The 57,344-nt window shown below is 60.1% G+C and carries 52 protein-coding genes (2 of these 52 running past the window's edge); 14 read left to right on the top strand and 38 right to left on the bottom strand.

Going from position 1 to position 57,344, the window contains the following annotated elements:
- Positions 1-75: the final stretch of a LacI family DNA-binding transcriptional regulator gene (locus tag K7A42_RS07275; protein WP_112552801.1), read on the top strand. The gene continues 948 nt to the left of window position 1, outside the view; only the last 75 of its 1,023 coding nucleotides appear in the window; the start codon falls outside the window, past its left edge; the stop codon is at positions 73-75.
- Between the two features lie 214 nt (positions 76-289).
- On the opposite strand, the gene K7A42_RS07270 is transcribed toward K7A42_RS07275, so the two are convergent.
- From K7A42_RS07270 to K7A42_RS07240, 7 genes are all read right to left on the bottom strand, one after another.
- Positions 290-1,318, bottom strand: a complete 1,029-nt coding sequence (locus K7A42_RS07270; protein WP_174150448.1) for a trans-3-hydroxy-L-proline dehydratase — start codon at positions 1,316-1,318, stop codon at positions 290-292.
- A 10-nt stretch (positions 1,319-1,328) separates the two neighbouring features.
- Positions 1,329-3,023: an aconitase X gene (locus K7A42_RS07265; protein ID WP_112552797.1), complete on the bottom strand. Its 1,695-nt coding sequence runs from the start codon at positions 3,021-3,023 to the stop codon at positions 1,329-1,331.
- A 110-nt stretch (positions 3,024-3,133) separates the two neighbouring features.
- A complete protein-coding gene (locus K7A42_RS07260) occupies positions 3,134-4,375 on the bottom strand; it encodes an NAD(P)/FAD-dependent oxidoreductase (protein ID WP_112552795.1) in 1,242 nt (413 codons plus the stop codon).
- A complete protein-coding gene (locus tag K7A42_RS07255) occupies positions 4,375-5,097 on the bottom strand; it encodes an amino acid ABC transporter ATP-binding protein (protein WP_004444624.1) in 723 nt (240 codons plus the stop codon). Before K7A42_RS07255 ends, K7A42_RS07260 begins: the two co-directional genes overlap by 1 nt.
- Positions 5,090-5,743 carry an amino acid ABC transporter permease gene (locus K7A42_RS07250; protein WP_034497912.1) on the bottom strand — a complete coding sequence of 218 codons (654 nt, stop codon included), beginning with the start codon at positions 5,741-5,743 and terminating at the stop codon, positions 5,090-5,092. The genes K7A42_RS07255 and K7A42_RS07250 overlap by 8 nt, the downstream gene beginning before the upstream one ends.
- A gap of 12 nt (positions 5,744-5,755) precedes the next feature.
- On the bottom strand, positions 5,756-6,421 hold the full coding sequence (locus tag K7A42_RS07245) for an amino acid ABC transporter permease (protein WP_004444628.1): 666 nt from the start codon (positions 6,419-6,421) through the stop codon (positions 5,756-5,758).
- Positions 6,422-6,490: 69 nt separating this feature from the next.
- A complete protein-coding gene (locus tag K7A42_RS07240) occupies positions 6,491-7,297 on the bottom strand; it encodes a transporter substrate-binding domain-containing protein (RefSeq protein ID WP_004444630.1) in 807 nt (268 codons plus the stop codon).
- Positions 7,298-7,742: 445 nt separating this feature from the next.
- Between K7A42_RS07240 and K7A42_RS07235 the strand changes: the two genes are divergently transcribed.
- The gene (locus K7A42_RS07235) at positions 7,743-8,780 is read left to right on the top strand and encodes an Ldh family oxidoreductase (RefSeq protein WP_282455030.1); all 1,038 of its coding nucleotides are present in this window, start codon (positions 7,743-7,745) and stop codon (positions 8,778-8,780) included.
- 287 nt (positions 8,781-9,067) lie between these two features.
- Here the strand turns inward: K7A42_RS07235 and K7A42_RS07230 are convergent, their stop codons facing one another.
- The 3 genes from K7A42_RS07230 to ftsZ form a co-directional block, all read right to left on the bottom strand.
- Positions 9,068-10,033 (bottom strand): dihydrodipicolinate synthase family protein, encoded by a 966-nt coding sequence (locus tag K7A42_RS07230; RefSeq protein WP_006700297.1) that lies wholly within the window; start codon positions 10,031-10,033, stop codon positions 9,068-9,070.
- A gap of 109 nt (positions 10,034-10,142) precedes the next feature.
- Positions 10,143-10,841: a GntR family transcriptional regulator gene (locus tag K7A42_RS07225; protein ID WP_004444640.1), complete on the bottom strand. Its 699-nt coding sequence runs from the start codon at positions 10,839-10,841 to the stop codon at positions 10,143-10,145.
- Between the two features lie 241 nt (positions 10,842-11,082).
- A complete protein-coding gene (ftsZ, locus tag K7A42_RS07220) occupies positions 11,083-12,045 on the bottom strand; it encodes a cell division protein FtsZ (RefSeq protein WP_004444641.1) in 963 nt (320 codons plus the stop codon).
- Between the two features lie 479 nt (positions 12,046-12,524).
- On the opposite strand from ftsZ, the gene K7A42_RS07215 reads away from it, so the two are divergent.
- Positions 12,525-12,968, top strand: coding sequence for a response regulator (locus tag K7A42_RS07215; protein WP_006700295.1), 444 nt, complete (start codon positions 12,525-12,527; stop codon positions 12,966-12,968).
- Between the two features lie 496 nt (positions 12,969-13,464).
- On the opposite strand, the gene K7A42_RS07210 is transcribed toward K7A42_RS07215, so the two are convergent.
- From K7A42_RS07210 to K7A42_RS07160, 11 genes are all read right to left on the bottom strand, one after another.
- Complete coding sequence (locus K7A42_RS07210; protein WP_004444643.1) at positions 13,465-13,611, bottom strand: DUF1127 domain-containing protein; 147 nt, start codon at positions 13,609-13,611, stop codon at positions 13,465-13,467.
- A gap of 217 nt (positions 13,612-13,828) precedes the next feature.
- Complete coding sequence (locus K7A42_RS07205) at positions 13,829-14,431, bottom strand: acyloxyacyl hydrolase (protein WP_162719079.1); 603 nt, start codon at positions 14,429-14,431, stop codon at positions 13,829-13,831.
- A 138-nt stretch (positions 14,432-14,569) separates the two neighbouring features.
- A complete protein-coding gene (locus K7A42_RS07200; RefSeq protein WP_035209548.1) occupies positions 14,570-15,688 on the bottom strand; it encodes an ABC transporter permease in 1,119 nt (372 codons plus the stop codon).
- Entirely contained in the window at positions 15,685-18,453 is a 2,769-nt protein-coding gene (rbbA, locus tag K7A42_RS07195) for a ribosome-associated ATPase/putative transporter RbbA (protein WP_112552793.1), read from the bottom strand. Before rbbA ends, K7A42_RS07200 begins: the two co-directional genes overlap by 4 nt.
- Before the next feature lie 11 nt (positions 18,454-18,464).
- On the bottom strand, positions 18,465-19,529 hold the full coding sequence (locus K7A42_RS07190) for an HlyD family secretion protein (protein WP_035209543.1): 1,065 nt from the start codon (positions 19,527-19,529) through the stop codon (positions 18,465-18,467).
- 415 nt (positions 19,530-19,944) lie between these two features.
- Positions 19,945-21,318, bottom strand: a complete 1,374-nt coding sequence (locus K7A42_RS07185) for an alpha-glucosidase/alpha-galactosidase (protein ID WP_112552791.1) — start codon at positions 21,316-21,318, stop codon at positions 19,945-19,947.
- 23 nt (positions 21,319-21,341) lie between these two features.
- Positions 21,342-23,009: an ABC transporter ATP-binding protein gene (locus tag K7A42_RS07180; RefSeq protein WP_112552789.1), complete on the bottom strand. Its 1,668-nt coding sequence runs from the start codon at positions 23,007-23,009 to the stop codon at positions 21,342-21,344.
- 12 nt (positions 23,010-23,021) lie between these two features.
- Positions 23,022-24,158, bottom strand: a complete 1,137-nt coding sequence (locus tag K7A42_RS07175) for an ABC transporter permease (protein WP_108081317.1) — start codon at positions 24,156-24,158, stop codon at positions 23,022-23,024.
- 1 nt (position 24,159) lies between these two features.
- Complete coding sequence (locus tag K7A42_RS07170; RefSeq protein ID WP_100911506.1) at positions 24,160-25,167, bottom strand: ABC transporter permease; 1,008 nt, start codon at positions 25,165-25,167, stop codon at positions 24,160-24,162.
- A gap of 142 nt (positions 25,168-25,309) precedes the next feature.
- The gene (locus K7A42_RS07165) at positions 25,310-27,397 is read right to left on the bottom strand and encodes an ABC transporter substrate-binding protein (protein ID WP_174150450.1); all 2,088 of its coding nucleotides are present in this window, start codon (positions 27,395-27,397) and stop codon (positions 25,310-25,312) included.
- A 104-nt stretch (positions 27,398-27,501) separates the two neighbouring features.
- The gene (locus K7A42_RS07160) at positions 27,502-28,968 is read right to left on the bottom strand and encodes an alpha-glucosidase/alpha-galactosidase (protein ID WP_108081314.1); all 1,467 of its coding nucleotides are present in this window, start codon (positions 28,966-28,968) and stop codon (positions 27,502-27,504) included.
- Between the two features lie 198 nt (positions 28,969-29,166).
- Here K7A42_RS07160 and K7A42_RS07155 point away from each other — a divergent pair, with 198 nt between their 5' ends.
- Positions 29,167-30,054, top strand: coding sequence for an AraC family transcriptional regulator (locus K7A42_RS07155; protein ID WP_108081313.1), 888 nt, complete (start codon positions 29,167-29,169; stop codon positions 30,052-30,054).
- A gap of 77 nt (positions 30,055-30,131) precedes the next feature.
- Positions 30,132-30,599 carry a hypothetical protein gene (locus K7A42_RS07150; RefSeq protein ID WP_108081312.1) on the top strand — a complete coding sequence of 156 codons (468 nt, stop codon included), beginning with the start codon at positions 30,132-30,134 and terminating at the stop codon, positions 30,597-30,599.
- Between the two features lie 10 nt (positions 30,600-30,609).
- Here K7A42_RS07150 and K7A42_RS07145 read toward each other — a convergent pair whose 3' ends face one another.
- Genes K7A42_RS07145 through K7A42_RS07135 form a run of 3 tightly spaced genes read right to left on the bottom strand, consistent with a single transcriptional unit; the run spans position 30,610 to position 35,166 of the window.
- On the bottom strand, positions 30,610-31,521 hold the full coding sequence (locus tag K7A42_RS07145) for a DMT family transporter (protein ID WP_112552783.1): 912 nt from the start codon (positions 31,519-31,521) through the stop codon (positions 30,610-30,612).
- On the bottom strand, positions 31,518-33,920 hold the full coding sequence (locus tag K7A42_RS07140) for a PIG-L family deacetylase (protein ID WP_174150452.1): 2,403 nt from the start codon (positions 33,918-33,920) through the stop codon (positions 31,518-31,520). The genes K7A42_RS07145 and K7A42_RS07140 overlap by 4 nt, the downstream gene beginning before the upstream one ends.
- Before the next feature lie 19 nt (positions 33,921-33,939).
- On the bottom strand, positions 33,940-35,166 hold the full coding sequence (locus tag K7A42_RS07135) for an ROK family transcriptional regulator (protein WP_174150453.1): 1,227 nt from the start codon (positions 35,164-35,166) through the stop codon (positions 33,940-33,942).
- 251 nt (positions 35,167-35,417) lie between these two features.
- On the opposite strand from K7A42_RS07135, the gene K7A42_RS07130 reads away from it, so the two are divergent.
- Genes K7A42_RS07130 through K7A42_RS07105 form a run of 6 tightly spaced genes read left to right on the top strand, consistent with a single transcriptional unit; the run spans position 35,418 to position 41,918 of the window.
- Positions 35,418-36,671: an extracellular solute-binding protein gene (locus K7A42_RS07130; protein ID WP_037092597.1), complete on the top strand. Its 1,254-nt coding sequence runs from the start codon at positions 35,418-35,420 to the stop codon at positions 36,669-36,671.
- 17 nt (positions 36,672-36,688) lie between these two features.
- Positions 36,689-37,630, top strand: a complete 942-nt coding sequence (locus K7A42_RS07125) for a carbohydrate ABC transporter permease (RefSeq protein WP_111813810.1) — start codon at positions 36,689-36,691, stop codon at positions 37,628-37,630.
- Entirely contained in the window at positions 37,627-38,469 is an 843-nt protein-coding gene (locus K7A42_RS07120) for a carbohydrate ABC transporter permease (protein ID WP_006697289.1), read from the top strand. Before K7A42_RS07125 ends, K7A42_RS07120 begins: the two co-directional genes overlap by 4 nt.
- 4 nt (positions 38,470-38,473) lie before the next feature.
- The gene (gene argH / locus K7A42_RS07115) at positions 38,474-39,988 is read left to right on the top strand and encodes an argininosuccinate lyase (RefSeq protein ID WP_174150454.1); all 1,515 of its coding nucleotides are present in this window, start codon (positions 38,474-38,476) and stop codon (positions 39,986-39,988) included.
- A complete protein-coding gene (locus tag K7A42_RS07110) occupies positions 39,988-41,028 on the top strand; it encodes an ABC transporter ATP-binding protein (RefSeq protein WP_006697291.1) in 1,041 nt (346 codons plus the stop codon). The genes argH and K7A42_RS07110 overlap by 1 nt, the downstream gene beginning before the upstream one ends.
- A complete protein-coding gene (locus tag K7A42_RS07105; protein ID WP_112766400.1) occupies positions 41,025-41,918 on the top strand; it encodes a carbohydrate kinase family protein in 894 nt (297 codons plus the stop codon). The genes K7A42_RS07110 and K7A42_RS07105 overlap by 4 nt, the downstream gene beginning before the upstream one ends.
- A gap of 15 nt (positions 41,919-41,933) precedes the next feature.
- Here the strand turns inward: K7A42_RS07105 and betC are convergent, their stop codons facing one another.
- Positions 41,934-43,448, bottom strand: coding sequence for a choline-sulfatase (betC, locus tag K7A42_RS07100; RefSeq protein ID WP_174150455.1), 1,515 nt, complete (start codon positions 43,446-43,448; stop codon positions 41,934-41,936).
- Between the two features lie 14 nt (positions 43,449-43,462).
- Positions 43,463-44,416, bottom strand: a complete 954-nt coding sequence (gene choX / locus K7A42_RS07095; RefSeq protein ID WP_004444697.1) for a choline ABC transporter substrate-binding protein — start codon at positions 44,414-44,416, stop codon at positions 43,463-43,465.
- A gap of 94 nt (positions 44,417-44,510) precedes the next feature.
- Between choX and K7A42_RS07090 the strand changes: the two genes are divergently transcribed.
- On the top strand, positions 44,511-45,407 hold the full coding sequence (locus K7A42_RS07090) for a choline sulfate utilization transcriptional regulator (RefSeq protein ID WP_004444701.1): 897 nt from the start codon (positions 44,511-44,513) through the stop codon (positions 45,405-45,407).
- A 29-nt stretch (positions 45,408-45,436) separates the two neighbouring features.
- Here the strand turns inward: K7A42_RS07090 and K7A42_RS07085 are convergent, their stop codons facing one another.
- The 6 genes from K7A42_RS07085 to K7A42_RS07060 form a co-directional block, all read right to left on the bottom strand.
- Complete coding sequence (locus K7A42_RS07085) at positions 45,437-46,888, bottom strand: aldehyde dehydrogenase (RefSeq protein WP_174150456.1); 1,452 nt, start codon at positions 46,886-46,888, stop codon at positions 45,437-45,439.
- A 16-nt stretch (positions 46,889-46,904) separates the two neighbouring features.
- Positions 46,905-47,609, bottom strand: coding sequence for an ABC transporter ATP-binding protein (locus K7A42_RS07080; protein ID WP_282455045.1), 705 nt, complete (start codon positions 47,607-47,609; stop codon positions 46,905-46,907).
- Between the two features lie 9 nt (positions 47,610-47,618).
- Complete coding sequence (locus K7A42_RS07075) at positions 47,619-48,347, bottom strand: ABC transporter ATP-binding protein (protein WP_108081301.1); 729 nt, start codon at positions 48,345-48,347, stop codon at positions 47,619-47,621.
- Positions 48,344-49,252, bottom strand: a complete 909-nt coding sequence (locus K7A42_RS07070; RefSeq protein ID WP_112635934.1) for a branched-chain amino acid ABC transporter permease — start codon at positions 49,250-49,252, stop codon at positions 48,344-48,346. The genes K7A42_RS07075 and K7A42_RS07070 overlap by 4 nt, the downstream gene beginning before the upstream one ends.
- Complete coding sequence (locus tag K7A42_RS07065) at positions 49,249-50,121, bottom strand: branched-chain amino acid ABC transporter permease (protein ID WP_108081412.1); 873 nt, start codon at positions 50,119-50,121, stop codon at positions 49,249-49,251. Before K7A42_RS07065 ends, K7A42_RS07070 begins: the two co-directional genes overlap by 4 nt.
- Before the next feature lie 69 nt (positions 50,122-50,190).
- A complete protein-coding gene (locus K7A42_RS07060) occupies positions 50,191-51,405 on the bottom strand; it encodes an amino acid ABC transporter substrate-binding protein (protein ID WP_112635987.1) in 1,215 nt (404 codons plus the stop codon).
- A gap of 133 nt (positions 51,406-51,538) precedes the next feature.
- On the opposite strand from K7A42_RS07060, the gene K7A42_RS07055 reads away from it, so the two are divergent.
- A complete protein-coding gene (locus tag K7A42_RS07055; RefSeq protein ID WP_112552771.1) occupies positions 51,539-52,411 on the top strand; it encodes a helix-turn-helix transcriptional regulator in 873 nt (290 codons plus the stop codon).
- Between the two features lie 19 nt (positions 52,412-52,430).
- Here K7A42_RS07055 and K7A42_RS07050 read toward each other — a convergent pair whose 3' ends face one another.
- The 6 genes from K7A42_RS07050 to K7A42_RS07025 form a co-directional block, all read right to left on the bottom strand.
- Positions 52,431-52,730 carry a HigA family addiction module antitoxin gene (locus K7A42_RS07050; protein ID WP_004444714.1) on the bottom strand — a complete coding sequence of 100 codons (300 nt, stop codon included), beginning with the start codon at positions 52,728-52,730 and terminating at the stop codon, positions 52,431-52,433.
- Positions 52,731-52,785: 55 nt separating this feature from the next.
- Positions 52,786-53,067, bottom strand: a complete 282-nt coding sequence (locus K7A42_RS07045; protein WP_045533913.1) for a type II toxin-antitoxin system RelE/ParE family toxin — start codon at positions 53,065-53,067, stop codon at positions 52,786-52,788.
- Positions 53,068-53,144: 77 nt separating this feature from the next.
- Positions 53,145-53,951, bottom strand: coding sequence for an ABC transporter ATP-binding protein (locus K7A42_RS07040; protein WP_172873836.1), 807 nt, complete (start codon positions 53,949-53,951; stop codon positions 53,145-53,147).
- Positions 53,948-54,982 (bottom strand): FecCD family ABC transporter permease, encoded by a 1,035-nt coding sequence (locus K7A42_RS07035; RefSeq protein ID WP_174150458.1) that lies wholly within the window; start codon positions 54,980-54,982, stop codon positions 53,948-53,950. The genes K7A42_RS07040 and K7A42_RS07035 overlap by 4 nt, the downstream gene beginning before the upstream one ends.
- Positions 54,983-54,984: 2 nt before the next feature.
- A complete protein-coding gene (locus K7A42_RS07030) occupies positions 54,985-56,022 on the bottom strand; it encodes a FecCD family ABC transporter permease (protein WP_202048950.1) in 1,038 nt (345 codons plus the stop codon).
- A gap of 2 nt (positions 56,023-56,024) precedes the next feature.
- Positions 56,025-57,032, bottom strand: a complete 1,008-nt coding sequence (locus tag K7A42_RS07025) for an iron-siderophore ABC transporter substrate-binding protein (protein WP_022563812.1) — start codon at positions 57,030-57,032, stop codon at positions 56,025-56,027.
- Between the two features lie 221 nt (positions 57,033-57,253).
- Between K7A42_RS07025 and K7A42_RS07020 the strand changes: the two genes are divergently transcribed.
- Positions 57,254-57,344, top strand: partial view of a TonB-dependent siderophore receptor gene (locus tag K7A42_RS07020; protein ID WP_174150459.1) — the 5' portion only. 2,030 nt of this gene lie beyond the right edge of the window; the window shows 91 of its 2,121 coding nt (coding positions 1-91); its start codon is at positions 57,254-57,256; its stop codon lies beyond the right edge, outside the window.

Genomic DNA, 57,344 nt, shown 5'->3' with positions numbered 1-57,344 from the left:
GTTCCCGAGGGTGCGCGGGTGGATGTCGGCTTCCAGCTTATCGTGCGGGAGACGACGAAGCGGTTGGGCCGGTGAAGCTTTAGCCTCGTTGGAACGAGCGTGTACCGCTTCTTTCTTCTCCCCGCCGGGGAGAAGTCCGCGGCAGCGGGATGAGGGGGCAAGCTCTTCGTCTCTCGCGGAGTTACCCCCTCATCCGACCCTTCGGGCCACCTTCTCCCCGGCGGGGAGAAGAAATATGCCGCACCGCTGTGGCGTACTCACCATTCCACCCGAGTGACCTGTAACGCCCTTACCTCGCACCCCAGGTATCCGTCAGACGATACCCTTCCGGCCATGGATCCGACGGATCGAGCATGTGCTGGTGTATTCCGGTGATCCAGCCGCGGCCGGATATTTCCGGCAGGATGGCCGGTCGGTCGCCGACTGTTGTGGTTCCGAGGATACGGCCCGTGAAGGTAGAGCCGATCAGCGACACCGCCGTCAGCGTTTCCCCTTCCTTCATTTCGCCGCGTGCATGCAGCACGGCCATACGGGCCGAAAGCGCCGTGCCGGTAGGCGAGCGGTCCACCTTGCCCGGCTGGATGGCGACAGCCGCCCCTGCCCGCAGGCCTCCGGCCGTGCGTTCCACCTTGCCGGCGAACAGGCAGAAGGAAAAATGCCGCCAGTCCGGGTTTTCGGGATGATCGAAACCCAGAGCCTTGTTGGCGGCGTTGGTGATGCGCACGCCGAGGCGGGCAATCTCGTGCGCCTCTTCCGGTTTAAGGCTGAAACCCATTGCTTCGGCATCTACGATGACGAAACTGTCGCCGCCGTAGGCCGTGTCCACTTTGAGCTTTCCAAGGCCATCGACCTCGAGTTCGGCATCAAGCTTAGCGGCGAAGCTTGGCAGGTTCTGCACGAAAATACGCTCGGCCTTGCCGTTGCGGCATTCGGCCCGCACCTTCACCAGCCCGCCGGGAGCTTCCAGCAGCATATGGGTTTCCGGCTCCTGCATCGGCACGATACCGCCATCGAGAAGGACGGTGGACACGCAGATGGAGTTAGAGCCGGACATGGGCGGCGTATCCTCCGGCTCCATGATAATGAAGGCGGCATCCGCATCAGGATGTTTCGGCGGAACCAGCAGATTGACGTGGCGGAATACGCCGCCGCGCGGTTCATTCAGCACGAAGTTGCGAAGCGTCTCGTCACGGGCGATGAAACGGCTCTGTTCCCAGATCGTTTCCCCTGGTGGCGGCTTGACGCCACCGACAATCACATCCCCCACCTCGCCTTCCGCATGGGCGGAAATGACATGAACGGTCTTTATACTGCGCATTGAATTCTCCTCAGGAAAGCCAGGCGGGAACACGGGAAGCGGTACGGCCGGACAACGCGCTCTCGACGCAATCGGCAAGGCTGCCGAAACGTACCGCGCGGCCGCTGAGACCGGGGCCGTAATGGGCGTATTTGCCGGAATTGGTCATGAGCGCACGGGTCTTCGTCGGGAAGACCGGCTCGGAAATCGAACACCAGCAGAGATCAGGCAGCACCTGTACGCCACAGTCCTTCAATTTCTGCAGCGTGCCGTCCTGCGCAGCTGCATCGATGACCTGCTGGCCGGCTGTGACGATGACGGCGACATCCGCACGGCGCCTGCGACCGTCGAAAACTGCCGCAAGGGCGCGGCACTCCTCCAGCGACGCGTGGGGACTACCGATGGCGACCAGTTGCACCTCCTCCGGTCCCTCGTTCAGCAGCGACCACCCGGCCGCCATATCGGCAAGCGAAATGCTGACCGTGTCGGCCGTTTCCAGAGGCGCAATGCCGGCTTCCGGCGTAACGCCCTCGATATGTAGCATGGGCGCTGCTGAGGTGGTGCCGAAGGCAGCGCAGAGCGCTTTCAAATCATCCCGCGAGGGTTTCGCAGCCCCAAGTCCGCGCAGCAGCGGTATGCAATCGGGGGCCGCCTTGCCGGCGAGATAACCGACGAGCGGCCAGAACGCATCGTCTATCCCTTGCGGCAGCACCACGTCCACGATGCGCTGGGGCCGGCGATTTTCCTCCAGGTAAACACCCGAAAGCGGCGCCCTGCCCGTCATCGCGATACATAGATCGAGGAAATCAGGATGTTTGGCAGTGCGTGCACCAAGCACCGTATTGGCAAAAATTACCGCGTTCGATTCCGCCCAGGCAATCGATTCACCCGAGCCCGGCGCGCTGTCGAGCAGGTAAGGCGAACAGGTGAAGGTGGGCCGACAGCCCATGCGCACATAAGCATCCGCCAGTCTCGCCGCCGGATCGCCGAAATCATCCGGCACGCCCTGTGCCCGCCAGTTGGCCTTGTCCACCGAAATGGCGTTCATGGTCGTCGGCACCCGGACCCTGCCACCCATCTCAGCCATTTTTTCCGCGAAGGTGAGATTGGCGGGGCTGGCATAGATGCAGCCGTCAATATGGCCCTGTGTGACATTAACGAGCGCGGAAGCGCCCTGCTGGGCTGCCATGGCGACGATGATGCGCATGGCCTGGCGCACGGCGATGCCGTCGCGCCCTTCCAGCATAGCGCGGTCGTCACCCGTGAGATCAAGACGGGCAGTCGCGGGATGCGCTATGGCAAGCGAAAGGCCATCGGCCTCGATGCTGTTTTCATCGATGCGAACATGGGCCGCGCGGGAAAAGCGGGCAAAACTTTCGGCGTCGAGACGGACGACCGGCAGCGCCCGCTCGAACATTTCCGCCGCGACAAGTGCGCCCAAGGTCAGCACATCCTCCGCCTCGCAGAAAACGAGAGCGGATGGCGCCCGGCCCGTTAGAATAAGGTCGAGCAGAACGCCAGACCCGGTGCACGAGCCCCGGCTGGTCGGCATGAAGAGCACGCCGCCGGTTAGACTGACGCCGTGCAGCGGGTGATGCACGTCGATCACCCTGCCGGTGGCGGGATCGACACCGCCCCAGAAACTCAGCGCTTCCGTCGTGGCGATCAGGGGGCCTTCGGCCGCACCGGTAAGAATGCTGCGGGCTTGCGGAACGGCAGAAGACATCGAAAATCTCCCTAAGGCATTTCCAGTAAAGCGCGTCGCGCTTTGAGCCCCGGTAAATGCGTGAAAAAGTGCTAGAGAATTTTTGCGTTTCGGGGAAAAGCCGAAATCCTCTAGAAACGTTGCGGCGAAAAAGCGCTCGTGTCGATGGCGGGTTTTTGCCCCGTCAGAATGTCGGCGACGATGCGCGCCGTACCCGCAGATTGCGTCAGTCCCAGATGTCCGTGGCCAAAGGCGTAGACCACCCGCGCCGTGTGTCGCGCATGCCCAATGGCCGGCAGGCTGTCCGGCAGCGAGGGGCGAAAGCCCATCCACTGCTTGCCGCCTTCGGATTTCAGGCCCGGCAGGAAGGCTTTCGCCTTGGCCAGCAGCGCTTCGGATCGGGCAAAATTGGCCGGAAGCTCCAGCCCGCCCAACTCGACCGCACCGCCGACGCGGATGCCGGAGGAAAGCCGGGTAACGACGAAACCATGGCCGCCGAAGGTCACCTGCGTCCGCAGATCGAATGCGCCTGAAGGCAGGGTTGTATTATAGCCCCGTTCTGTTTCCAGCGGAATTTTTTCCCCGAGCGAACGGGCAATGCGGTGCGAAAAGGCGCCTGCCGCCAGTACCACCCGGCCTGCCTTGCGCGTGCGGCCGTCATGGCTAACCACCTCGACCCCATCCTCCAACGGCCGGAGCGAGGCGATATCGAGGCATTCGATACGCCCGCCCATGGTGCGAAAATGGTCGGCCAGCGCCAGCGTGTAAAGCCTGGGATCGGCAATGGAATACCAGCCGGGCGTGAACGTGCCGCAGGTGAAGCGCGGTGCGATGCCGGGCTGTATCTCGGCCATCTGCTCGGCGTTCAGATGCCGGAACTCGATACCGTGGCGCTCACGCGCCTTCCAGCCGCCGAGTGACGCTTCGAATTCCGCATCGCTTTCATAGACCTGGAGGTTGCCTTCCTTGCGCAGCATGGCAATGGTGTCGGTCCTTTTGAGGAACGGCTCCAGTTCGGCCCTGGAAAGGTCCATCAGTGCCGTCTGCGCTGCAGTTGAGTGCTCCACCTTCGAGGCGGCGCAGGCCCGCCAGAACCGGAACATCCAAGGCGCGATCTTCAGCGCATAGGCCGGCGGCACGCTGAGCGGCCCAAGCGGATCGATGAGCCACTTCGGCGCCTTCCAGAGAATGCCGGGCGACGCGAGCGGCAGGATATCGGTGAAGGCGAAGGCGCCGGCGTTGCCGGCAGAAGCGCCCGCCGCCGGTCCCTCACGGTCGATCACCGTGACCGAAAGACCGCGGCCCTGCGCCGCGATTGCCGCCGAGAGGCCGACAACGCCGGCCCCGATGACGATGACATCATTTGCAGGCATTACCGAACGCTCGCCAGGAACTTCTGCGTCTCGGGATGCTGTGGTGCGCCGAACAACTGATCTGGCGTGCCGATCTCGGCCATCACGCCCTGATGGAAGAAGGCGACGCGGTTCGAGACATCACGGGCGAATGCCATTTCATGCGTGACGCAGATCATCGTCATGCCCTCATCCGCCAGCATCTTCAGCGTGTCGAGCACTTCGCCGACCAGCATCGGATCGAGCGCGGAGGTGACTTCGTCAAACAGCATGTATTCCGGCGACATCGCAAGTGCGCGGGCGATCGCCATACGCTGCTGCTGGCCGCCTGACATGCGGTTCGGATAGACCTTCAGCTTTTCGGCAAGGCCGACGTGGGTCAATTGCTTGACCGCAATTTCTTCGGCCTTCTCTTTCGAAATACCGAGCACCTTGCGCGGCGCCAGCATGACGTTTTCAAGCACCGTCAGATGCGGAAAGGCGTTCCATTGCTGGAAGACGATTCCGACCTTGCGGCGCAGCTTGTTGAGATCGGTCGACTTTGCATGCACCTCGGTGCCATCGATGACGATCTTGCCGCTGTCGATCGGCTCGAGGCCGTTGATGCAGGTGAGCAGTGTCGACTTGCCGGAACCGGAGCCGCCGATGATGGTGACGACCTCTCCCTTGTTGACGGTGAGGTTGATCCCTTTCAGAACCTCCAGCGGGCCGAAGGATTTGCGGACGTTTTCGATCTCAATCATTGGGGGACCACCGTCTTTCGAGATACCCGCCAAAACGGGCGATGGGGAAGCTGATAAGGAAGTAGATGGCGCCGCAGATCATCAGGATGGTCAGCGGTTCCTGCAGGCGGGTCACGAGAATCTGCGAGGCACGCAGAAGCTCAATGAGCCCGAGCCAAAGGACAAGCGCTGAATCCTTCATGACCCCCAGCGTCAGGCCGATCCAGGCCGGCAGCGACACGCGCGTGGCAAGCGGCAGAACGATGTACCGCATGTCCTGCGACCAGGTCATACCGAGCGACCGGCAGGCGCGGCGGGTGTTCGAGGGCACCGCTTCGATGCCGCCACGCACGATTTCCGTGCAATAGGCCGCGGTATAAAGCGACAGAACCACGCAGGAGGTCGTAAAGGGTGGCCAGCCGAGCTTTGCGATCGACTGGAAGGCATTGCCGAGAACCAGCTGGATAAGCAGCGGCACGGAACGGAAGATATCCAGAACGAAGGTGAGCGGAAGGGCCCAGTAAGGCCCGAGCTGGAAGCGGAGGACGCCGAAGATGATCCCCATGATGGTGCCTGCCGTGACGGCGACGGCAGTGACGGCAAGCGTCATGCCGGCACCCTTGGCCAGGAAGGCGAGATCACTCCAGGTGAGAGCGGTTTCAAACATGGCTCACCTCTCTCAGTAACGGAACAGACGCGCGGCCAGCAATCTGGCGGCGAGCGTGACGATCTTGGCGATCACGTAATAAATGACCGCGGCGAGCGCGAAAAATTCGAAGGTGCGGAACGAACGGGCGTTCAAGGCCTGCGTGACACCGGCGAGGTCCGTGTTCATGCCGACCGTGACGCCGAGCGAGGTCATGAGGATAGCCCAGACCATCTGGTTCGTGGCCGGCAGGAAAGCAACCCGCAGCATCTGCGGCAGGATGATCAGCCTGAAGGTCTGCATCGAGGTCATGCCGAGCGAGCGGCCCGAACGCGTCTGCGTATCCGGAATGGCCTTCAGCGCGCCACGGAAATTTTCCGCGAGATAACCGGCATTATTGAAGGCGATGCCAACGAGAAGCGCGGTATAGGGGCTCAGATGAATGCCGAAATTGCCGAGCCCGAAATGGGCCATGTAGATCTGGAACAGCGCCGGCGTATTGCGGGCTATTTCCACCCAGACCGAGGCGAAGGCGCCGAGGATACGGTTGCCCGAAAGCCGGAACAACGTCAGCACGATGGCGCAGGACACGCCGATGACCATCGACAGGATGGCGATCTGCAGCGTCACCACCGCACCGTCCAGAAGCTGCGGCAAAGCCTTCAGCGCCTGATTCCAGTGAAATGTGTAGTTGAACATAACCGTCTCACCTTTCAGAAACGATCGACGGCGCGATCATTCGACCGCGCCGTTTCCGAAAAGTCCTGATCAGCGATAAACGCCGTTGACGGTGAGCGAAGGCACTTCGCCGCCAACCCATTTTTTGTAGAGCTCGGCGTAGCGGCCGGTGCGAACCTGCTGATTGATGAAGAGGTTCAGGTAGTTGATGAAGCCGTATTCATCCCGGTTGGTGAAGAGCGCGACGTAATCGATGTCGTAAGGCGCCTTGCCGACCACCGAGATACCGGCGAACTTGCCGCTCTTGACGTTGGACTGCGCAACGGTCGACGTGGAAACGGTGGCATCGATCTGCCCCTGGCTCAGGGCAAGGAACACATCAGCCTGGGTCTGGTAAGGACGGAATTCGCCGACGCCCCACTCCTTGACCGACTTTTCAAGCGCAATGGCTTCGAACGTGCCGGCGGTTGCGCCGACCGTCTTGCCCTTCATGTCCTCGAAGGACTTGACGCCGGACTTGTCGTTGGCGGTAACGGCCATTTCGAAGGCAAAGTAAGGCACGGTCATGCCAACCGTTTTGGCGCGCTCCAGCGTATCGGAGGTCGAAGCGACACCGACGTCGACGCGGCCGGACATCAGTGCCGGAATACGCTCGGGGAACGGCGTCTCGACGATTTCAGCCGTGACGCCGAGCGCCTTGGCGAGGTCGTTGCAATAATCGACGTCGAAACCGATAGGATTGTTGGCGTCATCGCGCGCGCCCATGGGCGGGAAGTCGAGCACAACCGCGCAACGCAGCGTGCCAGACGAGATGATGTCGTCAAGCTTGTCGGCCTTGGCCGGGGTGATAGCGGAAGTGGCGGCCAGCAGGCCGGCGAAAATGACCGATTTTTTCATTCTTGATTTGCTCCCAGAATTGGTCTGCCCTTGAAGGCGCGGTCACTATTTCCCCGTGGGGCTGAGAAATCAATAGAAAAATACAATGAGTATACAAAAAGAATTTTTTGCATCTGCGAACTGATGAGGTGTCGCGGATGATTACGCGAGCCGGCGCGGGGGGAGCGAACAAGGTGGGCGAAACATTCAGCCTCCTTCATGCCGTTGCTTGTCACAGGAATCTAGCCAGCCCAAATCTTTGGGCCGAGAGAGGCTTTCCGATGCGCAGACGCGCGTCGACTGCAATCCTGTGACAAGCACAGGAATGAGGGCTTGAGGTATCTTCGTGTTTGAGACGGTGGCCTTCTGCTGTGACTGAGCTTCATCGAAAAGACACGTTGCAATACTCACACCTTTGTATACTTTATGTATTCAAAATGTGCGAGCCCGACATCGGAGGATAATGATGAGCGACACCACCACCTTGACCATTGAAGAGCTTTCGACGCGGGTCGAGGCGATTTTCAGCAAGGCGGGCCTCAATAAGGTGCAGTCGGGCGCATTGGCACGCGTCATCACCGCCGGTGAGCGCGATGCCTGCAAATCGCACGGCATTTACCGTATCGAAGGCGCCCTCCGCACCGTCAAGGCCGGCAAGGTGAATCCGGATGCGATACCTGAAGTGGCCGAAGACGACGGCACGGCCGTCGTCAAGGTCAATGCGCATGGCGGCTTTGCCAACCCCGCCTTCGAACTTGGTCTGCCGGTTCTGGTGGAGCGGGCGAGACGCTCGGGCATCGCAGCACTCGTCGTCAATGACTGCACGCATTTCTCGGCGCTCTGGCCGGAAGTCGAGGGGCTGACCGAAAACGGTCTCGCCGGGCTGGTCATGTGCCCGAGCTATTCCACCGTCGCGCCCACCGGCGGAACCAAGCCTCTGCTTGGCACCAACCCCTTCGCCTTCGGTTGGCCGCGCAAGGACACCTCCCCTTATGTCTTCGATTTCGCGACGTCGGTTGCGGCCCGCGGTGAAATCGAACTACACCGGCGGGCCGGAAAGCCCCTGCCGGAAGGCTGGGCTCTGGACGCCGACGGCAAGCCGACGACCGACCCAGAGGCGGCCCTTGCCGGTTCCATGCTGCCATTTGGCGGCCACAAGGGATCGGCCATCGGCACCATGATCGAGCTTCTCGCCGGCATCATGATCGGCGATCTCACCAGCCCCGAAGCGCTCGAATTTCTCGGCACCACCACGCTTGCCCCCACCCATGGCGAATTGATCGTCGCTTTTTCACCTGAAGCCTTTGCCACGGGCCGCCCCGGCGACCCCTTCCAGCGCGCGGAAGTGCTGTTCGACGCCATTATCGGCCAGGGCGCCCGCCTGCCGTCGGGCCGCCGCTTCACTGCCCGCGCCAAATCCGAAAGCGAAGGCATCACGCTTACCGCCGCCGAAATGGCCGGGCTCGACCGGCTGCTGGAAAAGGGGCTGGACGCGGTTTCCTGACCATTTGGATGGGGAAATGAAAAAAGGCCCGCAATTGCGGGCCTTCATAACGACAACGTCACTCAGCGTTTTTTTTGCGACTGCATAGCATCCCCGCCCTGTCAGCCCGGACTAGATCCGGGGTCCAGCGCGATCAAGTCCTCGATCGCGGAAGAGACCTTTCACGGCGCAGACGCGCCGTGGCTGGATGCCGGATCTAGTCCGGCATGACGGAGGAGAGACATCAAGCCTCATCGCATGCAAAAAAGGCCCGCAGTTGCGGGCCTTTTTTTCACAGCAGCAATATCTCAGGCGGCCTTGCAGGCCTGCACTGCGCCCGGCAGCTTGCTCCAGTCGGCGTACCAGCTGTTGAACAGCTTGAACTGTGCTTCGACATAACCGCGCTGGCTGTCCGTCAGTGCATCTGTTTCGTTGAAGTGCAGCGTGTATTCCTTGTCGCCCTTCAGCACCATCATGTGCTTGAAATAGAGAACCAGATCCGGGCCCTCGTCGAAGGACGAAAGAACGGCCAGCGCCTGTTCCAGTTCCAAGGCGCGTGCGCGGGCATCGGCGTCACCCTTGGCGGCAGCCTGCGACAGCTTGCAGAGGTGGATGACTTCCTTCGGCAGCACGTTGCCGATGCCGGTGATGGCGCCGGTTGCGCCGCAATTGACGAAGCCGTGGAAGACAGCGGTGTCGACACCGATCATCAGCGTGACTTCATCGTCACGGCTGGTGATGTTTTCAGCCGCATAACGCATATCCGCCGGGCCGCCGAATTCCTTGAAACCAACGAGGTTCTTGTGCTCGGCGCGCAGCGCGAAGAAGAGATCGGCGCGGGTCGCAAAACCATAATAGGGGCTGTTATAGATGACGGCAGGGATTTCCGGTGCAGCCGAGAGGATTGCCTTGAAGTGAGCCTTCTGGGCGGCGATGACCGAACCGCGCGACAGAACGCGGGGAATGACCATCAGGCCCTTGGCGCCAACCTTCTGGGCGTGGGCGGCATGGGCAACGGCAGACGCCGTGTTGACCGCTCCGGTGCCGACGATGACGGGAACACCGGCCTTCACCAGACGCTCCACGCCTTCCATGCGCTGCTCGTCCGTCAGGAGCGGCCAGTCGCCCATGGAGCCGCAATAGACCACGGCGGACATGCCATCGGCGATCAGTTCCTTGCCCTTGCGAACAAGCGCATCGAAATCGGGGGTGCGATCATCCTTGCAAGGGGTCATCAAGGCGGGAATCACGCCGGAAAAAATGCTGGCCGTCATTACTAGCTCCTAAGGGACATGTTTTTCGGGAATGGACGCACGTCCGCGCCACCCTTTCGAGAGGGACATTACTATCTTGTATTTTATTTGTCGACAAGAAATCGACAAGCTACAGATTTATTTCCAGCCGTTCGTTTCGCACCAGCAGTTTCTGCACCTGCCGGACGATCTGTTCAGCGTGCTCCCGCGCCAGCCTTTCGGAAAGAGCGATATCGCGTGCGGCAATCGCCTCGATCATCTCTTCATGATCATCGACAAAGCGCTTCGGCAGACGATCGTCATAGGACTGGTAATAAAGCCTGAGAATGCGCCGCCCCTCGTCCAGCAGCCGCTTGAACAGGCTGGTGAAATAGGGGTTGCGCCCGGCCTCCGCGATGGAAAGATGAAGGGCGGCGTTGGTGGAAATCATCGCCAGCGCATCCTGCTCCTCCACCGCAACGGCGAATTCCGCATTATGGGCGCGAATGCCAGCCAGATCTTCCGGACGGTGATATTGCGCGGCAAGCTGGGTCGTTACCCGGTACATCAAGACCAGCGCATCGAAATAGGTGTGCATGTTGAGGAAATCGATGTTCGACACCATGGTGGAGCGGTTCGGCAGCGTATCGATCAGCCCCTCGCCCGAAAGCCGTACCAGCGCCTCACGGATCGGCGTTCGCGACATCTTGAATCGTTCGGCAAGCTGCACTTCATCGATTGGACTGCCGGGTGGCAGGACGAGATCAAGAATCTCGTCGCGCAGCAGATCGTAGACCATCTTCACACCGGAGCCGCGCTTGCGCTCGGCAGAAGCAATTATATCCGTCATAATCAAATCCTTCTTGTCGACATAAAGAGTACTATTATATTTTTTCGTTATCAACGACGTGTCACCGGGTCGCTGGCTTGCATGACGGAATAATTGTTCAAAAACAACAAAAAGCCGTCGCGAAAATTGCCCGCGACGGCTTTCGATCGTTCGGTTTGTGGCGCAGACGTCTTCATCGCGCTTTCACGGCCGAAGCGGCGAATAGCGGCTTCCAACGACGGCGCGACGCCTTAGTCGGAGATCAGTTCCGCAGGCCGGTGGCCACGACGGAAATCTTGAAAGCGCCGTCCAGCGTTGGGTCGAACGAAGCGCCCATCACAACATCGGTTTCCTCGCTGACAGCCTCACGTACCAGCGTCATCGCTTCATCAATCTCGTAAAGCGTCAGGTCGTTGCCGCCGGAAATGGAGACCAGCGCGCCACGGGCTTCCTTCAGCGAGGGCTCACCGAGCAGCGGATTGGCAATGGCCGCTGCCGCTGCTTCCGAAGCACGCTTTTCGCCCTTGGCCTGTGCGGTGCCCATGAGCGCCCGGCCGCCATTCTTCATGACGTATCGCACATCGGCGAAATCGAGATTGACCAGACCTTCACGCAAAATGAGATCGGTGATGCAGCGCACGCCGAGCGACAGCACCTTGTCGGCGGTTTTGAGCGCATTTTCGAAGGTGGTGCCGGCATCGGCAATGCGCAGCAGGTTCTGGTTGGGAATGACGATGACGGTATCGGCCGTGTTGAGCAGATTGGCGAAACCGTACTCAGCAGCCCGCATGCGGCGCACGCCCTCAAAGCTGAAAGGAAGCGTGACGACACCAACTGTGAGAATGTTCTTTGCACGGCAGGCTTCGGCAATAACGGGTGCCGCACCCGTCCCGGTGCCGCCGCCCATGCCGGCGGTGATGAAACACATATCATAGCCGCTCAGGTGATCCATGATCTCGTCGAGGGAATCGATCGCAGCCTGCCGGCCAACCTCGGGATCAGCACCCGCTCCAAGCCCCCCCGTCAGTTCTGAGCTGAGCTGCACGAGCCGTGGCGCATTGGTCTTCTTCAGCGCCTGCGCATCCGTATTGGCCGCGATGAAATCGACGCCGCCAATACCCTCGGCAATCATGTTGTTGATCGCGTTTCCGCCACCGCCACCAACTCCGACGACGGCGATGTTGGGAGTGTTGCGGGCAATGGTGGCGCGCGGAGACTGTGTCATCGTCTAATTCTCTTTCCAAATTCATAGGGTCCCGCGCCGGTTTTGACCGCGGCACGCGATTGATCGGTGGCGTTCCCGCTCTTCCTTCCTGGCGCGCGAAGGAGGCCGTAACGTCTTGAATTTCCATGTAAGCCTTAAGGACCGATTGCGGCCAAAAGACTGGTGCTCCAGCGGCGAAAGATGCGCTACGGCGACGTTCCTCCACCCTTCCCCCGGATGAAAACCAAACCGAATCAACTGCTTCGCTATCAAGAGGTGATAGCCCAAAAGGCACGTTGTTTACACTCCATTCACTATGTTTATCTCACTTTGGAACGAGTTGGCCCGCCGGGTGTTTGCTTGCCGACCGTGCTGAGGCGGCGGGTGATGAGATCAAACAGTCCCGACGCTCCAGATATTGTCGAAGCACCAGACGACCCCAGACCGCGGCGTATTTTTTCAGTTCGGTGCTTGGTAGCGTACTCAATGGAGGCAGGCATATGTTGGCAGACGTTTTGCAGAGTGAACCCGGCTTCCGCATGGAGCAGCCGCGGGTACTGATCGTGGAAGACGAGTTCCTCATCGCCATGGACATAGAGGATTCCATTCTTCAGGCGGATGAAGAGGCAGACGTCATCGGCATCGCCAACAAGCTGGATGATGCTGTGGCACTTGGCCGCCGCGCCGATATTGCCTTTGTCGACGTCAATCTTGCCGATGGACAAACCGGGCCGGAGATCGGGCGACGGCTTTCCGAAGAGCACGGTGTGGTGGTCATCTTCATGACCGCGAACCCCGAGGTCGTGGTCAATCTCGGCATCGGCGCCGGCGTCATCGCCAAGCCCGTTCCGCAAGATGCAGTCGAACAATGCCTCACTTATGCACTCGCCAGACGCGCAGGCACCCGTGCCGTGACGCCCATCGGCATGATGGCATTCGACTGAGATATACCAACACGGAAAACGGTCAAAAACAAAAAAGCCTGCCGCGGGAGGAGGTGCGGCAGGCTTTCTGAAAAGATGAACAGCGATATGGGAGGAGGAAAACCGCTGTCCCCGGGGCAATCCTTTGGGAGGAGGAGTAGGATCACCCGCTTTACGAAAAGGATGTGGGAGGAGGTACATCCGTTTCGATGAGAGGAACATACCATTTCCCTGCGCATTTGACAGGCACAAGGTTGCAGCACAGATATGCGCTGAGCGCATGGCGTCCGTCACGAAGGACGATACCGGGCATTTACCCGCTTCTCGCGGACTCGGCCTTTACCGAGTTCCCAACCTGCACCGAACCTCGACAGCAATCGAGAAGAATGCGGCGCATCCGGTGAGAGCACCGCCTCGCTGTCAGACACCCCCAATGAAGTGCCTTCATTTTCAAACCAAACAAAAACGCCCGCAAAGCGGGCGTTGAAGCATTCAGAATGAGGCGGTATCGCCCTATTTACTTGCCAACAGCGGCGCGAGCGACACTGGTGATCTGGCTGCGATCGATACCGAGATCGTGCAGTTCACGGGTGCTCATGCGGCCGAGTTCGGTGATGGTCTGACGATATTTGCGCCAATTGTTGAAGCTGCGTGCTACGTTCATGACATTACCCTTTCTGAGGTTTAGGTGACGTCAGTAACGTTTTCGTTCCGGCGTCCTTCGATGACCTCTATATGCGCTTTCCAATGGGGATTTAACAGGCAAAATAAGGCAATCCACCCATGCATCAGACGCAAGGGTTGCTGGCGCCAGTTTGCGTTGAAACAGAAACGTGGCTGAAATCCAGACAGTTCGCAGGACCTTATAACGTCGCGGCGGCTTAGAACTTGTAGCGGACTCCGAACACGTTGGCGTTTGTGGCGCCCTTCATGTTGCCAAGTGTTTTGCCGCCACCGGAACGGTGGTGGAGGCGCCAGAAGAATTCCGTCGAGGAACCCTCGCTGAAAGACACGTTGATTTCCGGCCCCAGATAAAAAAGGACATTGGCGTTGCCGTCGTCCTTGATTTCCTGTTCGCGCTCGCGGCCTGGCTGCGCATCCGTAACAAGGCTGAGCCCTGCTGTAAAACTTGGGGTGATGAACAGTCGTTCTCCAAGCCTGATCTGTTCATAACGCGCGACCGGGCCCGCCCACACCTCGCCGGTGAAGCCCTTGCCGAACCTGGCGGCCATGCCGACCTCACCGCCCAGTTTTATATTGCCGATACGGTAAGGATAGAACTGATAGCCGCCGCCGATGACAGCGTTACTCTCATAGTCCACGGGAATAAGCGCCGCGCTTTTCAGCATGTCTTCTTTTGTCATGGCGCCAGCGAAGCCGAATATCGCCTCACTCGTCTCAGAGGTCATATCCTCCGACGCGAAAGATGACGTGGCAGCCAGTGCGACCATGGCTGCCGTCGACAGACGTGCTGCAATATTCATCGTGCTACTCCTGAACAAAGCCCGCTTTACCCAGCCGTCCTCATAGGCATAATCGCGGAAGGCGAACATACCGTTACCGAACACAATTAATTCAACTTGCGTGGAATCGGCTGAAACATGCGCGTGATCCCGATGCTGTCAGCGCAGGAAACGCCTGAACCGGCGAAGCGCAAAAACGAAAAGAGCCGAGCCGATGGCCAGCAGCGCCAGCAGTTGCGGCCAGACCACATCCAGCCCCGCCCCTCTGAAAAGCACCGATTGCGCCAGGATGATGAAATGGGTGTTTGGCGCAAGAAGCATGATGTACTGGATGATATCAGGCATGCTTTCGCGAGGCGTCATGGCGCCGGAAAGCACCTGCAACGGCAACAAAAACAGGATCAGCAACATGCCGAATTGCGGCATGGACCCGGCGACTGTCGCGAGAAAAATTCCCATGGAAGTCATGGCGAAGAGTTGCAATGCCGTTCCGAGCAGGAAAAGAGAAAGCGAGCCTTCGATGGGAATGGCAAGCAGGCCCCTCACCACCACGAACAGCGAAAATGCAGAGGCCACCAGCACGACCAGCCCCATGGACCACACCTTGCTGAGCATGATTTCCAGCGGCGTCACTGGCATGACCAGCAGATGCTCGACCGTTCCGTGTTCTCGCTCGCGAATGAGCGCCGCGCCCGTCAGCACGATGGATAGCATGGTAATGGCAGTGATGATGTTGTTGATGGAGCCAAACCAGGACTTGTCCAGTTCCGGATTGAAGCGGGAACGTAGCGTGAGATCCACCGGCACCGAGGTCGCGCCGCGATAGCGGTCGACATACTCCTGTATTTCGCTCGTCACGATGCTCTGCACGTAACCACCACCGCTGAAAGCCTGGCTCATGCGGGTGGCGTCGATATTGAGCTGGATGGCCGGCTGCTGTCCGGCCATCAGCCGGCGCTGGAAATCCGGTGGAATGTTGAGCGCGAAGGTATCGAGGCCCGCATCCATGCGCTTGTCCATTTCAGCGATGGAAATCTGCTTCGGCGGGGAGAAATAGGGCGGATAAAACGCCGTGCTGATGCGGCTGGAAAGCGGCGACTGATCCTCATCGACAATGGCGATGGCCGCGTTGTTCAGCGTCTCCGGCAGCGCGCTGGAACCGGTATAGATCTGCAGCGTGAAGGCATAAACGATAAGCAGCATCAGCATTCCGTCTCGCGCGAGACCGCGCAGTTCCTTTATGCCGAGCTGGAAGATGTTGGACGAAAAAAGCCTCATGACGCCTGCTTTCTCAAAAGTGCAGCGCCGGCAATGAGGAGCAGTGGAATGGCGATTAGAAGCGGTAGAAAAGAGCCGGAAAGTCCGGCGAAATCCAGGCCCTTGGAGAAAGTTCCGCGCGAAATGGTCATGAAATAGGTGGCAGGATAGACGTTGCCGATAAAGGCGCCCGCCCCTTGCAGCGACGAGACGGGATCGATCATGCCCGAATATTGCGTCGCCGGAATGAGCGTCAGAAGAGCCGTGCCGAAGATTGCCGCAATCTGGCTCTTCATGAAGGAAGACATGAGGAGGCCGATGGATGTGGCGATGATGACATAGAGCAGCGCGCCCGTCGCATAAGCGAGATAACTTCCGGTGAACGGCACCTGAAAGATGAAGACCGCAAATGCCGTCAGAAGCACGAAATTGAGCATGCCAAGGGCGACATAGGGAAGCTGCTTGCCGATCAGGAATTCCAGCCGCGTGGTCGGCGTCACGTATAGATTGACGATCGAACCGAGCTCTTTTTCCCTGACGACGCTGAGGGCCGCCAGCATTGCGGGGATGAGCATGAGAAGCAGCGGAATGACCGCCGGCACCATGGCGACAAGGCTCTTGACGTCGGGATTGTAACGATAGCGCGTTTCGATGCTGAAGCTGCTTTGCGTGGCCGCGCTGCCGTAAATCTCGGCGGCCTTCCGCGCCAGCCATGTCTGATGCATGCCCTGCACGTAACCGCGAACGGTCTCCGCCCGCTGCGGCATGGCGCCGTCTATCCAGGCTCCTACCTCCACAGTCTTGCCGCGCAAGACATCGCGGCCAAAGCCAGGAGGAATTTCTATGGCAAGGCTCAGTTCGCCATCACGCATCCGCCGGTCCATATCGGCATAGTCCCGGATAGGTTTCTTCTCGATGAAATAACGGGAGCCGGCAATGTCGAGCACGTAATCGCGGCTGATAGTGGAATCGTCGCGATCCAGCACCGCGAAAGTCAGGTCCTCGACATCGAGATTGATGCCGTATCCGATGACGAACATCAGGATGACGCTGCCGAGCACGGCCAGCGTGCCGCGAATGGGATCGCGCTGCAGTTCCAGTGCCTCGCGGCGCGTATAGCTGAACATGCGCCTGAAATCGAAAAATCTCTTGCGGGTGGGCGCCGCATGTTGCGTCACCTGCACGTCCGCTGCTGCCACAGATGCTGTCGCAGGCGCGTCCCTCGTAACCCCGGAAGCATCTTCCAGATAGGCGACGAAAGCCTCTTCAAGTGTTGCGGCATTACGGCTTCTGGTGATCGCCTCGGGCGTATCGCTGATCAACACCTTGCCGGCGTGCATCAGCGAAATCCGGTCGCAGCGCTCCGCCTCGTTCATGAAATGGGTGGAGATGAAGATGGTGACGTTATCGTTGCGCGAGAGATCGGCGAGGATTTGCCAGAAGCCGTCCCGCGCCACCGGGTCGACACCAGAGGTCGGCTCATCGAGGATGAGAATATCGGGCGAATGGATCATCGCCACCGCCAGCGACAGCCTCTGCCGGATGCCAAGCGGCAGGTCGTCTGGCAGCGTGTCCATGACCGCGCCAAGATCGAAACGCTCCGCCATTTCGGCGATACGCGGTTGAATTGCCTCTTCAGGCAGCTTGAACAGGCGGGCGTGCAGATTAAGGTTCTGCCGCACCGTCAGTTCGGAATAGAGCGAGAAGGCCTGGCTCATGTAACCGACGCGGTGGCGGATCGCCATGTCGCTCGCATCCACCTTGTGTCCGAAGAGCTTCGCCTCTCCTTCGCTGGCGGCCAGAAGGCCCGTCAGCATCTTCATGGTGGTGGATTTTCCGCAGCCATTGGAGCCGAGAAAGCCAAAAATCTCGCCGCGCGGAATCTTGAAGCTGACATTGTCGACGGCGGTGAAATCGCCGAAACGCATGCTAAGGTGCAATGCCTCGATGGCATAATCACCCTCACCGGTCGGCTTTCGTGGCGCGATATGGACTTCGTGGTAATCCTTGCGCTTTTCTTCGGGAAGAAGCGCGATGAAGGCGGCGTCGAGATTGGGTGCCGCGGTGCGGTCGAGAAGTTCGGCGGGCGAGCCGGTGGCAAGAATCTTGCCGCCATCCATGGCAACCAGCCAGTCGAAACCGGCGGCCTCCTCCATATAGGCCGTTGCGACGATGACGCTCATGCCCGGACGCCCGGCACGGATAGAGTCGATCAGTTCCCAGAACTGCCGCCGCGACAAAGGATCAACGCCTGTCGTCGGCTCGTCCAGGATAAGCAGGTCCGGGTCGTGGATGAGCGCGCAGCAGAGCCCCAGCTTCTGTTTCATACCGCCGGAGAGCTTCATCGCGGGACGATCGGCAAAAGGTTCGAGGCCGGTACTCTTCAGCAATTCGGCGATACGCGCCTGCCGTTCCCTTCCGTCCTGTCCGAACAGCCGCCCGAAAAAGTCGATGTTTTCAAAGACCGACAGGGTGGGATAGAGGTTCTTGCCAAGGCCCTGCGGCATATAGGCAATACGCGGGCAGGTATCCTCGCGGTGGCGCGGATTGGACATGTCGCCGCCCAGAACCTCCACCTTGCCCTTCTGGATGGCGCGCGCGCCCGAAACCAGCGACAACAGGCTCGATTTGCCGACGCCGTCAGGCCCGATGAGCCCTATCATCAGCCCGGCGGGTATCTCGACCGATATGTCGTCCAGCGCAACCGTGCTTCCGAAGGTCAACCGCACATCGGTCAATCGCGCAACGGGTGAGTTCCTGTCATTCGTTTCGGGAGGCGCGACCATAGCGGCCACCCTCACTTGACGAGATTGCGTTCGAGATTCTCCGGCCAGGCGGCCTCCGGATCAAGCCGGACATAGGCCATGCCGGGCAGCCCGGTTTTCACATATTGAATATATTTCTGCAGAAGTGCCTGGGGGATTTGCGCCCTTACCCGGAATGTAAGCTTCTGGCGTTCCTCTTCGGTCTCCACCGTTTTCGGTGTGAACTGCGCGACATCCGCGACGAAGGACACTTTTGCCGGAATGGTGTATTGGGGGGCGGCATCCAGTATCAGTCGAACATCAGACCCCATGGACGTGCGGCCAGCCTCGGCCGTTGGCAGGAAAAACGTCATATAGACGTCGCCGAGATCGACGAGGTTCAGAACCCGTCCACCGGCGGAAAGCACTTCTCCGGGCTGGGCGATGCGATATTGCACGCGACCGTCGCGGGGCGATTTCAGCGTCGCATCGGCTATGTCAGTCTCGATGCTCTCGATGTCAGCCTGTGCGGCGTCTACCGCCGCTTCGGCGTCGACGATCTGCGCCTTGGCGGCGTTGATCGCGGCGTCGGAAGCCGCAAGCGAGGCCTGCGCAGAGGCGAGCGTTGCGCGGGCGGACTGCTCGGCGGCCTCGCTGTCATCAACGATCTGCTGCGAGACCGCATTGCCCGTCAGCAATTGTTTCGAGCGTGCATTGGTCTTGGAGGCGGAATCGAGCTGGGCCTTGCGCTGTTCCACCACCGCAAGCGCCGACGTCTTTTCCGCTTCACGCTGGGCGACAAGACTGTGGGCCGTGTCGATTGCTATTTTCGCACGGCGAAGCTGTGCTTCCGCCTGGCGTTTCCTCGCCTCCAGCTGGGCCGTATCCATCTGCGCCAGAACCTGTCCGGCCTTCACGAAATCACCCTCGCGGACCATAATATCCTGAAGGCGGCCGGCGGTCTTGGTGGAGATATCGATCTCGACGGCCTCGATGCGACCGTTACTGGCCACGAATCCCGAAGGCAGGCCCTCGGCCGTCAGCTTCGACCAGGCGAAATAGCCGGCCACGGCCAGAACCACAACCGCCAGACCAATGAGCAAGCCCTTTTTAGACATCCGTCTTCCCCATGAACCCTTCAGGTTTCAACCGTAGTACGATAAAACCGAAGAAGCCAGCCACCATCACGTTCATAATTCGTACCTGGTATTTCCCGCACTGAAAGCGGAATAACCGGTTTCCGGGACTGTCTACGCCAGCGAGCGGCCTGCAGCCTTGACACAAGTCAAGCGGCGAAAGGATTTAATGGAGAGCGTCATCAAGGCGCCCCCGTTCGCCGGCAGTTAACCGGCTCACCTTTGAGAACACCGACGGTACCAAGCGATCATACCGATGCCGCGCCAACCCCTCGACAATCGGACGTCATCCTCGAGCTTGTCCCGAGAATGACAGAGTAGGGTCTTCGATAGCGCTTGCGGAAGGATGATGTGGGCTCGCTGCACACCTCCGATCCGTTATTGAGGGCGATGATGTTTACACAGCCCGCGCCCGTTTCACCTCCGCCTGCGTCCATTCCGGCAGCCAGTCACTATGGGCCAGCAGCAGATCGTCCACCAGCGACCAAATCTGATCGAGATCGAGTTCCGCCGCAGTATGCGGGTCCATCATCGCGGCGTGAAAGATGTGGTCGCGGTTTTCGCTCATCAACGCCCGCACGGTCAGCTCCTGAACATTGATGTTGGTGCGCATCAGCGCGGTGAGCTGCGGTGGCAACTCGCCGATGAAGGTGGGCTGCACGCCGTTATGATCGACCAGGCACGGCACTTCCGCCGCGCAATCCGATGGCAGCGAGGTGATGCAGCCATTGTTGCGCTGGTTGCCGTAAATGACCGATGGTTCGCCGGTCCAGACCGAATTTATGATCGAGGAGGCATATTCCTTCGACTGCTTGACCTCGATCTTTTCGGCCGAACGATAGGCCGCCGCCTGGCCCTTCCAGCGCTCGATCTGTTCGATGCAGCGCTTCGGATATTCATCGAGCGGGATGCCGAATTTCTCGATCAGGTCCTCACGGCCTTCCTTGATGAAATAGGGTGTGTATTCGGCGAAATGTTCGGAACTTTCGGTGACGAAATAACCAAGCCGCGTCAGCATCTCGTAACGCACCTTGTTGGGGCAGCGCGGGTTCCAGCCGGGTTTTGGCGCGCGGCCTTCGCGATAGGCGCGCACGAGATCGGGGTAGAGATTCTTGTAGCTCCCGTCCGGCTGGCGATGTTCGAATTCCAGGAAGAACGCCATGTGGTTAATGCCGGCCGAACGATAACGGATGTCCTCGTAGGGAATATCGAGATCATGGGCGAGTTCCATCGCCGTGCCCTGCACGGAATGGCAAAGACCCACCTGCCGGATCGTCGGATATTTTTCGGCAATCGCCCAGGTGTTTATCGCCATGGGATTCACATATTGCAGCATGATGGCATTCGGGCAGACGGCCAGCATGTCCTCGCAAATCTTCCAGAGGTGAGGCACGGTGCGCAAGCCGCGCATGATGCCGCCGACGCCAAGTGTGTCAGCAATGGTCTGGCGCAGCCCATACTTACGCGGCACTTCGAAATCAGTGACCGTGCACGGCTCGTATCCGCCGATCTGGAACGCCACGATAACAAAATCCGCGCCGGAAAGCGCCTTTTTCTGGTCGGTATAGGTCTCGGCCTTCGCCTTTGCTCCGAGCGTCGAAATCAGCTTGTTGACGACGATGGCGCTTTCTTCCAGCCTTTCACGGTTGATATCCATCAGCGCGATTGTGGCGCCGGAAAGGGCCGGACGCTGCAGCACGTCACCGATGATGTTCTTCATGAACACCGTGGAACCTGCGCCGATGAATGCAATCTTGGGATCTCTTGCCATGTCTACCTCCGGCAATTGGGAATTCAAGCGATTTCGAAGGCGGCTCGCACAAGCCGCTGTGTATATTCAGTTTTTGGCTGACTGAGCACGTGCTCGACAGGCCCCTCTTCGACAATCCGGCCGCGCTGCATGACGATGACGCGGTGGCAGAGGGCGCGGACCACTTTCAGGTCGTGGGAGATGAACAGGTAGCTCAAGCCACGCTCATCCTGCAGCTTGCGCAGGAGATCGATGATCTGCGCCTGCACGGAAAGATCGAGTGCGGAGGTCGGCTCATCGAGCAGGATGAATTCCGGCTCCAGCGCCACTGCGCGGGCAATCGCGATGCGCTGTCTTTGGCCGCCGGAGAACTCATGCGGGAAACGCGAGAGGATGTTGCCGGGCATGCCTGCCGCCTCCAGTGCGTCACGCACCCGATCCAGCCTTTCGGCTTTCGTTTTGCCGAGACCGTTGATGATGAGGCCTTCCTCGATGATCTGGCCAATGGTCATGCGGGGGTTGAGCGAGGCAAAGGGATCCTGGAAGACGATCTGCATCCGCGAACGCAAAGGCCGCATTTCAGCCCGGGAACGGCCATCGACCCTCTGACCGTCAAAAACGACCTCGCCGCCCACAGGGTCGTTCAACCGGAGCAGGGACTGGCCGAAGGTCGTCTTTCCGGAGCCGGATTCACCGACGAGCCCCAGTGTCTCGTGCCGCCTGAGCGTCAAGCCGAGACTGTCGACCGCTATCAGCTCCTTGAGTTCTGGTTTGAACAGGCCGCCATATCGCATCATGAAGGAAACGCGCACGCCGCTTGCCGTCAGGAGGACGCCGGAGTTCTCCGGCAGCGGCTTTGCCGTGCCCCGAGGTTCGGAAGCAATCAGCCTTTCCGTGTAGGGATGCTGCGGCGCTGCAAACAGCCGCTCCGTGGTATTGTGCTCACGCATCTCGCCGTGCTGCATGACATAGACGTAATCGGAAAACTGCTTCACGATCGTCAGATCATGGGTGATGAGGACCACGGCCATGCCGCGCTTCTTCTGGAGATCCCGGATGAGGTTGAGTATCTGCGCCTGCACCGTCACATCCAGCGCGGTCGTTGGTTCGTCGGCAATCAGCACGTCAGGATCATTGGAGAGCGCCATGGCGATCATGACGCGTTGGCGCTGGCCGCCGGAAAGCTGGTGCGGATATTGTTTGAGCCGCGCTTCCGGCTCCGGTATCTGCACCTGGCGCAACAGATCGAGCGCCCTCGCCTCCGCTTGCTTCTTGCTCAACTTCGAGTGGACGCGGATTGCCTCTACAATCTGGCTGCCGATCGTATAGATCGGGTTCAGCGAACTCATCGGCTCTTGAAAGATCATCGAGATGCGATTGCCGCGCAGCGCCCGGCGCTGGCGCGACGAGAATTTCAGGATGTCGTCGCCGTTGAACCGGACGACTGCCGATTTCGCGACTGTGGCGCGCTTGGTCAACAAGCCCATGACGGTGCGGGCGGTGACCGATTTTCCCGAACCGGATTCGCCGACGATGGCGATGGTCTCACCCCGGTAAAGCTGGAAGGAAATGTCCTTCACGGCCTCCACCATTCCGTGCTCCACCTTGAAGGTCACGGCGATGTTGCGGGCATCGATGATGGCGTTATCCTGACGATCATCCGCGTCGAAGCGGATGGCGGGGGCGAAGGTGTTGTTCAGGGCAGCTACCATGTCACGCTCCTCTCAATAGGGATCGACGGCATCGCGCAGGCCGTCGCCCAGTGCGTTGAAGGCAAAGACGGTGACAAGGACGAAACCGACCGGTGCAAGAATCCAGGGATAGGAACCTATGACCGAATAGGTAGCGGTATCCTGCAGCATCAGCCCCCAGGAGATCAGCGGCGGCTTTACCGCAAAGCCGAGGAAACCGAGGAAGGATTCGAGCAGCACGACGCTTGGAATATGCAAGGTCACCGCGACGATCACATGGCTCATCACATTCGGCAGGATGTGCTGGAAGATGATACGCCTGTCGGTGGCGCCAACAGCGATCGCCGCCCGGACATAATCGATCCGCGCCAGTGCCAGCGTCTTGCCGCGCACCTCCCTCGACATCTGCGCCCAGCCAAGCGCCGACATGACGCCGACCACAAAGACGAGGAACACGGTGGTTGGTGCGGTGACGGGAATAAGGGAAGTCAGCGCGAGATAGAGAGGCAATTGCGGGAAGGCGAGCACCACCTCCACGAAACGCTGCACCCAGGCATCCAGCGGCCCGCCGAAATAGCCGGAAATCAGCCCGACGCTGGTGCCGATGACGGTAACGATGGCGACAACACTGAGTGCAATGGCAAGCGAGATGCGCGAGCCGTAGATGGCGCGCGACAGCACGTCGCGTCCGAATTTATCGGTTCCTAGGAAATGCACGGGCTGGCCATCGGTAGAGCCGAAGAAGTGCCGGCTCATCGGAATGAGACCCAGAAGTTTGTATTCGGCACCCTTCACGAAGAAGCCGAGATGGACGGGATTGTCGTAGTCGGGGCCAACAATGGGCTGGAAAGTGACCGGATCGAGCTCTTCCGTCTCCGCAATGGCATAGACGCGTGGCGCGAGGCTGAAATTGCCGTCCTTGTCGGTGAACCGGACCACCTGCGGCGGTGAAAAGCTGCCATGGGTTTCGAGCGGGTTCATCGGCGCGAAGAAGTCCGCAAAAATGGAGATGAGGATCAGCAGCACCACCAGTACCAGCCCGACCATACCCGTGAAGGATCGTCTGAGACGCCGCCAGACAAGCGCCAGATAGGTCTCGTTGCCATTGGCGGAGCGGTCGGGTTTTGCCGCGGCGGCCGTTTCGGTTTTCATCTCGTCAAACGCCATCATCTCAGGCCCTCCCGAATTCGCGGACGCGCGGGTCGAGCATGGCGAGCAGCATATCGGCGATGATGTTGCCGACGATCAGCGTGGCGGCCAGCACCATCATGAAGGTCGCGGTGACATAGACGTCCCCCACCGCCATGGAGCCGACGATGGCCGGGCCGACGGTCGGCAACGCGAAGATGATCGCGGTCTCGATCTCGCCGCTCAGCATGTAGGGCAGCACCACGCCCTGATACATGACGAGCGGGTGCACGGCATTCGGCACCGCATGGCGCATGATGACGGCGCCTTCCGAAAGGCCCTTGGCACGCGCCGTCTCGACATATTGCGCATTCAGCGTATCGAGCAGATTGCCGCGCATCACCCGCATATTGTAGGCCAGCCCCCCGAAGACGGCGATAGCGACGACCGGCCAGACGTGGCTGACCAGATCGACGAATTTCGCCCATGACCACGGCGCACCGCCATATTGCGGTGAAAAGAAACTGCCGATCTCCGACACATCGAAATGAAATACCATGAGGTAGACGAGGATCAGCGCCATCAGGAATCGCGGGATCGTCATGCCCAGGAAGGCAATGGTGGAGAGCAGGTTGTCGACCCAGGAATATTGCCGTGTGGCGGCCCATATGCCGAAAGCGATGCCAAGTACCGATGCGAAGATGTGGCAGACCAGCGCCAGAGCGATAGTGCGCGGCAGGCGTTCGCCAACCACATCGGCGACCGGCTTGTTGTAATAAAAGCTGTAGCCGAAATCGCCGCGGGCGAGGATGCCGCCGATCCAGTTGAAATATTGAATAACGAGCGGCTTATCGAGCCCGTGTTCGATGCGGTATGCCTGCGCCTGCGCTTCCGCCTGCTCGAAGGACGCCCCGCCCTGGTTCATCAGCTGCGAGCGGATGTAGTCGGCATAGTCGCCGGGCGGCGCCTGGATGATGGCGAAAGTCACCACGCTCAGGATCAACAGCACTGGAATGGCGGATGCCACGCGTATCGTCAGAAATCTCAGCATCGAACGGTCTTCCTCGGTTTGGATTGGCCGTGTGTTGCCGGCCGCGCTTCACGCGCGACCGGTACCGGGTGTGCTCCGGGAGGAGTTCTTCAGGTTTTCGTACTTCCGGACATAATGGCGTTACGCACCTTTACCGGAAGCTTCAGTTGATCGGCCCGCCCTCGCCCGGCTTGCCGGGAAGCTGCTCAGGGAAAAGTTCGTATTTGCCCTGCTTGTCGGCCGCGACCCACAGGCGTTCGCGGATGATGGCGTCTTCGGCCCAGTTGAACATGAAGATCGGCGTACCCTGCGGCACATTGGAGAACCGCTTGTTGACGATGAGCGCACCGGGATATTCGGTGAGGCCAATCGTGTAGAGGTTCTGCGTATAGACCTTCTGGTACTGCTTCATCAGCTCGGCCCGCTCGGCATTGTCCTGCGAAGATATGAACTTGCGCACAATGTCGGCCATGTCCTTCTCGAAGGGCATCAGGTCCAGTTCCTTGCCTTCGGGTGCGCGGTGGTTCCAGCTGGTGCGCGGCCCGACAGGGGCCAGTTGCTCGGTATTCTGCACCACGGATGAAAGCTCGGTGGAATTGCGCCGCACCAGCCAGTCAAACTGCCCGCCATAATGGGCGGCGTCACGCTGGTTTGAATCGAGGCTATTGATGACGACGCGCAGGCCGAGTTTCGCCATCTGGCCGACAAGACCTTCTGCAAGGCTCTTGTCCGTCGCATAACCGTTGTTGACGAGAAGGGTAATCTCGACATTACGGCCGCCAAGCGTTTCCTTGGGGAAATTCAGGAAACCGTCGCCGTCAGTGTCTTTCAGGCCAATCGAAGCCAGCGCCGCCTTGGCAGCCTCGAGGTTGAAGGGGTAATAGACCGTCGAAGCACGATCATAGAAGCTTGTCCCCGACGAAATACCACCCGGATAGATCGCCGTGAAAGGCCCCTTGACGAGCGAGTCACCGATCGCCTTGCGATCAAGAGCGGAGGTGACGGCCTGGCGGAACACCTCGTTACGGTTCAGCTCACGAATGGCCTGCCCGCGCTCATCCGGATTGCCCCAGCCATTGGCGGAAAAATTCATCTGCAGATTATAGCCGATAAGGCGCGGTCCAAAGGCAAGGCGGGCTGGCGCATTGGGGTCAGCGGCGCGTTTCAGCGAGGCGACGAAATTCTCCGGCTGCTCGAGATTGGAGAAATCGCCCGATCCCGCCACGGCCTGCACGTCACGGTCCGCCCAGGTGGAGAGCTTGTAATGGACTTCATTGAGATAGGGCAACTGCTGGCCTTTCTCGTCCACTTTCCAGTAATAGGGGTTGCGCCGCAGCACGATGAGATCATCCGGCCGGTATGACACCGGCACCCATGCGCCCATGACCGACATGTTCATATACTCAGGCGGGAACGCGTTTTTGAACTGGTTATAGGTGTTCTTGGAATATTTCGGATGCTGGGGTTTCAGAATATGCGACGGCCCGGGGCAGAAGCTCGGATAGGCCATGGTGTAGAGATATTGCTTCGGGAACGCCGCCTTGAACGTCCATTCGACGGTATAGTCATCGATCTTCTTCAGCGTCGTTCCCTCACCGAAAGCCTCAGGCGATGCACCACCGCCAAGCGGTGAGACATTGGGATCGATGACGGCGTCTTCCCAGTAGAACATCACGTCATCGGCGTTGAAGGGCTCGCCATCCGACCATTTGGCACCCTTGACGAGATGCATCGTCAGCTTGTGGCCATCTTCCGACCACTCCCAGCTTTTGGCCAGATTAGGCAGCGGCTCGGTATCCTTGGCATCTACCTGGAACAGTGGCGCGGTGCGCGTCAGGCACTCGGAAAGGGCGATATCGATGCCGCCCCAGCCCTGGCTCTGGCCGGCAATATAGTTCCAGCCCTCCGGCCTGCCGCCGACGACATGGCGCATTGTGTCACCATAAACGCCGGCGCCGTCAGGCATGTTGGCCGCCTTGTAGACCAGCGGCTCCTCGGGCAGGCGCTCTTTCAGCGGCGGCAGCTTGCCGGTCTTTTCGAATTTCTCGATAATCCAGTCGGGTTCGCTGTAGCTTGGCAGCGCCTTGAATTCGAGGATCGAGTCGCGCGCGACATAGTTGATCTTGCCTTCGGCCGGAAATTGCGGCGGCTCGGGCGGCGTCGTGGTCTCGAAGGCATTCGCATTGAGTGCGATCATCGAAACACCGAACCCCAGTGCCGAGATGATACCAATTCTGCGTTGAAGTAACATCGTCATTCCTCCCAAATGGCAGCTTTCACCGCCGACCCTCTCTCATCGTTGAGACCGGACGGCGAACTCCCTTCCGCCGCCGGCCTTTTCCCATGTCTTTTCCTTCAAACGGCCTTTTTCAGTGCCGATTTCTCGGCCCGCAATTCCTCGATGGAACGCACGTTGCGGCGCGCGGCACCCGCCCAGTCACGGGTCTTGACGCTGGACTTCGCAAGTCGCTCCTTCGCCGCCGGAACGGCATCGGCATATTGCGGCAGCCAGCGCGCCTGAGCGACAACCATCTCGTCCACCATCTGCCAGACCTCCTCCGGCGTGGCGACGGCGCCGACCAGCGGATCATGCAGCACGGCGAGTTTCAAAAGATCGATATCGCCGCTGACTGCCGCATGGACCGACATGCGCTGCACGTTGATGGACGCCATGCAGGTGGCCGCACAGGCTTCCGGCAACGTGATGCCGGAGACCATATTGATGCCGAAACGGTCGACAAAACCGGGCGATTCGATGATGGCGTCCGCCGGCAGATTGCTGATGACGCCATTGTTCTTGACGTTGAAGTGGCCGCGATAGACACGCCCGGTCTCCAGCGCCTCAAGAATATGGCTTGCATGTTCGTTGGAGCGCTTTGCCGGATCGATCGGCTTGTCGGCCGATGCGAGAAACTGCGGGAATTCCGTTTCGAACCAGTTGCGCGTTTCGGTGGAGTGGCGGAGATAACCGCCGGTTTCCCCGTGAATCCAGTCGGACATGTCGATCCAGCGGGCGATTTCCTCTGGCCGCTTACGATACCATGGAAGATATTCGGAGAGATGGCCGTTGCTTTCGGTCGAATAGACGCCGAAGCGCTTCAGCACGTCGATGCGAAGCTTCTCCTGCTGCGAGAAGACCGGATGCGCCTCAAACGCGGCAACCAGCTCGTCCTTACCGATCTTGCGGCCATTGAGCCGCAGATCGATGAACCATGTCTGGTGGTTGATGCCGGAGCAGATGTAATCGAGTTCTGCCGGGGATTTCGCACCGAGGATTTCGGCAATCTGTTCCGCCCCGTGCTGAACGCCATGGCAGAGACCGACCGTATCCACCTTGCCATATTCGATGGCTGCCCAAGTGTTCATGGCCATGGGGTTGGCATAGTTCAGGAACTTTGCGCCGGGTGCCCCGACCTCGCGGATATCCTTGCAGAAATCGAGAATGACGGGAATGTTGCGCTGACCGTAGAGAATTCCGCCGGCGCAGATTGTATCGCCTACGCACTGGTCGATGCCGTATTTCAGCGGAATGCGGATATCGTCCGCATAGGCTTCGAGCCCGCCGACCCGCACGCAGCTGATGATGTATTTCGCGCCCTCCAGCGCCCGGCGGCGGTCCGTATGGGCGGTCACCTTCACGGGGAAACCATTTGCCTCAACGATCTTGTCAAGGATCGCCCTGATCATATCGAGATTGTGCTGGCTGATATCCGTGAGCGCGACTTCAATATCGCGAAACTCCGGCACACACAGGAGATCGGTGAACAGTTTTTTCGTGAAACCGACGCTGCCTGCGCCAATAATAGCGATTTTGAAACTCATAACGCCACCTCTGTTGCAAATCGAATCGGTGAAACGGGCCGACGGATCGTGAAATGGCATTGCAGAAAAATACCCGTGAGAATCCCGGAAAACCGGCCTTCCTCTCCAATTTTTCAGCAACAATATCCTGCTGGCTGTCTCCTCGGATCGGGATTATGCGTATAATATCGGCGAGGACCAGAGAAGGATTATGCTTTCATGGGTAATTTTGTGCTGCGCGATTTGATCGATCAGGGACCCGGCATGCGCACCGTCTCACTGCCGCGCGGCCGTCAGACGCTGCACACCATGCCGACCAGCAGCGGTTATGAAATCCGCCGTGGTGGCAATTACGACTGGGATGGGCGCAAGCGCGGCCAGACGCCGTTCACCGTGCTACAATATTGTATCGGCGGACAGGGCAACCTGCGTTACGAGAACCGCCATTACGTGGTGAGACCGGGCGAAACCTTGCTGCTGCTCATTCCCCATAATCATCGCTACTGGCTGGAAGAAGGCAAGGAGTGGGAATTCTTCTGGATTTCCATGAATGGCGAGGAAGCCCTGCGCATTCACCGCAATATCCTCTCCGTCACCGGTCCGATACTCAAGCTCCAGCCCGAGACCGTGGATCATCTTGCCGAATGCTGTTCGCGCCTCGTCAATGGCGCGGAAACGCCGGGGGCCGCCTCAGCCGTCGCTTACGAGGCGGCGATGACACTTTACGATGATGTCTTCGGCTCGCACCCTTCCTTTAGTGGCGAATATCGCACCATGCAGCAGGTGCTGAGCTACATAGACAGCCATCTCGGCGAACGGCTCTCGGTCAGTGACCTTGCTGATGTGGCGGGCTTGAGCCGTGCGCATTTCTCCCGCATCTTCACGGCAAGCGAAGGTATGCCGCCTGCGGAATTTGTGCTGCAACGTCGCCTGCGCCGGGCAGCCAAACTTCTCACCTCGGCTGCGAACATTCCGATCAAGGAGGTGTCCGTGCTTTGTGGTTTCGAGGATCCCAACTATTTTTCCAAAGTCTTCCGCAGACTTTATGGCACCAACCCCAGCGAATTCCGCACCACCGGCATGTATGCGAGCGTCCGCCAGGGCTGACACAAAATGCGACTTCGTTTTGACATGTTTCAGGCGATTAAGAATGGGCGTTGCGCCCTTTTTGGAGACCTATCAAGGTGAACAGCAAAATCCGGACGATCCTCGTCTTACCGATCAGGGCCATCATCGTTTTCGCCCTCGTTCTCGACGGCATTTTCCGTCCGCTCTACCGGCCGGTCATTGCGGCCATATCGAACCTGACATTCATCCAGAGGCTGGAAAACCGGATCGCGCGATTGCCGCGCCTTGCCATTCTTCTCTGTCTTGCCGTCCCCTTTGCGATTGCCGAGCCGATGAAGATCGTCGGCCTCGTCCTCATCGCCCATGGCGCTTTCAAGTCGGGGGTGGTTCTGACGATCCTTGCCCATCTTTCGACCTTCCTGATTGTCGAGCGCATCTACCATGCCGGCCGGGAAAAGCTTCTCACCTATGGCTGGCTCGCCTGGATCATGCGCTATGTGCGTTTTGCCCGTTCGTTTTACGACCGTTTGAAACTTGCGGCGCTCAGCTGGATTAGGCTTCGGGTCCTTGCACAATCGCGATAGAACCTGCCCGTCATCTTTTGCGGCGCAGCCTTTTCAAGAGATATTCCGCAAGCGCAGTCGATTGCAGCGACACGAGAATGATGACGATGCCGAACACAACGCGGGCTTCAGGCACTTCGTCGAACAGAAAATATCCGACCGCAGTCACAAACAGGATCGACAGATAGCTGACCGGCGCAAGGACGCTTGCATCCGCGATACGATAGGCCCGCAGGAAGCAATATTGTCCCATCTGCGCCAGCAATCCGATGCCGAGCAACGGAACCCAGTCAAATGACGCAACCGGCTTCCATGTCCAGATTGCCGGAATGGCGGTGATGACGGCGAGGCCCACCGTATAGAACACCATCATGACAGTGGTGTTCTCCCGCCGCAGCGCTCGTGTCTGGATAACCGCAAGCGCACCGAACACCACCGATATCAGCACAACGATCACGCCCACGCCAAATTCCGCGCCGCCCGGCCCAATGACGACCAGAACGCCGACAAATGCAAGACAGGCTCCCGCCCAGCGAAAGCGGCTCACGCTTTCGCCAAGAAAGGCGACAGCCATCGCCATCGTCACCAATGGCCGGGAAAAACCAAGGGCATTGACGGTCGCAAGCGGCAACAGGGTGATGGCGATGAAATTGCTGGTGAGGGCGATGGCATTGCAGCAGATGCGGAAAATGTTACGCCAGGGATATTGGATGCGCGCCACTTCTCCCCGGTGCCGCCAGATGAGTGGCAGGATGAACATCAGGCCAATCATCGCCCTGATGAAGACGAGCTGGAAGGCGGGATAGGTGACGCCTTGCGCCTTGACGAGCGCGGTCATACCGCCCGCAACAAGGGTCATGTCCAGCAACAGCCAGCCTATGCCCGCGCGGGTGTCCGTTTCGCGAGGGCCTTGCTGTTCTTCGCTTTGATCGTCGCCATTCACGCCGGTTGCACAAGATTGGCCATGAGGCGGAAAGCGCCAGGCACAAGCTTGTCCATCTGGTGATGCAGCACGAGGCTGGTATGGGTATGCCTACCCTTGCCGATGACGCCCGAAACCAGCGCACCCTTCAGCGGCTGCTCATCGACATCATGCATGGCGAGCAATGGCTCGTAGACATCATCCCAGCGCGAGGCGAAATAAAGCCCACGCTCTTTGTCCCAGCCCCCCCAGTCGGCGGCATCAATCCTGTTCGGCCCGGCAAGCAGCGGATGGTCGGGCAAGAGCACCGTTACCTCCGCCTGAGGATCGGTCACACGCCAGCGCAGGGAAGGCTTGCCGATCTCAAGACGCCGGACGGGTGTCGTTTCCGGACTCCATCCGTCAGCCGGCCGGTGATAGAGCGTGACCAGATGACCGCCGTTTTCGACGAAGCGGTGAAGTTTCTCCGTCTCGGCAGCGAGATCCCTGCGGATGCCGAAGGCGAAGATGCCGATAACGATCGTCGTAAAGGAAGACAGGTCCCCGCCAAGCGCCTGAGCGTCGAGGTCGGTGACATCGAGTCCCATTCGCGACAGCCAAAGACCCACCCTGTCAGCACCACCACCGACATAGCCGATCCGCGCCTTCTCGGGCAGCTTCAGGTCCAGCGAGAGGATTTTCAGAACGGACGGCGCCAGAAATCTTGCCCGACCGATGTGCGGATAAGCGATCGGCGTTATATGAAAAGCGGGTTGCGCACCGACAAGCGCCTCGATCTGGGCAAGGCCCACCCGGGCGTCGCCGTTACGTTCGGCAATCCAGTCGCCGCCGTTCTTGCGCAGGTTCCAGCCGCCCGTGTTCCTGAACGACAGCGACGCATCGGCGCCCTTTATATTCGCCTGAAAGACATGCGCCTCCTGCCCCTGTCCGAGCGGAACCAGAAGAGCGTCCGGCGCAATGGTCAGCGACTGCGCCGGCGTCACGAAAAACGGTTCCTCAAGGTCGAAGGCGGCCGAAACCGTTCTGCCTTCAACTGTTGCGGAAAGCCGCACTGAGGCATGGCCATTGCCGCCCATGGCTTTCCAGTCAGGCTGATACAGCCCGGAAACAGGTGCATCCTGATCCGCGACAAGCGTAAAGACCCGCCTCTCGCCAAGCGACTGGATGGATGACGATACACCTGATGGCAGGACCGGGGTGACCTCAACGTCAATGTGAGCCGCCTTATCTGAAAGCTCCACGGAAAGAACCGACGTTCCGCCCGGAACGATCTCCGCCGGCTCGGCGTAGGCCCGCTCGAAAACATCAAGCGCCGTCAGGATGGCGGCATCGACCTGCGCCCGCTTGCGCCCGATCCGATGTCCGTGCACTTCCCTGAAATCCGCAGTGGCGGATTCGTCCACCGTCTGCAAAAGCGCTGCCGCAGCAAGAAGTGACGCCGTGATCCGCTGCCTGTCGGGAAAGGCTGATATCGCTTCGCTTATCGCCTGTTCCGCCTTGACCAGCGCCTTTGCCAATTCGGTATCCAGGCCCGGGAACACCGCAAGGTCTGACAACGAAGACGGCAGCCCGTCGAGGATCGAGTGTTCTTGGCCCCCTGCATCACTGGCGAGTTCAAGATGCAGCGGCCAGACCTCCTGCGCCAGCTTAGGCCAATGTCCCATTCCCTGAGAAGCGTGATAATAACGCGACCATTCGCCGATCCGGTCATATTGCGCGCCAGTCGCCTGCTCCCTGCCGCGAGCGTTTACCGTTACGGTCGTCTCCGGCGGCGGCACTTCGTCATCATAGGTGTCACCACCGCCCGACCACGCGGGAAGGTAATATTTCGCCACCTGCCACGGCTTCAGCCCCTCTGTAAGATGTTCAGGATAGGCCGCAGGGTCCGCCGCCAGCGCGATGGCGCTCTTTGCCGCACGCGTCATGGCGCGGTGGTGCCCATGTTGTCCCGGCACATCGAGAAAGGTCGGGATGACGATATCCGGCCGCTCCTTGCGATAGGCGCGCACCAGCCGCTCAATGATGCGCTGCTGCCCCCAGCGGCCAAAGGTCTGGTCGCCATCCTTGGAGAACCCGAAGTCATGAATGAGATCCGCCGGCCCATGGCCGAGCCAGCTGATATCCGCATCGATGACGCGGGCCGCCTCCTCCAGCTCCCGCGAGCGGATGACGCCGAGCGCGCCAAGCCTTTCCGGCCCCAGCGCATTCTGACCGCCCTCGCCACGTGTCGAGCAGGCGATGATGGTACGCATGCCAAGCTCCATGCGGAAATAGGCAAGCAACCCGTTCTGCTCGTCGTCCGGATGCGCGCCGGTATGCATGACGGTCACCGTGGACTTCAGCGCGCTCAGCCTGCGATGCAGGCGTATGAGCCACGGATCGGCCATTTGCCGTTCGATGCGCTCCCGGGGGGTAAGCATGGGCGGTCTCCTCCAATATTCAGCCGGGTGCCTGCGCTGCGGCTCCCATGGATGTCTCAAGTTTTGGCGTGACGATATCGAAAAGCGGCAAGGCGGCAGCGCCGAGGGCAGCAGTCAACTGCCCGGACTTGCCATGGATGACACGCGGAAGTTCCCGCTGCCTGCGACTTGCGACCGAGGTCGGCAAAGGCCCCATCCGTGCAATGATTTCACTGATGATGACCTCAGGCAGAGCGCCGCCGAGAATGACTGTCTGCGGATCGAGAATATTCTCGAGCATCGCCACCATGGGCGCCAGATGCGCCGCAGCTTCGTCGATCCATTCCCTCACCACGGGATGGCCTGCCTTGAACAGGGCCTCCAGATCATCAAGTTCCGTATCCGCAACACCGGCGCATACAAGCTTTCCCTTCAGTACATAGACTGAGGCATAAGCCTCCAGGCACCCTCTCTGCCCGCAGGAAGGACAAGGCCTTCCCCTCGGCGAAACAGTCACATGGCCGATTTCGCCGGCATTCCCGAATGCACCGCGATAGGGCGCGCCATCTTGGATGATGCCGAGTCCGATACCGACGCCGAAATAGATCATGCAGAAATTCGGGATCGCCAGACCGGCACCAAACAGCCGTTCCCCGACTGCTGCGGCCGTGGCATCGTTTTCAACCACGACCGGCTGGCCGCAGGCTTCGCCCAGCATCTGCCGGGCATCAATGCCGCCCCAGCCGGAAAGCGTCGTCGGTCCCACCGAAGTCATGCCATCGATCTCGAAGGGACCGGGCATGACGACCCCGGTGCCGAGCAGCCTGCAGCCTAGATTTTTGGCAACGGCGTCATGCTCGGCGGCAAAGGTCTTGAATATGGCTTCCGGTGTCGTGTCCGAGAGCGGCGTGATGCGCTGCGTGCGAAGAACGCCGGCGAGATCAAGACCGACGGTGACCATATGGTCGGCGGCGATTTCCACGCCGATCGTCGCCCCGCCATCCGGGTTGACCGAAAACTGGATCGGCGGTTGGCCGCGACCGGAGCGACGACGGCCGAGCTCCTTCAGCAACTCCTCGCCGATGAGTTCATCGACGATATTGGCGACCGCCTGCGGCGTCAGATGCGTGATCTTGGCGATCTGGGCGCGGCCGAGGGAGCCGTGCCGCCGGACAATATCGAGGACGACTCGCCTGTTATGTTCGCGGCTCCGCTCAGGGTTTTTTCCGATTGCTACGGGATAAGCGTCCACCGTGTGCACCGTCATCTCTTCAACTTCCCGTCTGTTAGAAAATTAATAGCGTCGAACCGACGATAAGCGCAATATAATAATTCAAGTAAATTATCTTATTGACAAATGCCTGCCTTCAGAGAACCGTAAGAGCGACCGGGGGTCAGGCTTGCCCGGGCGGAAGAGGAAACTCCGCCACCGGCAGATCGATGAGCGCGCGCGAAAGCGCGGAAAAGGGAACGATGGCTTCGCATCCGGAAGACCGGGCGGAGGAAAAGGAGGCTTACATGCGCAGGGCAACTCTGTTCGCCGGCTTGGTTGCCGGTTTCAGCACATTTGCATTCAACGCCGCGCAGGCGGTCGAAATCGAATATTGGCAATATGTCTTCGACACCCGCGTGAAGGCCATGGACGAGCTGATCGCACAATTCCAGAAGGCCAATCCCGACATCACCGTCAAGCAGGTAACCTTCCCTTATGCCGATTACCAGACGCGCGTGATTGCCGCCAATATGTCCGGCAAGGGCCCGGACGTGATGCAGCTGTTTTACGGCTGGCTCGACAAGTTCGCAGCGGGCGGGATTTTGCAGCCATTGCCAACAGACGCTTTCCCGCATGACAAGATCGAAAGCGAATTTTTCCCGATCGTCAGCGCCATGAAACGCGGCGAGGACTATTACGGCCTGCCGACCGCGGTTCGTTCGCTTGCACTGTTCTACAACAAGAAGCTCTTTACCGAGGCGGGTCTCGATCCCGCAAATCCGCCGAAGACGCTCGATGAATTCGTCGCCGCCGCGCAAAAGATCGCCAAGCACGATGCCGCCGGCAATCTCACCGTCGCCGGTTCCACGCTCGATATGGGCGGACAGGATCACCAGTGGTGGCGTGAGGTGCTCATCCGCCAATATGGTGGCGAGCCCTATACCGACAACGACCAGAAGGTCGCATATAATAGCGAGCCCGGCATCCAGGCTCTGAAATTCTACACCAGTCTGCAGCTCGAAAAAAAGATCGGTCAGGCGGGTTTCATGGATGAAGGCCAGGCCGCCTTCCGTGCGGGCAAGGCGGGCATGACCATCGACGGCACTTTCCGGCTGGGCTCGTTCCGCACCATCAAGGATTTCGAGTGGGGCGTGACCGAACTTCCGACCAATGACAAGAATATCCGCTCCAACTATGCGAGCTATTTCGCCAACGGCATCAGCGCCAAGACAACGGGTGAAGAGCTTGAGGCGTCCAAGAAGTTCCTCGCCTATATCTCTTCACCGGAAGCCATGGCGATCTGGCTGAAGACAGTGGGCGAACTGCCGGCGAGACGCTCCGCAGCGCTGACCGAAGAAAACCTGAAGGACCCGATCTACGCGCCGTTCCTGAAGGGTCTGGAATATGCCCACACGACACTGTTCATGGATGAGGCCGCCCAGCGCCAGAACGCCATTGACATGACCAACCGGGTCCTGCTCGAGGGCCAGTCGGTTGAAGATTCCATCAAGCAGGCCGCCGAGGCCGAGCAGGAAATCATCGACGCGGCGAAACCCTGAAAACCGCAGGTCCAACCATGACAGCGACAGATCAACAGGGGGCGGTATCCGGCCGCCCCGGCGGCTCCTTTGGGGACCGTCTTTCCATGCGCACCAAACGGCTCTTATGGATATGGAGCTTTCTGGCGATCCCTATCCTGTTTTACAGCATCATCCGTTTTTACCCGACGCTTCAGGCCTTCTATCTGTCCTTCACCAACTGGGACCTGCTGAGGCCGGCAAAGTTCATTGGCGTTGCCAATTACGTCAAGCTCTTCAAGGACCCGCAATTCTGGAAGGTGTTCAAGAACACCTTCGCGTATCTCATCGTCGGCACGCCGATCAGCCTCGTGCTCGCCTTCGTCATCGCCTTTTATCTCGACCGCGTACGCATCCTGCACGGTTTCATCCGCGCGCTTTATTTCCTGCCCTATCTGACGACGGCGGCCGCGATGGCCTGGGTCTGGCGCTGGTTCTATCAACCGCCGCCCATCGGCATCATCAACGACGTCTTCGCAATTCTCGGCATTCCGCAGCAACCCTTCATCCGCTCTACGGACCAGGCGCTCTATTCGATCATGGTGACAGCCATCTGGGCAGGCCTTGGCTTCCAGATCATCATCTTCATGGCCGGGCTGCGCGCCATTCCAACGACATTTTACGAAGCCGCCCGCATCGACGGGCTGGGCGAATGGGCGATCCTGCGCAAGATCACGCTTCCGCTTCTGAAACCCACCACGGTCTTCCTCGTGGTCTTCTCGTCCATCGGTTTCCTGCGCATCTTCGACCAGGTCTACAACATGACGACCAATGATCCGGGCGGACCGCTCGGCTCAACGAAACCGCTTGTGCTGATGATCTATCAGACGGCGTTCAATTCCTATGCCATGGGTTATGCCGCAGCGCAGACGGTCGTCCTGTTTACCATTCTTCTCGTCGTATCGCTGATCCAGCTCTGGGTCCTGAGGGAAAAGAAATGAGCGAAGCAAAGCCACTTTCCCACGCCCGTATCCGCCCCGGTCGCATTCTCGCCTGGACGTTGCTGTTCATAGGCGGCCTGATCATGGTTTCGCCGCTACTATTCATGTTCTCGACCTCGTTCAAGACGGCGGACCAAGTCTATGATCTCAGGCTCATTCCCGCAGCACCGACGCTTGCCAACTATATCACGGTCATGGCCGACGGCCGTTTCCTGCGCTGGTTCTTCAACTCAATGCTGGTTGCGGTCATCGTTACCGTCTCCAACTGCTTCTTTGACAGTCTGGTCGGGTACACGCTAGCGAAGTTCGAGTTTCGCGGCCGCTATTTCATCTTCCTCGCCATCCTGTCGACGCTGATGATCCCGACCGAAATGCTCGTCATTCCCTGGTATCTGATGTCCAGCCAGCTGGGCTGGCTCGACAGCTACTGGGGCATCATGTTCCCGGGCATGATGACGGCCTTCGGCACCTTCCTGATGAAGCAGTTCTTCGAGACGGTTCCGAACGACTTCATCGAGGCCGCGCGCGTCGACGGGCTGAACGAATTCCAGATCTGGTGGAAAGTCGCCCTGCCGCTGGTGACGCCCGCGCTCTCCGCGCTCGCGATCTTCACCTTCTTAGGGAACTGGACAGCATTCTTCTGGCCGTTGATCGTCACGACAAGCAAGGAGCTCTACACCCTGCCGGTCGGCCTTTCGAGCTTTGCCGTGGAACAGCAGATCCAGTGGGAAATGATCATGACGGGCGCAGCCATTGCGACCATCCCCACCCTCATCGTCTTCATCGTCCTGCAACGCTACATCGTTCGCGGTGTGATGCTGGCGGGCCTGAAAGGATAACATCATGGCCGATATCAACCCGCGCCAGTCGGATACCAGCAAGTTTCCCGACCCTGTCTACAAGGAAACCGTGCTGCGCCCGCTTTTCGACGGCGCCAAGAACCACCACGTAGATGGGTTCCGCCGCATAGACCGCGCCCACCTTGTCATGCTGCGCGAGACCGGCATTCTCGATGCCGAGACGGCGGCCAAGATCGCCGGCGCACTCGAAGATATCGACAAAACCATCGAACCCGCGGAGCTTGTTTATACCGGCGAAGTCGAGGATTTCTTCTTCCTGATCGAAAAAGAGCTGAAAGCCCGCATCGGCGTCGATGTCGCCGGCCGCCTGCACACGGCCCGTTCGCGCAACGATATCGATCACACGCTGTTCAAGATCGGCCTCAAGGAAAAGATCGACACGCTCACCGTCAAGGCGCGTGTCCTGCTGAAAGCGCTGATCGATGCCGCCGAACGCAATCAAGCCACGCTGATCGTGGCTTACACCCATGGGCAGCCGGCCCAGCCCACCACCTTCGGCCACTACCTTTCCGCCGCGATCGAGGTGCTGATCCGGGATATCGAACGTTTTGCAGAGGCGCGCCGCATCGTCGATCTTTCGCCGATGGGCGCTGCCGCCATCACCACCTCGGGCTTTCCCATCGATCGGGCGCGGGTCGCCGAATTGCTGGGTTTTGCTGCACCCTTACGCAATTCCTATTCCTGCATCGCCGCCGTGGATTACACGACCGCGACCTATGGCGCGATCGAGCTGATGTTCCTGCATCTCGGACGGCTCATCCAGGATTTCCAGTTCTGGACGAGTTTCGAGGTTGGCCAGATCTACGTGCCGAATGCGCTGGTGCAGATTTCCTCGATCATGCCGCAGAAGCGAAACCCGGTGCCGATTGAACATCTGCGCCACCTCGCCAGCCAGACATTCGGGCGGGCGCGCACGGTGCTGGATGTGATGCATAATACGCCCTTCACCGACATGAATGACAGTGAGGGCGAAACGCAGGGCATGGGTTATGAGGCCTTCGCCTCTGCGGGCCGGGTTCTCGATCTTCTTGCCAGCCTCGTTGGCCAGATCAGCATCGATCCCGAAAGGGTCGACCAGAACATCCGCCGGTCGTGTATCACCATCACGGAACTGGCGGATTCGCTTGTCCGCATCGAAGACCTGTCTTTCCGCCAGGCCCATGAGATTGCCGCGACTGTTGCCAAGAGCGTCGTCGCGCTGAAAGGCGATCTGCCGAACGACGGTTACCAGCCGTTCCTCAAGGCGTTCCATCAGCTGACAGGGCGGCAAACCGGGATCGATGAGGAAAAATTCATGCAGATCGTCTCGCCCGAGCACTTCGTTGCCGTACGCAGCCGTTTCGGCGGCCCTGCGCCCGAGCCGATGCGGGAGGCGATTGCCACCTATCGCAACACGCTTGCTGCATTCGAGGCCGAAGCACGGCGATCCGCCGATCACGAAGCGGCAAAGGCCGCGGAACTCACAGAGAAATTCACCGCCCTGACGGGAGCCCGATGATGGCGACAATCGAACTCAATAAACTCGTGAAGCGCTACGGCAAGGTCGAGGCGGTCAAGGGCATCGATCTTGCCATTGAAGACGGCGAATTCGTCGTTTTTGTCGGCCCGTCCGGCTGCGGCAAATCCACCACCCTCAGAATGATCGCCGGGCTGGAAGAAATCTCCGACGGAGCGCTGAAGATCGGCGGCGACATCGTCAATGAGAAGGAACCGAAACAGCGAAACATCGCGATGGTCTTCCAGAACTATGCGATCTATCCGCATATGACGGTTCGCCAGAACATCGGCTTTGGCCTCTACACCTCGAAGCTTGACCGCGAGGAAAAGAACCGCCGCATCGAGGAGGCCGGCCGGGTGCTCGGTCTGGAGGCCCTGCTCGACCGGCGGCCGGCGGCCCTGTCAGGCGGCCAGCGGCAGCGTGTCGCCATCGGCCGCGCCATGGTGCGCGATCCCGCCGCCTTCCTGTTCGATGAGCCACTGTCTAACCTAGACGCCCAGCTGCGCGCACAGATGCGTATTGAAATCAAGCGCTTGCATCAGCGTCTTAAGACGACAACCGTTTATGTCACCCACGATCAGGTGGAAGCCATGACCATGGCCGACAGGATCGTCGTCATGAAGGACGGCCACATCCTGCAGGTCGGCACGCCAACGGAACTTTATGAAACACCCGTCGATATCTTTACCGCACGCTTCATCGGCAGCCCCTCGATGAACCTGCTGCGCGGAACCAGAGCCGGCGACAGCGTCGCGCCGTCCGCCACGGGTGAGCTTCTGATCGGCGTCCGGCCGCATGATCTGCTTGTTGGGGAGTCTGGGTCCGCTCAGGGGACGTTTACCCTGGAAGGAACGGTAACGGCAGTCGAGCCGCTCGGGCCGGAGACGCTTGTCCATCTGGACACCGACACCAGTTCGGTAATCGCCACGGCGAGAAGCAAAACCATTCCGGCCGTCGGCGGCAGGCTGCAATGCCAGGCGGCGCGAGGTTCGCTTTATCTTTTCGACGCCAAGACGGAAAAGCTTCTGGGCCGCGCATGATGACAACGGAAAAAACTGCCGTCATCAGCGTCGGCCGGATCTATTGTGACCTCATTTTCACCGGTCTTAATGAACTGCCAGTGCTCGGCCGGGAACTGTTTGCCCGAGACATGGAAATCGCCCCCGGCGGCGGAGCCTTCATTGCCGCCGCCCATTTTGCCCACGTCGGACGCCCGGTTGCTCTGCTCGCAAGGCTCGGCACCGATACATTTTCGCGCGACATCGGTGAGAAAATGGCGCAAAGCGGCGTCGACCTGCGGTTTCTGGAACATGCAGCAGATGCCGGACCGCAGGTGACGGTGGCGACGGTGGTTGGCCAGGACCGGGCATTTTTGACGCGCCGTGCCGGCGCCGCCCGTCCCTCGACGCTCGATGCCGCCTTCGCGTGGGATAACGCCCGGCATCTGCACATCGCCGAGTTCGCCACGCTGCATGAGATGCCTGATCTGGTTTCACGCGCCAAGGCAAGCGGATTGTCAGTATCGCTCGATCCAAGCTGGGATGCTTCGCTGATCTACGACAAGGGGCTGCTGAAGGCCTGTGCCGGTGTCGACGTGTTTTTGCCCAATCTTGAAGAGGCGGGAGCAATCACGGGGCATTCTGACCCGGAAAGAGCCACCCACGCCCTGTCAGAGGCCTTTCCCGTCGTGGCGCTGAAAGGCGGCGCGCAGGGCGCTTGGGTATCTTGTCGAAGGGGCTTGCAGCATCTGGCAGCCCAGGAAGTACCCGTGATCGATACGACCGGCGCCGGCGACGCCTTTAATGCCGGTTTTCTTGATGCCTGGCTTCAAGGCAGGGACGAACAGCAATGCCTCACAGCCGGGGTTGCCGCGGGCAGTCTTGCCGTGCAGGCGGCGGGCGGCGCTCCAAGGGTGTCGACCACCGCTTGAGGCACCTTGCCCGCCTCACTCGCCGCGCGGAAAACGCTGGTTTTCTTCCAGCACGTTGAGGTCCATGTGGTTACGCATGTAGCGTTCCGAAGCCTTCTGCAAGGGTTGGTAGTCCCACGGGTAATAGGCGCCGTTGCGCAGCGCCTTGTAGACCACCCAGCGCCGCGCCTGACTTTCGCGAACGGCGGCGTCGAACACCGGCAACTGCCACCGCCGGCCAATTTCGGCGGAAAGCAACGAGAGCACGTCGCTGAAAGCGGGATCGCCAGCGAGATTGGTGCGCTCTTCGGGATCGGCGTCCAGATCGTAAAGCAGCGGCGGATCGGCCTCACAGACGGACAATTTGTACCGACCGTCCCTGATGGCGACGAGCGGCGAGATCGAGCCTTCGGCCGCATATTCCATCGGCACCGGGCCGCGCCCGCCGGTGCCAGCAGCCAACGGCGCCAGATCCTCGCCATCCGTCCAGCGTTTAAGCGAGGTGATATCAAGCCCTGCCAGACCGCACAGCGTCGGCGTCACATCCAGTGTCGAGGCCGGCGTATCGATCAATGCCGGCTGCCAGCCCGGCGCGGCGATCATCAGCGGTACGCGGGCCGAGCCCTCGAAGAAGCACATCTTGAACCACAGGCCGCGCTCACCCAACATATCGCCATGGTCTGAAAGGAAGAGGACGATGGTGTCCTCCTCCATCCGCGTCGCCTTCAGGACGCCAAGGATTTCGCCGATCTTCTCGTCGATATAGGAGACGTTGGCGAAGTAACCGCGGCGTGCCCGGCGTATCTGCTCCGGCGAAATATCGAAGGCATTGTGGTCACAGGCTTCCAGCAACCGTTTCGAATGCGGGTCCTGCTGATCGAAAGCAATGGCCTCCGACTGCGGATCGAGCGCCGGGCAATCCTCATAGAGATCCCAGAATTTCCGCCGCGCCACATAGGGATCGTGCGGATGGGTGAAGCTGACCGTCAGACACCACGGCCGGTCATCGAGCCGACGAGACAGGTCATAGAGCTTGCGGGTGGCGTGGTAGGCTACCTCGTCGTCATACTCCATCTGGTTGGTGATTTCGGCAACCCCTGCACCCGTCACCGAACCCAGATTGTGATACCACCAGTCGATCCGCTCGCCCGGCTTGGTATAATCGGGCGTCCAGCCAAAATCCGCGGGATAGATGTCGGTCGTCAGACGCTCTTCGAAGCCGTGCAGCTGGTCAGGCCCGACGAAATGCATCTTGCCTGAGAGACCGGTGTAATAACCGGCTGCCCGCAGATGGTGCGCATAGGTCGGAATGTCGGAGGCGAACTCGGCGGCATTGTCGTAAACCCGCGTCCGGCTTGGCAATTGCCCGGACATTAGGGAGGCGCGGGCCGGCGCACAAAGCGGGCTGGCCGTATAGGTATTGGCGAAGCGTACAGACCGCTCCGCCAAGGCTTTCAGATGCGGTGCATGGAGAAAATCGGCCGGTCCATCGGGAAACAACGTCCCGTTGAACTGGTCGACCATCAGAATGAGGATATTGGAACGCGGCATTTCCACTTTCCGGCTCAGAGACCAAGCTTGCCCTTAACGGCATCCGCACCCGGTTTTCCATCCAGCGTGGTAACGCCCTGCAGCCAGCCATCCAGCGCTTTCGGGTTGGCCTTCACCCAGGCCGCTGCCGCGGCTTTGGAATCCTCTCCGCCGAGAATCGAACCCATGAGGGCATTTTCCATGCCGATATCGAACTTCAGGTTTTTGAAGAGCGCCGCCGCGTTGGGGCATTTTTCCGGCCAGCCGGTGCGGGCAAGCGTATAAACCTCTGCGCCGCCGAAATTCGGGCCGAAATAGGCGTCACCGCCGGAGAGATAGGCGATATCGATCTTCTCGTTCATCGGATGCGGCGCCCAGGCAAGGAAGACCACGGCCTTCTTATCCCGGCCCGCCCGTTCCACCTGCGCCAGCATGGCCTGCTCACCGGATTCGACGAGCTGCCAGCCTTTAAGGCCGAAATCATTGGCGTCTATGATCTTCTGGATATTCTGGTTGGCGGGTGCGCCGGGCTCGATGCCGTAAATCTTGCTCTCGAATTCATCGGCATGTTTGGCGAGATCGGCAAAATCCTTCACGCCCTTCTCCGCCATATAGGACGGCACCGCCAGCGTGAACTTGGCGCCCTCGAGATTCTTCGTCAAGACCTCGGCAGCTTTCGCCGAATTGAGGTCATCTACGAAGGATTTCTGCGCCGGCATCCAGTTCCCGAGGAAAACGTCAATTTCGCCGTTCTTCATCGCCTGATAGCCGATGGGCACGGAAAGCGTCTTGACGTCGGCTTCATAACCCAATGCATCGAGCAGTACCGAGGCGACGCCGTTGGTTGCGGTAATATCCGTCCAGCCGGGATCGCTTAGACGTACCAGCTTGCAGGACGCGTCATCGGCCGCCTGAAGCGGGGTGGAGAAGGCAGCCACGGACAGGAACAGGCCGGCGGCGATGCGGTGCAGATGAGAAACGGTTTTCATTGCGGCTCCCCTTGTATTAGTCCAGTTTATTGAACACCACATTGTTTTTGCCTGTGAAGCGGGTATTTTTCGATAAGTGATATAAGGAAATTTAATGTCAGACCGGCCGCTCGATCTCGGATGGATGCGCATCTTTACCGAGGTTGCCCGCCAGGGCAGCTTGACGGCGGCGGCGGGCTCCCTGCGGCTCACCCAGCCTGCCGTCAGCTATCAGATGCGCAGGCTCGAAGAGGAGCTTGGGGTGGCGCTCATCCGCCGCAAACATCGCGGCATCGATCTGACGGCAGAGGGACAAAGGCTGTTCGAGATCGTCTCCCGTAATGTCGATGCCATTGATCTCCTCGCGCAGCAGCTTCGGCGGACGGAGGAACGCCAGACCATCCGCCTGCATACGGACTATGCCTTTTCGTCATTGTGGCTCATTCCGCGGATGCACGGATTTCGAGCGCTCAACCCTGACATCAACATCCAGATCGTTGCCACGCAGGACCCGTTGGGTCAGGGCAAGCATGACAGCGACGTGATGATCATTTTCGGCACCCGGCAGGAGGCGGGTGACGGGGCCGTACTGCTGCTTTCGGAAAAAGTCACGCCGGTCTGTTCACCTGCGTTTCTGGCAGCAACGCCAGCGCCCGCAGGCGTTGCTGATTTTTCGCGGCGGAAACTCATCCACCTCGAAAATACCTCATCAGCGCACTGGTTCGACTGGCCTTCCTATTTCAAGCATTTCGGCGTTCAGAGAGGCCCCGAAAACGACGGCGGCGACATCAGCTTCAACAATTACACCATGGTGGTTCAGGCGACCATCGGAGAACAGGGCTTTGCGCTCGGCTGGGCCGGGCTCGTCGATCCACTGCTCGAGGCTGGCGTACTGGTCACGGCAGGCCCTAGCCTCGATGCACCGGGGCGCGGCTACTGGTTGATGCGGCCGAAAAGCAGCGACAGCGCGGTGAGAAAACTCACCGGCTGGCTGATTGACGAGCGGCGGTGAGGCCGCCGCAGCCGCCCCCGGCGTCCGGTTCAGATCGGATAATGCAGCGGCCCGTCCTGCAGCGTGACCCAGCGTAATTCGGTGAATTCCGCAATGCCCGCCGTGCCGCCGAAGCGGCCGTAACCGGAGGCCTTGACCCCGCCGAAGGGCATCTGCGCCTCATCGTGAACAGTCGGCCCGTTGATGTGGCATATGCCGCTTTCGATCCGCGCGGCAATGGCAAGCGCCCGCGCCTGGTCCCTGCCGAAAATCGCGGCGGAAAGACCAAACTCTGTTTCATTGGCGATGCTTACCGCCTCATCGACGCTGCCGGCCCTGATGATGGAAACGACCGGACCGAAACTCTCCTCGGAATAAAGCCGCATGGCGGGAGTGACGCCATCGATGGCGATGGCATCGAGCATGGTGCCGGTGCCGCCACCACCCGCGACCAGCTTTGCGCCTTTGGACACGGCGTCGTCCACCAGCGCCCTTATGCGTGACGTCGCTTCGGCGCTGACCAGTGAGCCGAGCGGTGTTTTTCCCTCGCGTGGGTCCCCGGCCGTGAGGTTGGACGCTTTTTTGGCGAAGGCCTGAACGAATGTATCGGCAACGCTGTCAAGCACGATGATGCGCTCTGTCGACATGCAGATCTGGCCCTGGTTCATGTAGGCGCCGAAAGCGGCAGCCGCGACCGCCGCATCGATATCGGCATCGTCAAGCACGATGAACGGCGCCTTGCCGCCCAGCTCCAGCAGAGCGGGTTTCAGGTAACGGCCGGCCGTTTCGGCAATCACACGGCCAACGCGGGTCGAGCCGGTGAAATTCACCCGTCTGACGGCGGGGTGCGCGATCAGCGTATCGACGATCTTTGCCGCATCTTCCGGCGCATTGGAGACGGCGTTGAGCACGCCCTTCGGCAGACCTGCCGATGAGACCGCCTCGATGATCAGCGCATGGGTACGCGGGCAAAGTTCCGAGGTTTTCATCACCACCGTATTGCCGCAGGCGAGCGGCGTGGCGATGGAACGTACGCCGAGAATGACGGGAGCATTCCAAGGGGCGATGGACAGCACAACGCCTGCCGGCTGGCGCAGCGCCATCGCCATGGTGCCGGGACGGTTGGAGGGAATGATCTCGCCCTTGATCTGGGTGGTCAGGCTTGCGGCCTCCACCAGCATATCGCTTGCGAGCTTTACATTGAAACCAGCCCAGGCATCGGTCGCGCCGATTTCTTCCTTCATCGCCTGGGTAATGTCAGGCCCGGCGGCGAGTAGCGCCTGAGCCGCCGCCAGCAGCAGGCGGCGGCGCTCGCCGGGCGATGTGGCCGACCAGACGGGAAAGGCGGCAGCGGCAGCATCGGCCGCACGGGTAGCGTCCTCCACCGTTGCCGCCGCCGCGCTGGTCGCAACGTCGCCGGTGATCGGATTGTGACGCTCGAAGCGCTTTCCGCTCGCGGCCGGGCAATGGTCGCCACCGATGAAAAGATTGACAGTCTGCATGGTCTTCCTCCTGAATTCAGACAATGGCGGCGGTGGTGCCGCCGAGAAACGCCCGTTGCACGGCGGCATCGGCGGAGAGGGCCTCAGCTGAACCTGCCCCGACGATACGCCCCGCTTCCAGCAAATAACCCCGGTCGGCCAGCGCCAGGCTTTCGCGCACATTCTGCTCCACGAGCAGAAGGGAAAGGCCGCTTTTCTTGATCTCGGCCAGGGCGGCAAAAAGTTCCTGCGTGACGATGGGCGCAAGACCCAGGCTCGGCTCGTCCAGCAAGAGATAATCCGGTGCCGACATCAGCGCCCGCCCGATGGCGACCATCTGCTGTTCGCCGCCGGACATGGTGCCAGCAAGCTGCTGCCGGCGTTCGGCGAGACGCGGAAACAGCGAGAAAATATGCTCCCGTGTCACTTTCTCTGCTGAACGGGCATGGCGGGGATTAGCGCCGAGGCGAAGATTATCCTCCACCGTCAGCGCCGGGAAAATTCCGCGTCCTTCTGGCACCAGCGCCACGCCGCGGTCCACGATCCCATGAGGAGGGACAGCGGCAAGCGACGCACCGTCGACGCGCACTTCGCCGGACGCCGGCACAACCATGCCGCCGACCGCTTTCAGCAGTGACGACTTGCCCGCACCATTGGCGCCGAGCAGCACCACGGTTTCGCCCTTGGCAACATTGAGCGATATGCCGTCAACCGCGAGATGTTTGCCATAGCGGATTGTCAGTGCACTATTTCAAGCATGTGCCGCTCCCAGATAGGCGGAAATGACCTGCGGATCGTCAAGCACCGCTGCCGTCGGCCCGTCGGCGATCTTGCAGCCGGCGGCCATGACCACGGAGCGCGGGCAAAGCGCGCGCACGGCGGCCATGATATGTTCCACCAGCAGGATCGTCGTTCCCTGCGATGCCAGCCGCCGGATCAGCGCTATTCCTTCCTGAAGTTCGGTGGGGTTGAGGCCGGCGAGCCATTCATCCAACAACAGAAGCTTCGGCTCGCCAGCCAGCGCACGCGCCAGTTCAAGGCGTTTCTGATCGATGTAGGTGAGGTCGCCGGCCGGCATGGTTTCCCGCCCGGCAAGGCCTATTCTTTCGAGGCAGGCGCGCGCGACCTTCTCCGCCGCTGGGCGGGACAACCGCTGCGGGCCGAACATGGCCGATACGGCAACGTTTTCGAGCAGGGAAAGCGACGGCAAAAGCCGCACGAGCTGGAAGGTGCGCGCCACGCCGGCGCGCGCAATCGCATCCGGCCGCCGGCCGGCAATCTCCTGCCCTTTCAGCCGGATCGACCCTTCGGTCGGCTTCAGCGCTCCGGAGATCAGATTCATTAGCGTCGTCTTGCCGGAGCCGTTCGGCCCGAGCAGCCCGACGACCTCGCCGGCCTCGATGGTGAGACCAAGGCCATCCACCGCCTTCAGCCCGCCGAAGGTCTTGCGGATATTGGTGATTTCGAGAACGGCGCTCATGCGGCTTTCTCCTTTTTGCGCAACTTCTCCAGCGCCGCCAGCACGCCATCCGGCAGCACGAAGACGATGAGGATGAAGAGAGCGCCGAGGATGATGGAAAAATGGTTGGGGAAGTTCGCGCCCAGCCATTCGAACAGCAGGAAAAGCGGCACTGCACCGAGAATGGGTCCCCAGCGGCGCGTGGCTCCGCCGAGCAGGGCCATGATGACGGTGAGGAACGATACCTGCGGATTAAACACGATGGCCGGCTCGATATAGACCCAGCGCGGGGCCTGAATGGCGCCGACCAGCGTGATGATCGTGGCGGAAAGCACGAAGAGCGCCAGCTTGGTGCGGGCAAGATTAATTCCTGCGTGGGCGGCCACCACCTCATCATCGCCGATTGCCTTCAGCGCCAGGCCGAGCTTTCTGCGGTCGATGAGCGACGACAGGACAAGAGTAACGGCGGCCAGCACCAGCAATTGCCAGAGGACATGCTGCGGCTCCAGCGGCAGGAAGATATAGCGCCCGAGCGTTCCGGTCACATTCACTTCATACCAGGTGATGAGCTGTCGGATGAGTTCGGCAAGGCCGAAAGAAAAGATCACGAAATAAATGCCGGCAACGCGCAGCGTGGAAAGCCCGACGACGAAGGCAAGCGCCGCGCCGACAAGGGCGGAGCACAGGAGGACGAGCGGCCAGGGCAAGACCTCGCTCAGCACCGCGACCGTATAGGCCCCGACACCGAAAAAGGCGACGGTGGCGAGCGATATATAGCGGGTCGGACCGGAGAACATGGCCCAGGCGGAAGCAAGCGTGGCATAACCGAGAAGGCCGATGATGACGCCGACACCATAGGCATCGAAGAAGAAGGGGGAAAGCGCCAGCAGCGCGGCTGAGGCGAGGCCGATCAGAAGCGGAATCATTTGCCCCTCCTTGCGAAGATGCCTTCCGGACGCCAAAGCAGGACCATGAGAAAGAGCAGGTAGGTGGCGGCAAGTGTGAGGCCGGGATCGACATAAACCAGCACAAAGGTTTCCACGAGACCGAGCAGCAGCCCGGCGACCAGCGCGCCGAGCAGATTGCCGACACCGCCCATGATGACGACGACAAGCGCCTTCATGGTGAAGACCACGCCATAGGAAGCGGAGAAGGTCTGGTACATCGAGATCATCACCCCGCCCGCCACGGCGAGTGCGCCACCGAGAGCAAAGCCAAGGGAAGCCACACGGTTCACATCGATGCCGACCAGCGGCGCGGAACGGGGCGACAGCGCCACTGCCCGCAGGTTAAGACCCCAGCGGCTGTGGGTGAGCGCCAGATAAAGCCCGCTGCCGATCACAACCGACAGGCCGAAGGACAGCAGCCGGTTGAGCGCCACGGTCGTGCCGAAGATGTCGACGCCATCGGAGAGATAGGAATAGGAATGGTAGTTGCCGCCGAACGCCACGAGCATGATGCCCTGGATAACGAAGAGCAGTCCGAAGGTTGCCAGAATGGAATCGACTTCCAGACGGCCAGAGCCGCCCGAACGGCGCACCAGCGGCCGCATCATGACGCGGTAGATCGCGAAAGAAAGGCCGTAACCGAGCGGTACGATGATGAAAAGCGACCAGAGCGGCGAAAGCCCGTAACCGGAAAACAGAACGAAGGTGATGAAGGCAGCCGCGATCAGCACTTCGCCATAAGCGAGGTTCATGATGCGGGCGATGCCATATTGCAGCGAAAGTCCAAGCGCGATCAGCGCATAGGTCCCTCCCAGCATCAAGCCGAAGATGAGGGTGGATAAGAACAAGGAAATGTCTCCAGTCTGGAACATGGCCGAAGCCTTCCGGCCGGGTTCACGGCCCCGGCCGGAAAGGGCTTACCATTGCGGCTTCGGGACAACGGGCTTGGCCGCACCTGGACGTTCCGCAGGCGCAATCGCGACGAAACGCTCGCCCTGCCATTGCCCCGCCCACCACAGCTGACGAAGCTGGTTGTCTTCAAGTTTGACCGGGCCGATAACGGTGTCGAAGCTTCCCGTCGAAAGCTCGCCCGCCACCGCTGCCCTGTCGAGCCCGACACGCTGGATTGACTGGGCCAGCATTTCGAGGCTCGCATAGGTGATGGCGCTTGCCCAGCTGTCCGGCTTGGTGCCGATGAAGGCTTCGTGACGCTTGAAATAATCCTCGATCCTGTCGCTGCTTCCATCGACGCCGCCGATGCTGATGACACCTTCCTGCTTGCCATCGGAAACCTTCGGGAAAATCGGGAAAGCACCGCCGACACCGACGTAGAACACCTTCGGATTATATCGTGAGGTCTGCGCCTGCTTCGTTACCGCGAAACTGTCCGGCGGATAGGAAAAGGCGATGAAGCTGTCGGCACCGCTTGCCGCGGCCTCGTTCACAAGCGCGGCAAAATCCGAGGTGCCGACCGGATAGGTCTTGTCATAAGCAAGCGTAAAACCTGCTTCCTTCAGCGCGGGTCGCGCGGCCTTGATGAGATCGATGCCGAAACCGTCCGCGACAGATATCACTGCCACCTTGTCATTGATCTGGCCTGCTTCGCGGGCGGCTTTCAAAACATCGGCCAGTGCAACGGCGTAGTCGTGCCCGCCGCCCAGCATCCAGAAGCTCTTCTTCCAGCGCGCGGCGAAATCGGGCGCCTTGTCGGTGACGCCGGTGACCGCGAGCTGCGGATAACCGAAACGGTCATAAAGCGGCGCAACCGCCAGATTAAACCCCGTGCCCCAGGGCGGCAGGATGAAATCCACCTTGTCCTGGCTGGCCAGCCGCTCGGTGAACCGCACCGCGTCCTCGGCCGAGGAACGGTCGTCATATTCGACCACGTCAACTGGCAAGCGCTTGCCATCTGGCAAAGTGAGGCCGCCGGCATCGTTGACTTCCTTTACCCATAATTTGTAGTTCGGAATGGTCGTGATACCCGCGCCGGTGGCATTGGCGCCGCTTTTTGACACGGCATAGCCAATCTTTACGGAAGTGCGGTCCTGCGCAGTGGCATGACTGAAAGACACTGCAGACAGGGCAGCACCGGAGAGCAGGCAGAACAGTGTTCTGCGCTTCAAATTGTTCATGATGTTCCTCCCAAAGCGCTCGATCGGGCAGCCCTTCTCCTCAAGACTCCCCCGCGCGCTGATCGAAGTTTAGCAATGACAGTCGCATATAAAATGCACTAACGTAGTGCATTATTGCACTTTTGGAGGTTGAATGCCGCTGCACAGCCAGTTTGCCGCCAATCGCGTGGAGATCACGGCACGTACCTTCGCCTCCTCGCTGCGCGTATCGGAATTCCGGCTGGAAGCAGACAGCGCCCACCTGCTTTTGCTTTCTGTCGGGGAAGCGGAGATCACGCAGGGCGATAAGAGGCTGGATGTCCCTTCGCCGGGACTCATCTGGCTGCCCATAGGCCCGGCCGGCCGCGTGAGACTGAGCGCCGGAAGCCGCGGATCGCTGTTGACGACCACCGAAATCGGGCTGGCTCACGCGATGCCGACGGGCACGAGCGCAAACGCCGTACGCGCGATACTGCAGCGTATTCTGGTACAGACACCCGAAGAACAGGGCCAAAAGGAACTGGAGGCTTATCTCCAGACAATCGCGAGCGAAAATGTCCGCGCAGCGACCGGTTCCGACACGATCATCGCCAGCCTGCTCTGCGTCACCCTTGTCCGCATCTGCCAGCACGCCATCGCCGATGTTGCTGCCGCCGTCTCCACCCCGGGCGGCCTCACCGAACGTTTCGTCCTTCTGGTGAGCCAGCACAAGCACGATCAATGGGCCGTGGAAGATTATGCACACCATCTCGGCGTTACCCGCGAGCGACTGGGATTTGCGGTCCGCAAGGCCACGGGGCTTTCGCCACAGGCCTATATCCACCGGGAACTCATGTCAGATGCGCGCGACCTTCTTCTGAACTCTTCGCTGCAAGTTGCTGAAATCGCGTTTCGATTAGGATTTCAGGACCCCGGTTATTTCAATCGCTTCTTCACCCGCAACGAGGGGACCTCTCCTGGCCGTTTCAGAAGAACGGCAAGGCAGAAGCAGAACATGCCGCCGCCATCCTATGCGGCCTGGCCGTGACGGGACAGGAGGCTGACAACTACGCGGCTTCCAGTTCCTTGATATTCGCAAGGTCCGTTTCCAGCCTCGCTGCAGCCGCCTTAATGTCAAAAGCGTTCTGCAAGTTCAGCCAATATTCCGGGGTGGTCTTGAAAAACTTTGCCAGACGCAAGGCGGTGTCCGCGGTGATACCAAGTTTCTCTCCCGCAATCCGTTCTATGCGGGTGCGCGGAACATTGAGGTGCCTTGCGAGCGCGTATGCCGACATCCCCAGCGGCTCAAGATAGAGTTCCCGCAGGATTTCGCCCGGATGGATCGGAGGCGATTTACTGATTGTCATGCTCGCTGGCCCTCCTTGGCCGATTTGTCATGAGCCTTTCCACGAGAATTCCAGACTAGTGATAGTCGGTTATTTCCACGTTCTCCGGCCCTGCTTGCGTCCAGACGAAGCAGATACGCCACTGCTTGTTGATCCGGATCGAATATTGTCCCTCACGGTCGCCGGAAAGCTTTTCCAAACGATTGCCGGGCGGTGAGCGAAGGTCTTCTACCGTGGTCGCCGCATCCAGGACCGTGAGCAGTTGCTGGGCGCGGCGTAGCATATCGGAGGGAAATCCCTTCTTCACAGATCCGTCGTCAATCGAAGCAGTCAGCTTGTTTTTAAAAGAACGGATCATTGCCTGCCTCTTGATGTTCGTATCATAAACAGATACGCGCAGAAGTCAACAGAACCGTATCTTAAAGAGATACGTTATTATTTCCCCTGGACGGTCCGATGCCGCCCGATCGGCAGCATCATCGGCTTGCCCGATGTCGGATCCGTGATGACACGGCTTTCAATACCAAAAACGTGGCGGACATTCTCTTCCGTCAAAACGCCTTCCGGCGTGCCGAAGACATGCAGCTTTCCGCCCCTCATGGCGACGAGATGATCGGCATAACGGGCTGCGAGATTGAGATCGTGCAACACCATGACGATGGTGGTCCCACGCGACTGGTTGAGGTCTGTGAGAAGGTCCAGCACCTCGACCTGATGGCTGATATCGAGGAAGGTGGTCGGCTCATCCAAGAGCAATATGTCGGTCTGCTGGGCAAGCGCCATGGCGATCCACACGCGTTGCCGCTGACCGCCCGACAATTCATCCACCGGCCGTTCGGCAAGCTCGACCGTGTCGGTGGCGACGAGTGCTGCGGCAACCGCTTCGTCATCCTCACGTGTCCAGCGTGCGAACAGGCCGTGATGCGGATGTCGCCCGCGGCTGACGAGATCCGCAACCACGATACCTTCAGGCGCTATCGGCGATTGCGGCAGGAGACCCATCCGCTGAGCCAGTTCCCGGGAAGGCAGGCGATGGATCGACTTGCCGTCGAGCAGGACCTGACCGGCGCGCGGTGTGATGAGCCGCGACATGCTGCGTAGCAGAGTGGACTTGCCGCAGGCATTCGCGCCGACGATAACCGTGATCTTCCCGCGCGGGACGGTGAGGTCCAGCTCTTCTATGATGAGGCTGTCGCCATAGCCGGCCGAGAGGCCGCTTACGGAAAGAGAGTGGCCGGTCATAACGAGCCTCCGCTGCGGTTGACCCGCACGATCAGATAAATCAGATAGGGTGCACCGAGCGCACCGGTGACGACGCCGACCGGGTAACGGCCGGGCAGCAGGAACTGGCCGCAATAGTCACCCGCCAGCACCAGCACCGCCCCGACCAGCGCGGCGGGAAGGAGCAGCGATCCATTGCTGCCGACGATACGCGCTGTAATTGGTCCGGACAGGAACGCAACGAAGGCGATCGGCCCCGAGACGGCCGTAGCAAAGGCGATCATGCCAACGGCTGCGACGATGACGATGATGCGTGTTGCCCCGACCCGAACGCCGAGTGCCGCGGCGGCATCATCACCGAGCCTGAGCGTCTCGAGATCCCGTCCACGGCTGAGAAGCAGGCCGCCGAAGAAAACCAGCGCGATGGCAAGCGGCAGTGTCTGGGCAAGTTTGGCGCCATTGACACTGCCGGTCAGCCAGCGCATCGCCTCCTGCAATGTCCAGGCTGGCGCGACGGAGAGAATATAGGCGATGATGCTTTCCAGCATGGCGGAAACACCGATGCCGACAAGGATCAGACGCGTTCCGGCCACGCCGTTGCGGAAGGAGAGGAGATAGACCAGTAGGGCGATGCCAAGGCCGGCGACGACGGCGACAACCGAGACCAGCGGTCCGTTCATCTGCAATACGACGATGGCAAAGACGGCGGCGGCGCTGGCGCCGGAGCTGATGCCGATAATGTCGGGGCTGGCAAGCGGGTTGCGTAACATGATCTGAAAGGCGACGCCGCCAAGCCCGAAGCTCAGCCCCGCCAGCACCGAGAGCAGCGCGCGTGGCAGGCGCAATTGTCCGACGGTAAAGCTGACGCCGGCGATGTCCTCGCCAAGGAGCACGCGGATCACCTGACCGGGCGGGGTGAATGATTGGCCGAGCGTCAGCGTAAGCCCAAAAGCCGCGACGAGAAGCGTCAGCAGGCAAAAGATGACGACACGGCGCCGGCCTTGCCGAAGATGGCGGTTGAAACCCAGCGTTTCGACGAGTGACGGGAACATGCTCACAGCTCACGCACCCTCTGCCGTCTGACGATCCAGATGAAAAAGGGCGCGCCGACCAGCGCCGTGACGATACCGACATCGAGTTCGGAGGGCCGCGCGACGATGCGGCCGACAATATCGGCGGCCAGCAGCAGGCAGGCGCCTCCAAGTGCAGAAAACGGGAGGAGCCAGCGATTGTCCACCCCGACCAGCGAGCGGCAGAGGTGAGGCACCACCAGACCGACAAAACCGATCGGGCCACAAATGGCAGTGGCAGCGCCGCACAGAAGAATGGCGCCCAAGGATGCCATGGCTCTGGCGACGGCAACGTTTTCTCCAAGGCCGGCGGCCAGCTCGTTGCCAAGCGCCAGCGAATTCAACTTCCGCGCCGAAAGCAGGCTTATGACGAAACCGGCAGCCAGAAAGGGCAATACGGTCTCGATACGTTCGAAGGTCGCCCCGCCGACGCCACCGATCTGCCAGGCACGGACACCGCCGGCGATATCGCTGCGCGGCAACACCACAGCGATGACGAGCGACGAGAAGGCGACGGAGGTGGCGGCACCCGCAAGTGCGAGTTTCAGCGGCGTGGCCCCGCCTCGCCCGAGCGAACCGACAACATAAACGAAGATCGCGGATGCGCCCGCCCCGGCAATTGCCGTGACGATGAAGGCCTGAGCCGAAGCGATGCCGAACCAGACGATGCCGATGACAACGGCAAGCGACGCCCCCATGTTCACGCCGAGAATACCGGGATCAGCAAGCGGGTTGCGCGTGACCCCCTGCATGATCGCGCCGGCCAGCCCCAGCGCGGCACCGGCTATAAGCGCAAGCACGGTGCGCGGCAGGCGCACAGCAACCGCCGCTTCTGCAACCGTTTCGACACGGCCACTCAGCCCACCAAGAATATCCGCAAATAGGACGTCACGCGTGCCGATGGCGACCGACAACGCGCATAGCAGCCCGAGAAGCGCCAGCACCGCGCCAAGCCACGCCATCCGCACGCGGTTCGAGCGCCCCGCCAGTGGCACGGCAGCCGCTTTGCCGGATCCGGACATTGTCACTGTGATTTCCCAGACTTACCGGCGGCCCTTGCCAGGAGATCGGCATAGTCCTTCAACACCCATGAAATCGACAGAGGCGTTGGATTAGAAGCCGTGCCAAGCGGATCGCGCCCCAGCATAACGACAGCATCGTTTGAGACGGCGGGCATCCGGGCGAGAAGCGGATCAGCGCGCATGGCATTCAGCAGCGGCTCGCTACCATAGGTCACGATGATATCGACATCGTCGAAGGCATCGACGCGCTCGGCGCTGATACCGGCAGCGAATTGCCCAGGCCTCGTTGCCTCCGCGACGCTTTTGGGGGACGCAAGGCCAAGATCTTTGAAGAACTTCACTCTGGTATCATTGGCCGTATAGAAATTGACAACGCTGAGATTTGTGGCGTCGAGATGGGTGACAAACATGGCCGACTTGCCCTTCAGTTGCGGGTGGCCGGCAACGACCTCGGCTATTTCACCCTCGATGCGCCTGATGAGCGCCTCCCCTTCTGCGGCCATTCCAAGACCGGCGCTATTCAGCCGGATCATGTCGCGCCAGTCCGTCGCCCATGGCGAGACAGGATAAGCGACCACCGGCGCGATCTGGCTGAGCGTGTCGTAATCCGACTGGCTGAGGCCGGAATAGGCCGCGAGGATGACATCCGGCTGCGTTGCCGCCACAGCCTCGAAATCGATGCCGTCACCCTCGTCGAACAGCACAGGCTTTGGCGCGTCGAGCTCAGATAGCCGCTTCGCCACCCAGGGCAGCAGCCCGTCACCGTCATCATCGCCGAAGTTGGCGGCGGCAAAGCCGACGGGCACGATGCCGAGCGCCAGCGGCACCTCATGGTTGGCCCAGGCGACAGTGGCGACCCGCTCGGGCTTCTTCGCAATCGTCGTCGTGCCGAAAGCATGTTTGATGGTGACGGGATAGGGTGCCGTCTCCTCCGCCACAGCTGTATTCTGTGCGATCACGGACAGAAAAAACACGAAGACCGGTAGAAGACCACAAAACAGGCGGGGCATGAGCGAGGCTTTCAAAGTTCAAAAGTGGACTTGAATTCTCAGCTTCAATTGCCCCCGTCAAGTCCGGTGAGGAAATCGTTCCGCAACAGCGGTGAAATTTCCGGGGTTTTGTACAAAACCGCAAAAATCTACAATACCGGACAAACATTCTCAAGTTATTGGGCGCATCGAGAGTGGTCCGTGAAAACGGCGATCGGGGCATTAATTTCTGGAACCTACCAATGAATATCGAAATCCAAGGCAGAAACCGCAAAACCGCGCGACGTCTCCACGGGAAAGCGGCCCTGCTGACCTGCACGGCGCTTGCCGCAT

It is taken from the genome of Agrobacterium sp. InxBP2 (assembly GCF_026191755.1).
GTDB classification, from domain to species: Bacteria; Pseudomonadota; Alphaproteobacteria; order Rhizobiales; family Rhizobiaceae; genus Agrobacterium; species Agrobacterium pusense.
The sequence above is the reverse complement of the archived record's forward strand: the minus strand, read 5'-3'. Positions and strand labels throughout refer to the sequence as shown.

Excerpts from the sequence above, each read along its gene's own strand:
- K7A42_RS07140 (WP_174150452.1), bottom strand. The coding sequence starts at position 33,920 with ATGCTTACCCCCCGGGAGCGCATCGAACGGCAAATGGCCGATCCGTGG.
- K7A42_RS07260 (WP_112552795.1), bottom strand. The coding sequence starts at position 4,375 with ATGCCTGCAAATGATGTCATCGTCATCGGGGCCGGCGTTGTCGGCCTC.
- K7A42_RS07070 (WP_112635934.1), bottom strand. The coding sequence starts at position 49,252 with ATGATTCCGCTTCTGATCGGCCTCGCCTCAGCCGCGCTGCTGGCGCTT.
- K7A42_RS07110 (WP_006697291.1), top strand. The coding sequence starts at position 39,988 with ATGGCGACAATCGAACTCAATAAACTCGTGAAGCGCTACGGCAAGGTC.
- K7A42_RS07050 (WP_004444714.1), bottom strand. The coding sequence starts at position 52,730 with ATGACAATCAGTAAATCGCCTCCGATCCATCCGGGCGAAATCCTGCGG.
- K7A42_RS07245 (WP_004444628.1), bottom strand. The coding sequence starts at position 6,421 with ATGTTCAACTACACATTTCACTGGAATCAGGCGCTGAAGGCTTTGCCG.
- K7A42_RS07090 (WP_004444701.1), top strand. The coding sequence starts at position 44,511 with ATGTCAGACCGGCCGCTCGATCTCGGATGGATGCGCATCTTTACCGAG.
- K7A42_RS07130 (WP_037092597.1), top strand. The coding sequence starts at position 35,418 with ATGCGCAGGGCAACTCTGTTCGCCGGCTTGGTTGCCGGTTTCAGCACA.
- K7A42_RS07155 (WP_108081313.1), top strand. The coding sequence starts at position 29,167 with ATGGGTAATTTTGTGCTGCGCGATTTGATCGATCAGGGACCCGGCATG.
- ftsZ (WP_004444641.1), bottom strand. The coding sequence starts at position 12,045 with ATGACACAGTCTCCGCGCGCCACCATTGCCCGCAACACTCCCAACATC.
- K7A42_RS07170 (WP_100911506.1), bottom strand. The coding sequence starts at position 25,167 with ATGCTGAGATTTCTGACGATACGCGTGGCATCCGCCATTCCAGTGCTG.
- K7A42_RS07265 (WP_112552797.1), bottom strand. The coding sequence starts at position 3,023 with ATGTCTTCTGCCGTTCCGCAAGCCCGCAGCATTCTTACCGGTGCGGCC.
- choX (WP_004444697.1), bottom strand. The coding sequence starts at position 44,416 with ATGAAAACCGTTTCTCATCTGCACCGCATCGCCGCCGGCCTGTTCCTG.
- K7A42_RS07035 (WP_174150458.1), bottom strand. The coding sequence starts at position 54,982 with ATGTTCCCGTCACTCGTCGAAACGCTGGGTTTCAACCGCCATCTTCGG.
- K7A42_RS07025 (WP_022563812.1), bottom strand. The coding sequence starts at position 57,032 with ATGCCCCGCCTGTTTTGTGGTCTTCTACCGGTCTTCGTGTTTTTTCTG.
- K7A42_RS07225 (WP_004444640.1), bottom strand. The coding sequence starts at position 10,841 with ATGACGGATATAATTGCTTCTGCCGAGCGCAAGCGCGGCTCCGGTGTG.
- K7A42_RS07200 (WP_035209548.1), bottom strand. The coding sequence starts at position 15,688 with ATGAGGCTTTTTTCGTCCAACATCTTCCAGCTCGGCATAAAGGAACTG.
- K7A42_RS07125 (WP_111813810.1), top strand. The coding sequence starts at position 36,689 with ATGACAGCGACAGATCAACAGGGGGCGGTATCCGGCCGCCCCGGCGGC.
- K7A42_RS07205 (WP_162719079.1), bottom strand. The coding sequence starts at position 14,431 with ATGAATATTGCAGCACGTCTGTCGACGGCAGCCATGGTCGCACTGGCT.
- K7A42_RS07160 (WP_108081314.1), bottom strand. The coding sequence starts at position 28,968 with ATGAGTTTCAAAATCGCTATTATTGGCGCAGGCAGCGTCGGTTTCACG.
- K7A42_RS07040 (WP_172873836.1), bottom strand. The coding sequence starts at position 53,951 with ATGACCGGCCACTCTCTTTCCGTAAGCGGCCTCTCGGCCGGCTATGGC.
- K7A42_RS07045 (WP_045533913.1), bottom strand. The coding sequence starts at position 53,067 with ATGATCCGTTCTTTTAAAAACAAGCTGACTGCTTCGATTGACGACGGA.
- K7A42_RS07055 (WP_112552771.1), top strand. The coding sequence starts at position 51,539 with ATGCCGCTGCACAGCCAGTTTGCCGCCAATCGCGTGGAGATCACGGCA.
- K7A42_RS07105 (WP_112766400.1), top strand. The coding sequence starts at position 41,025 with ATGATGACAACGGAAAAAACTGCCGTCATCAGCGTCGGCCGGATCTAT.
- K7A42_RS07255 (WP_004444624.1), bottom strand. The coding sequence starts at position 5,097 with ATGATTGAGATCGAAAACGTCCGCAAATCCTTCGGCCCGCTGGAGGTT.
- argH (WP_174150454.1), top strand. The coding sequence starts at position 38,474 with ATGGCCGATATCAACCCGCGCCAGTCGGATACCAGCAAGTTTCCCGAC.
- K7A42_RS07180 (WP_112552789.1), bottom strand. The coding sequence starts at position 23,009 with ATGGTAGCTGCCCTGAACAACACCTTCGCCCCCGCCATCCGCTTCGAC.
- K7A42_RS07250 (WP_034497912.1), bottom strand. The coding sequence starts at position 5,743 with ATGTTTGAAACCGCTCTCACCTGGAGTGATCTCGCCTTCCTGGCCAAG.
- K7A42_RS07075 (WP_108081301.1), bottom strand. The coding sequence starts at position 48,347 with ATGAGCGCCGTTCTCGAAATCACCAATATCCGCAAGACCTTCGGCGGG.
- K7A42_RS07120 (WP_006697289.1), top strand. The coding sequence starts at position 37,627 with ATGAGCGAAGCAAAGCCACTTTCCCACGCCCGTATCCGCCCCGGTCGC.
- betC (WP_174150455.1), bottom strand. The coding sequence starts at position 43,448 with ATGCCGCGTTCCAATATCCTCATTCTGATGGTCGACCAGTTCAACGGG.
- K7A42_RS07215 (WP_006700295.1), top strand. The coding sequence starts at position 12,525 with ATGTTGGCAGACGTTTTGCAGAGTGAACCCGGCTTCCGCATGGAGCAG.
- K7A42_RS07185 (WP_112552791.1), bottom strand. The coding sequence starts at position 21,318 with ATGGCAAGAGATCCCAAGATTGCATTCATCGGCGCAGGTTCCACGGTG.
- K7A42_RS07175 (WP_108081317.1), bottom strand. The coding sequence starts at position 24,158 with ATGATGGCGTTTGACGAGATGAAAACCGAAACGGCCGCCGCGGCAAAA.
- K7A42_RS07135 (WP_174150453.1), bottom strand. The coding sequence starts at position 35,166 with ATGACGGTGCACACGGTGGACGCTTATCCCGTAGCAATCGGAAAAAAC.
- K7A42_RS07235 (WP_282455030.1), top strand. The coding sequence starts at position 7,743 with ATGAGCGACACCACCACCTTGACCATTGAAGAGCTTTCGACGCGGGTC.
- rbbA (WP_112552793.1), bottom strand. The coding sequence starts at position 18,453 with ATGGTCGCGCCTCCCGAAACGAATGACAGGAACTCACCCGTTGCGCGA.
- K7A42_RS07240 (WP_004444630.1), bottom strand. The coding sequence starts at position 7,297 with ATGAAAAAATCGGTCATTTTCGCCGGCCTGCTGGCCGCCACTTCCGCT.
- K7A42_RS07230 (WP_006700297.1), bottom strand. The coding sequence starts at position 10,033 with ATGACGGCCAGCATTTTTTCCGGCGTGATTCCCGCCTTGATGACCCCT.
- K7A42_RS07190 (WP_035209543.1), bottom strand. The coding sequence starts at position 19,529 with ATGTCTAAAAAGGGCTTGCTCATTGGTCTGGCGGTTGTGGTTCTGGCC.
- K7A42_RS07165 (WP_174150450.1), bottom strand. The coding sequence starts at position 27,397 with ATGTTACTTCAACGCAGAATTGGTATCATCTCGGCACTGGGGTTCGGT.
- K7A42_RS07030 (WP_202048950.1), bottom strand. The coding sequence starts at position 56,022 with ATGTCCGGATCCGGCAAAGCGGCTGCCGTGCCACTGGCGGGGCGCTCG.
- K7A42_RS07060 (WP_112635987.1), bottom strand. The coding sequence starts at position 51,405 with ATGAACAATTTGAAGCGCAGAACACTGTTCTGCCTGCTCTCCGGTGCT.
- K7A42_RS07085 (WP_174150456.1), bottom strand. The coding sequence starts at position 46,888 with ATGCAGACTGTCAATCTTTTCATCGGTGGCGACCATTGCCCGGCCGCG.
- K7A42_RS07210 (WP_004444643.1), bottom strand. The coding sequence starts at position 13,611 with ATGAACGTAGCACGCAGCTTCAACAATTGGCGCAAATATCGTCAGACC.
- K7A42_RS07270 (WP_174150448.1), bottom strand. The coding sequence starts at position 1,318 with ATGCGCAGTATAAAGACCGTTCATGTCATTTCCGCCCATGCGGAAGGC.